The organism is Nocardia sp. NPDC057353, from assembly GCF_042667085.1.
Lineage (GTDB): Bacteria > Actinomycetota > Actinomycetes > Mycobacteriales > Mycobacteriaceae > Nocardia.
In genome coordinates, this window is the sequence record NZ_JBHVAK010000014.1 from 55673 (window position 1) to 112776 (window position 57104).

Below are 57104 nucleotides of genomic sequence, written 5' to 3' on the forward strand. Positions count from 1 at the left end.
CCCCGCTGCGCACCGAGGGCACCGCCGCGGACCTGGTCGGCGCCATCACCTGGCTGGCGGGCGATGCCGCGCGCTACGTCACCGGGCAGACCGTCGTCGTGGACGGCGGCTGGACCGCCCGCTGAACTTCCGGCACGAGCCGGTTGACACCCCGCACCCCTGATGGAAGCATAATTTTACCCATAGGAGAATCTGATTCTCATCGGCGATGAGAATCAGCTCCGACCGGAGGAAGGACACTCTCGGCGATGTCTTCGGCACTACTCATCGAGAAGGGCGACGCGGGCACGACCGCGGCGCTGACCAGCGTGGACGACAGCGCGCTGCCGGAGGGGGACGTGACGGTCGACGTCGCCTACTCCACCCTCAACTACAAGGACGCGCTCGCCATCACCGGCTCCTCGCCGGTGGTGCGCCGGTTCCCCATGGTCCCCGGCATCGACTTCGCGGGCGTGGTCGCCGAGAGCACGCACCCGGACTGGTCGGCGGGCGATGCCGTGGTCCTGAACGGCTGGGGCGTCGGCGAGACGCACTGGGGCGGGCTGGCGCAGCGGGCCAGGGTGAACGGCGACTGGCTGATCCCGCTGCCGTCCGCCTTCGACGCGCGGCAGGCGATGGCGATCGGCACCGCCGGGTACACCGCGAGCCTGTGCGTGGCGGCGCTGGCGCGCTTCGGGGTCACCCCGGCGGACGGCGAGATCCTGGTGACCGGGGCGACCGGCGGGGTCGGCAGCATCGCCATCGCGCTGCTCACCGCGGCCGGGTTCACCGTCGCGGCGGCGACCGGGAAGGCGGCCGAGGCCGGGTACCTGAAGGGGCTCGGGGCGAGCACCGTGCTCGACCGCGCGGAGTTCGGCGAGCGCGGGAAGCCGCTGCAGAAGGAGCGCTGGGCGGGGGTGGTCGAGACGGCGGGAAGCCACACGCTGGTGAACGCCGCCGCACAGACCCGCTACGGCGGCGCGGTCGCGGCCTGCGGGTTGGCACAGGGCATGGACCTGCCCGGCACGGTCGCGCCGTTCATCCTGCGCGGGGTGACGCTGCTCGGCATCGACAGCGTGCAGGCGCCGAAGGAGCGCAGGCTCGAGGCGTGGGCGCGGCTCGCCCGCGACCTGGACCCCGCCGCGCTGGACGCCATCGCCACCGAAATCCCGCTGGGCGAGGCGATCGCCGCCGCGGGCCGCTTCATCGACGGGTCCGTGCGCGGTCGCCTCGTCGTCGACGTGAACCGCTGAGGAGCAGCCGTGAGCATCGAACTCGACCTCTCCGACGTCGACCACCGGGTGGGCAAGCCCGTCGGCGGCGGGCAGCTCTGGGACCCGTGCAGCACCTCGGACATCCGCCGCTGGGTGATGGCGATGGACTACCCGAACCCACTGCACTGGGACCACGAGTTCGCCCGCGAATCCCGCTACGGCGGGCTGATCGCCCCGCAGTCCATCGCGGTGGCACTGGACTACGGCCACGGCGCGCAACCGGCCTGCGTCGGCCACATCCCCGGCTCGCACCTGATCTTCGGCGGCGAGGAGTGGTGGTTCTACGGCGCCCCGGTGCGCCCGGGCGACACCCTGTTCCAGGAGCGCCGCTTCCACGACTACAAGGTGGCCGACACCAAGTTCGCGGGCCCGACCATGTTCTCCCGCGGCGACACCACGCACCGCAACCAGCACGGCGTCCTCGTCGCCCGCGAGCGGTCGACCGCCATTCGCTACCTCGCCGAGGAGGCGACCAAGCGCGGCATGTACGAGAACCAGCTCGGCGAGGTCAAGCGCTGGACCGCCGCGGAGCTCACCGAGGTGGAGCAGCTGCGGCACGAGTGGATCCTCTCCAACCGGCTCGGCGTCTCCCCGCACTTCGACGAGGTGAAGGTCGGCGACAAGCTGCCGCGCCGGGTGATCGGCCCGCACAGCATCGCCACCTTCACCACCGAGTACCGCGCCTTCCTCTTCAATATCTGGGGCACCTTCGGCTGGGTCGCCCCGCCCGGGATCCAGGATCCGTGGATCAACCAGGACCCGGGCTGGACCGAGGGGTTCGCCTTCGACGAGGAGGGCGCCAGGATCGACCCGCGCAAGCGCGACGGCCTCTACGTCGGGCCGTCCCGCGGGCACATCGACGGCGACAAGGCGGGCGAGGTCGGCATGGCCAGGGCCTACGGCTACGGCGCCACCATGGGCGCCTGGTGCACCGACTACCTCGGCTACTGGGCGGGCAACGACGGCATGGTCCGGCACACCAAGGCGGACTTCCGGCTGCCCGCCTTCGAGGGCGACGTCACCTACTTCGACGCCGAGATCGTGGACAAGATCACCGATTCGGCGTGGGGCGTGCCGCTGGTGCAGGTGAAGCTGAAGCTCACCGACCAGAACTCCGGCACCCTGGTCAGCTGCCTCGCCGAGATCGAACTCCCGCACTGAGGGGCCGGACCATGACCACCGTCTCCCCCGCCATCGCCGCGGGACCCCCGCTCGCCGACGAACCCGGCCTCGGCCCGCTCACCCTGCCCGGCTTCCTGCGCGAGGTCACCGCTCGCTACGGGGATCGGGAGGCGCTGCGCGTCCCCGGCGGCCCGAGCTGGACGTATCGGGAACTGCACGCGCACGCCGTCGAGGTCGCGCAGGCGCTGCGCGCCGCCGGGGTCGGGAAGGACTCGCGCGTCGGCGTGCTCATGACCAACCGGCCGGAGTGGCTGGCCGCCGTCTTCGGCACCGCGCTGGCCGGTGGGGTCGCGGTGGCGCTGAGCACCTTCTCCACCCCGGCCGAGCTGGACCACCTGCTGCGCGTCTCCGGCGTCTCGGTGCTGCTCGTCGAGCGGCACGTGGCGCGCGCCGACTTCGCGGCGGTGCTCACCGACCTCGAACCGGCCGTCGCCGACACCGCCCCCGGCGAGCTGCGCTCGGCCGCGTACCCGTTCCTGCGGCACCTGGCCGTGGTCGGGGAGCCACCGGGCGGGGCCATCGAGGGGTGGGACGCCTTCCTCGCCCGCGGGGCGAGCGAGCCGGTCGAGCTGGTGCACGCGGCGGCGGATTCGGTGCAGCCCGGTGACACCGCGGTGCTCTTCTTCTCCTCGGGCACCACCAGCAAACCCAAGGGGATCCGCAGTGCGCACCGCGGGGTGGCGGTGCAGATGTGGCGCTTCGCGCGGATGTTCGGCTTCGGCCCGGAGGACGAGGTGCGCTGCTGGACCGCGAACGGCTTCTTCTGGTCCGGCAACTTCGGCCAGGCGCTCGGCGCCACGCTCGCCGCGGGCGGGACGCTGGTGCTGCAGCGGCTCTTCGACGCGGCCGATGCGGTGGCGCTGCTCGAGTCCGAGCGGGTCACCTTCCCGGTGGCGTGGCCGCACCAGTGGGCCCAGCTGGCGGCCGCGCCGAACTGGGCGGCGGCCGATCTGAGCGGGCTGACCTTCGTGGACAAGCACACCCCCGCCGCCGCGCACCCGACGGTGGCCACGGAGTGGACCGAGTGCGGACACGCCTACGGCAATACCGAGACTTTCACCATCACCACCTGCTACCCCGCCTGCACCCCGGACGAGGTGCACGCGGGCAGCAGCGGGCTTCCCCTGCCCGGGGTGACGGTCAAGATCGCCGACCCGCTCACCGGGGCGGTGCTGGCGCGCGGCGAGAGCGGGGAGATCTGCGTGAAGGGGCCGACGCTCATGCTCGGGTACCTCGGTGTCCCGCTGGACGAGACGGTGGACGCCGACGGGTACTTCCACACCGGCGACGGCGGGCACCTGGACGAGTCCGACCGGCTCTTCTGGGAGGGCAGGCTCACCGACATCATCAAGACCGGCGGGGCCAATGTCTCGCCGCTCGAGGTGGACGAGGAGCTGGCGCGGTTTCCCGGGGTGCAGGTGGGGCGCACGGTCGGGGTGCCGCACGAGACGCTCGGCGAGGTCGTGGTGGCCTGCGTGGTGCCGCGGGCCGGGGCCGAGGTGGACGGGGACGCGCTGCGCGGGTTCCTGCGCGAACGATTGGCCAGCTACAAGGTGCCGCGGCACGTGCTGCTCTTCGCGGAGGAGGAGTTCACGCTGACCGGGAGCGCGAAGATCAAGTCGTCCGAGCTGCGGGAGCTGGCCGCGCAGCGGTTGGCGGGCTGAGGTTTCCGGCGCCACAGCGGCGTGGTGCCGGAAGGGGGCGCGAGAGGTTCCGGGGGCCGACAACGGAGTCGGTCCCGGAGCCCCTCGCGCGCGGAGCGATCCGGGGGCCGCGGACGCTACCCGCGCTCGGCGGCCCCGGAGCCCGCGCGTGCCGATCGAGAATCGCGACGGCGGCGGCCGTTCTGCGCCCGGACTCCTTCGCGCGGGTGCGATTCCGAGCGTTCGGCCTGCCATACCCGCCGGTGCGCGTGTTCGGCGCCACTGTGGCGCGCCGGTTGCGGGATCACCGGTGGGTCCGTGCCTCGGCGGCGAGGGTGCAGAGGGTGGTGACGGGGTCGGGGCCGAGGGGGTAGATGCCGACGTGGTCGGCGCCCGCGGCGCGATGGGCGGCAAGGCCGGCGAGGATGTCGGCGGCGGTGCCGTGCAGGGCGAGCGCGTCGATGAGGCGGTCGCTGCCGGTGTCGGCGAGGTCGGCGTCGGTGTAGCCGAGGCGGCGCAGGTTGGCGGCGTAGTTGGTGACGGCGAGCGCGGTGCCGGGCGGGCCGGAGCGGGCCAGCGCCCGCGCCGCGACCGGGTCCGGTTCCAGCAGCGCGAAATGGCCGGGGAGCAGCAGCCGGTCGGGGCCGATGAGCTCCCTGGCCCGGCGGGTGTGCTCCGGCGTGACCAGGCACGGGACCGTGCCGCCCGCCCGCTCCCCCGCCAGCCGCAGCATGCGCGGGCCGAGCGCGGCGAGCACGATGCGCTCCCGCGGCACCCCGGCCGCGCGCAGCGCGTCCAGGTAGGCGGCGAGCGTGTCGTACGGCGAGGCGTACGCGGCGTCCACCTCCCGGTGCCCGACCCCGATCCCGAGCAGGAACCGCTCCGGGTACCGCTCGGCGATCCGGTGGTACGACGCCGCCACCGTCGCCGCGGGCGCCGACCACACGTTCACCACGCTGGTGGCGACGGTGAGCCGGGTGGTCGCCGCGAGCAGCCGCTCGGCGTAGGCCAGGTCGGCGGGCGGCGAGGCGTCCAGCCAGAGCGTGCCGATCCCGGCCTCCTCCAGCCGCGCCGCGCCCGCCGGATCCACCTCGTGCTCGCGCAGGTGCGCCCCGAGCAACCCCAATTCGATACCCATGCAACGACTTCAGCAGCCGTGCCGGGGGTGGGCCAGCCCCGGACCGCACGCGCAGCGATAAGCTCCGCTTATGGAACTGCGGGCGCTCCGGTACTTCGTGACGGTCGCCGAGGAGCTGCACTTCGGCCGGGCCGCCGAGCGGCTGCACATCGCGCAGCCCGCGGTGAGTCAGCAGGTGGCCCGGTTGGAGCGGGAACTCGGGGTGCGGCTGCTGGACCGGTCGCCGCGCCGGGTCCGGCTCACCACCGCCGGGCAGCGGGTGCTGGCGGCGGCGCGGACCGCGCTCGTCGCGGCCGACGAGGTCAGGGTGGCCGCGGGCACCCCCGCCGTCACCCTGCGGATCGGGATCGCGCCCGGGCTCGGCGCGCGGTTGGAGCGCGGCATCGACGCGCTGCGCGAGGCGGGCGAGCCGTTCGACGTGGTGCTGGTGGATCTGCCGCTCGCCGCCCGGCTGCGCGCGCTGCGCCGCGGGGAGCTGGATCTGGTGCTGGCGCGCGGGGAGGTCGCCGCGCCCGGGTTCACCGTGCTGCCCACCTGGACCGAGCCGCTGCTCGCCGTGGTCTCGCATCGGCATCCCGCGGCCGAGGCGGCCACGGTGTCGTTCGAGGATCTGGCGGGCGGGGTGCTGCGCATGCCCGCGCGGGAGCACGACCGGCAGCTGCACGACGCGGTGGCGACCGCGGTGCGCGAGTCCGGGGTGCGGCCGCGGCTCGGGCGGCCCGCCGGGGCCGCCAGGGACGCGGTCATCGAGATCGGGGCCGATCCGGAGAGCTGGACCGTGCTGCCCGCCGACCAGATCGGCGAGCTCGGCTCGGTACGGATCGCCGCGATCCCGCTCACCCCCCGCGGTCACCATCACCGGCAGCGTCGTGGTGCCCGCCGTCGGCCCCGGCCACGCGGCGCTCTGCGCGGCACCCGCCTTCGCCGATGCGCTCGGGACACCGCCGCCCATGCCGCGGTAGCGCTTTCGTCCACCGCGCCGAAGGATCGAAGCGGACTCCGGTCCTACCCCGGGCACAGTTCGGGTGCCGAATGCGGGCACGCTGCGCGGGCCCTCGCCCGTCTACTCGCGGTAGCGGGCGGCGAGGGTGCGGCGGTGGGCGGCGGGCGTGCCGAAGAGGGCGCGGTTGAGGGTGGCGCGCTTGAGGTGGGCGTGGATGCCGCTCTCCCAGGTGTAGCCGTAGCCGCCGTGCAGCTGCATGGCGGCGCCCGCCACGGAGACCGCGGCCTCGGTGGCGTAGGACTTGGCCATGCCGACGGCGGTCTCCGCATCGGGTGCGACGTTCTGCACGGCATCGACCGCCGCGGCGACCAGGTGCCCGGCGACCGTGACCCGGACCAGCATGTCGGCGCAGGCGTGCTTGACCGCCTGGAACGAGCCGACCGGGCGGCCGAACTGCTCCCGCACCCGCACGTAGGCGACGGTCGCGTCGAGCATGGCCTCGGCGATCCCGAGCGAGTCGCAGGCCGTCGCCAGCGCTGCCCGCGCGCTCAGCGCGATCGGCGTCTCGAAGCGCCACACCGCGCGCGGCTCCACCGCGTCGGCCGTGACGGTGCCGACCGTCCTCGTCGCGTCCACCAGCGGTGCCGGGGTGCGGGTGACCGATTCGGGATCGACCGCGGCGAGCACTGTTCCGCCGTCGGGGTCGACAACCGGAATCAGCAGCAGGTCCGCCGACGGGGCGTCGAGCACGAAGTGCGCGGTGCCGGTGAGCAGGCCACGCTCCCACCGGAAAGGCGCCGCAACACCGGACGACTCCACCTCGTTGTCCGACCGCGAAGCCGGCGCGGAATCCGGCCGCGCACTACCGGACTCGACCGGACCCGCCACCGGTGCGTCACCGCTCAGCACCACGACCGGCACCGTCCGCCCCGCGACAACCGCGCGCAACACCTCGTCGCGCAGCGGGTCGGCGCCGACGGCGAGCAGCGCGGGCACACTCAGCGCCAGCACCGAGGGCAGCGCGGTCCGGGCGGCGGCCCGGCCGACCTCGGTCAGCAGCACCGCCGCCTCGGCGACCCCGGCCCCGGCCCCGTCGAACTCCTCCGGCACCGCGAGCCCCGGCCACCCGGCCCTGGCGACGGTGTCCCACGGCACCGCCCCGTCCTCGGCGAGCAGTTGCCGAGCGACGGAGCGCAGTTCGTCGTGGAATTCGGCGAAGGCGTTCACGGCAGCACCGGTTCCCGCGGCAGCCCCAGCCCGCGCTCGCCGATGATGGTGCGCTGGATCTCGCTGGTCCCGCCGGGAATGGTCCACTCCCACGAGCCGACGAAATCCAGCACCCAGGCCCCCGATTCCCACCCCCCGGACAGGGGTTTGCGCAGCACCGTGTGCGCGCCGACCCCGCCGAGCTCGGCCCCGAAGTCCGTCATCCGCTGCAGCAGTTCGCTGTAGAAGAGCTTGACCACCGAGGCATCGGCGGGCCCCGCCGTCCCGGCCTCGTGCCGCTCCACCAGGTCGCGGCAGAGCGCCCGTAACCCGGTGAGCTCGATCTCCAGCGCGGCCAGCCGGTCGTCCACCACCGGATCGTCGTGCACCCGTGCCTCCGCGACCAGCAGGCGGAACCCGACGTTGGCGAGCCGTTCGGCGAGCTCGAGCATGGTCAGCCCGCGCTCGGCGCCGAGCGTCTGCTGCGCGACCTGCCAGCCCCGGTGCTCCGCGCCGATCAGGTTCGCGGCCGGGATCCGCACCTCGTCCAGGAAGATCTCGCAGAAGTGCGCGTCGCCGGTGGCCTGCCGGATGGGCCGCACCTCGATGCCGGGGCTGCGCATGTCGAGCAGGAAGTAGGAGATTCCGCGCCGCTTGGGCGCCGCCGGGTCGGTGCGGGCCAGGAGCAGGCAGCGGTCGGCGTACTGGGCGCCGCTGGCCCAGACCTTCTGGCCGGTGACGACGTAGTGGTCGCCGTCCCGGCGGGCGGTGGTGCGCAGCGCGGCCAGGTCCGAGCCCGCGCCCGGTTCGGAGAAGCCCTGGGCCCAGATCTCGCCGTTCAGGATGGCGGGCAGGTGCTCGCGCCGCTGTTCCGGCGTGCCCGCGCCGAGCAGGGTGGCGGCGGCGTGGTGCACCGAGACGAAGGCGAGGACGAGGCGCGGCGCGTCGTGCGCGGCCAACTCCTGGTAGAGCACGATCTGGTGCGCGACCGGCATGCCGCCGCCGTACTCCGCGGGCCAGTGCGGGACCGCGAACCCCGCGCGGCGCAGCCGCTGGAACCAGTCCTGCTGGAACGCGACGAACTCCGCGCCGGTGACCCCGGTCTGCGCCCGCCGCCAATCGCTCGGTATCTCGCGCGAACACCACTCCCGGACCTGCTCCCGGAACACGCCGAGATCCTCCGGCCATGCCGTCACTCTCATCACATCCGCTCCCGACCGGCACAGCGTTCCCGGAGCGCGGCACGGTCACCGCGGGCTCTCATCGCGCCCGATCCCGCAACGCCCGCAACCGATCCCGGTGCTCCGCACTCTGCATCGACACCACCTCCGCCGCGAACCCCGCCTGCATCGGCCCGCCCAACGCCTGCGACAGGTACATGTTCACCACCCGCTTGGTACCACGCAGCGCCTCCACCGGCTGCGCGGCTAGCCGGTGGGCCAGCGCGTGCGCCTCGGCGAGCAGCGCCGCGGGCGCGACCACCCGGCTCGCCAACCCCACCTGCACGGCGGTGGCGGCATCGATCCGATCCCCGGTGTACAGGAACTCCCTGGTCCGCAGGATCGGCGTGAGCAGCGGCCAGAAGGCGGCGCCGCCGTCCCCGGCGACCAGCCCGACCGCGACGTGCGGGTCGGCCAGGTAGGCCTGCTCGGACATGAGCACGATGTCGCAGAGCACCGCGATGCTCGCGCCGAGCCCCATGGCGGCGCCGTTCACCGCCGCGATCACCGGCAGCGGGAAGCGCAGCAGCTCCTCGATGATCTGCGCGCCCTCGCGGATGCTCTCGTCCCGCGCGACCGGGTCGTCCAGGAACGAGGTGATCCAGTTCAGGTCGCCGCCCGCGCTGAAGGCGCGGCCCGCGCCGGTCAGCACCACCGCCCGCGCCCCGGTGTCCGCGGCCAGGTGCCGCCAGACCTCGGCGAGCGCGCGGTGCAGGTCGGCGTTCACGGCATTGAGTTCGTCCGGGCGGTCGATGAGCACGGTGCGCACCGGGCCGTCCGCGGTGATGGTGAGGCCGGGAGGTAGCTCCATGTCACACCCCCGGCGGGTCGGAGAAGAGCCCGGCCAGCCCGGCGTTGCCGATGCGGCGGGCCAGGGCGTCCTCGGTGCCGGTGCGGCCGAGCGGGAGCCTGCGCAGCGGCAGGCTGTGCCGGGAGAGCCAGGAGAGCGCGGCCTCGTCGCAGAAGCCGAGCGCGCCGTGCACCTGGTGCGCCACCCGGAACACCGTCTCCGCCGCCTCCAGCGCGGCCAACCGCAGCGCCAGCGCGTCGGCGACCGCCTCGGGGCGGCCCGCCTGGATGCTCCAGAGCGCGTAGCGGGCCAGCATCTCAACGCCCCTTCGCTCCACCTCGGCATCGGTGAGCTGGAACTGCACCGACTGGAACTCGGCCAGCGGCCTGCCGAACTGCTCGCGGAGCAGGACGTGCGCGCGGGCCAGCTCGACCGCGCGGTCGAGCATGCCGAGCAGGGTCCAGCCGGGCAGGGTCAGGGCGAGCGCGGGGTCGCCCGCGGTGTCGACGGGCTCGACCGCGATCGGCACCACGAACGCGGTCTCCCGCGCGGTACCTGTCGCAGGCAGTGCCCGCACGAGGCCACGTTCGCCGCCCAGCCCGACCGCCGCCACCCGCAGGTCGAGCCCGGCGAGCGCGGCGGCCGATTCCGGCCCCGCCACCGCGACGAGCGCGTCCACCCCGAGATCGGCAGGCCGGGCAAGCCGCTCGGCCACCGGATACGGCACCGCCCAGTAGCCCGCGCTCCGGCACAGCGCCGCCGCGGCCTCCAGCTCGACGGGGTCGCGGTACGGCGCCAACTCCCACGCCCCGAGCCGCTCCAGCACCGGCGCGATCAGCCCGTGCCGCAGCCCCGGCTCCGCCTCCGCCCGCTGCACCAATTCGTCCCCGCCCGCAGCGCGCAGCGCCCGCAGCGCCTGCGCCCCGAACTCCCGCGCCTCGTCACACAATTCGATCTGCATCGCACCCCCGTCCGCTGAGCTCTCCGCGACCGAGCCCGCCCGCGGCCGAGCACCCCCGTCCGCCGAGCTGTCCCCGGCCGCGCCTGCCGGAGCGCCACCGTCCGCGGAGTGGCCCGCAGCCGAGCCTGCCCGAGCGCCCCGGTCCGCCGAGTGGCCCGCAGCTCGATCCGGCGGCCGCACCCCGACATCCGGGACCCCTGCGGCGCCGTCCGCCCGACCCACCCCGGCCGCCGCCGACACCGCCCCCTCGGGCGGGACGGCCGCGGCGCTCATGCCGCCTCCCCGTTCCGGCGCCCGGCGCCGAGCAGCGCCCGCGCCAGCAGGATCTGCTGCATCTCGATACTCCCCGAGGCGACGGTCGCGGCATTCGCGTACCGCCAGTGGTCGTCGACCGCCCGGCGGAACACCCGCCGCTCCCCCTCCTCGTCCGGTACGTGCGCCGCGAGCTCGGTGAGCAGCGCGGCGCTCTCCTGGTCCAGCCGGGTGACCGCGATCCGGTAGGCCGCGGTGTCGGCGGGATCGACCTTGCCGGTGCTCTGCGTGGCGAGCACCTGGTACGCCAGCAACCGCGCCCGCCTGGCCCGGACGAGCATGCGGGCCCAGCGCCCGCGCAGCCCGGCGGGCAGCGCCGCCCAGCGCGCCCCGAGCACCTCCGGCGCGGTGCGCAGCAACCGCTCGCAGCGGGCGTAGCGCGCGATCCCGACCCGTTCGAAGGCCAGCACCTCCCGCACCACCGACCAGCCGTCCCCGACCCGCCCGAGCACATCGGCCCCGGTCGCCCGCACCCCGTCGAAGAAGACCTCGTTCAGGTGGTGCGGCCCGAGCATGGAGCGGATCGGCCGCACCTGGATGCCCGGCGCCGACATGGGCAGCAGGAAAACGGTGAGCCCCTGCTGTTTCCGGTCACCGGCCCCGGTGCGCGCGAGCAGGAAGCACCACTGCGCCATGGTCGCGTAGGAGGTCCAGATCTTCTGCCCGGAGATCACCCACCCGTCCCCGTCCCGCCGCGCGGCGGTGCGCAGCGAGGCGAGGTCGGAGCCCGCGTCCGGCTCGCTGAACCCCTGGCACCAGATGACCTCGCCGCGCGCGATCGGCGGCAGGTGCGCGCGCCGCTGCTGTTCGGTGCCGTGCCGCATGATGGTCGGCCCGACCCAGTTCACGCCCATGTACTGGGCGCCGCGCGGTTCGTGCTGCGCCCACATCTCCTCGCGGACCGCGGTCTGCTCCCACACCGAGGCGCCGCGCCCGCCGAACTCCGCAGGCCAGGCCGCGCAGAGCAGCCCGCGCTCGGCCAGCACCGCGCAGAATCGCTGCGCCACCGCCAGATCCGCGGGATCGTCGGTGAAGGCGCCGAGAAAGCCCGCCGGGACCTCCGCGGCGATCAACCGCCGGAGCTCGCCGCGCAGCTCCGCGGCGGCCGAACCCATCGTGAAGTCCATGCGACGCACGGTACTTCAATCCTCATAAGGATAGCAATGTTTGTATGGTCATCCTCCGCTGACTACACTGCCGCCATGACGGTGAGAGCGACCCGCGGGCGGACCGGCGACGGGCGGCAGCGGTGACCAGCGCCCGCCGCGGCCGGGTGCCGCAGCGCCGGATCGCCGAGACCGTCGCCGCCGAGCTGCGCACCCGCATCCTGGCGGGCGACGACACCTACCGGCTCCCCACCCAGGACCAGCTGGTGCAGGACTTCGGGGTCAGCTACCCGTCGATCCGCGAGGCGCTGCGCATCCTGGAGACCGAGGGGCTGGTCACCGTGCGCCGCGGCAATGTCGGCGGCGCCGAGGTGCACCGCCCGGACGCGACCTCCGCCGCCTACCACCTCGGCCTCGCGCTGCAGGGCGCCCGCGTCACCCTCGGCGACCTGGCCGCCGGGCTGCGCATGCTGGAGCCGCAGTGCGCCGCCGAGTGCGCGGGCAGGCCGGACCGCGCCGAGACCGTCGTCCCCGCGCTCACCGAGAACGTGGAGAAGTCCGCGGAGCTGCTCGACGACGGCGTCGCCTTCACGCACACCGCCCGCGAGTTCCACGACCTGATCGTCGCGCATACCCCGAACCTCACCGTCCGCTACGTGGTGAGCACGCTGGTCACGCTGTGGTCGGCACAGGAGGAGGCCTGGGCCGAGGCGATCACCGAGCAGGGCGAGTACCCCTCCGGCGACGAGGCCGACGCGGTGGTCCGCACGCACCGCAGGATCGCCAGGGAGATCGAGGCGGGCCGCGCCGCGGAGGCCGAGCGGCTCTACCGGACCCACCTCACCGCCAGCCAGGCCGTCGTCCTGGAGCGGTTCGACGGCGGCGTGGTGAACGCCTCGTCGGCGGGCGCGCGGCTCGCCATGCAGACGGTGTCGCGCACCCGGCTGTAGCCCGCTTTCGGCGATACCCGCCCTTCCCGCGCACGGGTTGGGTAATCTCATTCTCAAATTCTTCCATATCACATTCCGGCACCATTGCGCACCCCGCGCAGGCACCGGCCGATTTCGCGCGCCCACTCCAGGAGCCTTGCCCACCTTCGGATTTCCACACTCACGGCAAGTATTGCAATCCTTGTGAGGATTGACGTAGCGTGGCCCGCGACACACTCCTCCGATTCGCACGGGAGGCTCCGCCTTGACTCGAGGGGCGCGCTACAGCACCACCACTCCGTTCACCCTCGCCGATGGCGTCAGCGTCGAGCGGCGCACGCCGCCCAGCAGGCTGTTCGGCGCCAACGGCCTCCGCACCGGCCCGGACGGCCGGATCTACATCGCCCAGGTCGCGGGCAGCCAGATCAGCGCGCTCGACGTCGGGACCGGTGAGCTGGAGACGATCAGCGCCAAGGGCGGCGACATCGTCGCCCCCGACGACATCGCCTTCGACCCGGCGGGCAACCTGATCGCCACCGAGTACATGGACGCCAGGGTCAGCGTGCGCGGCGCCGACGGCAGCAGCCGGGTGCTCCGCGACGACCTGCCCGGCGCCAACGGCATCACCGTGCACAACGGCAGGCTCTTCGTGAACGAGTGCCGGATCGGCGGGCGGCTCATGGAGCTGCCGCTGGACGGCTCCGCGCCGATCGTGCTGCAGGACAACCTGCCCATGCCGAACGCCATGGAGGTCGGCCCGGACGGGCTCCTCTACTACCCGGTCATGGGCACCAGCGACATCTGGCGCATCGACCCGGACGGCGGAACCCCGGAGCGGGTCGTCGGCGACCTGGCGGGCCCGGACTCGGTGAAGTTCGACGCCGCCGGGTTCATCGTCTCCACGCAGGCGGGCTCCGGGCAGGTGCTGCGCATCGACCCGCGCACCGGCGACCGCGAGGTGCTGGCCCAGCTCGCGCCCGGCCTGGACAACTGCACCTTCGTCGACGGCAGGCTCTTCGTCTCCAGCTTCGATGGCGCGATCACCGAGGTGCTCGGCGGCGGCGAGAGCACATCGGTGCTGCCCGGCGGGCTGCTGTGGCCGCTGGACCTCACCGTCGGCCCGGACGGCACGCTCTACGTCGCCGACGGCACCTTCCTCTACGAGCACCGCGACGGCGCGCTCCAGGTGATCGCCTCGCTGTTCAGCCTCAATACCCCCGGCTACCTGCGCGGCGTGACCGCCACCGGCGTCGGCGAGTTCGTCGGCTCGACCTCGCTCGGGCAGATCGTGACCTACAAGCACGGCCCGGAGCCGGAGACCGCGCTCGTCGCCGACGGCTTCGACCAGCTCTACGGGGTCGCGGTCGCCGCCGACGGGACCATCGTCACCGCGGACGCGGGCACCGGCAAGGTGGCCTCGATCCGCGGCGGACAGACCGAGGTGCTCGCCTCCGGGCTGCAGCGCCCGATCGGCGTCGCCTTCGGGCCGGACGGGGCGGTGCTCGTCTCCGAGTCCGGCGCCGGGCGGATCGTCACGGCGGGCCGGGGCGGGGTCGACACCGTGGTGGACGGCCTGGAGACGCCGCACGGCATCCTGGTGCGCGGCAATCAGCTGCTCATCGTGGATGTCGGGCTGAAGGCGCTGATCGCGGTCGACCTCGTCACCAAGGCCAGGCAGACGCTTGCCGCGCAGCTGCCGCTCGGCGCGCCGGAGGGCGTCGTCCCCAAGCCGCTCAAGGGCACCCCGCCGTTCTCCGGCCCGATGGGCCCGTTCGCCGGGATCGCCGCGGGCCCCGACGGCACCGTCTACGTCTCCGCCGACGCCGAGGGCAGCGTCCTCGCCGTCCGCATCGAGGGGTGATGGCGGTGCACCGGCCCGGCGCCGCGCAGCGCGACCGCGAGCGGTCCGCGACCGTGCCGCGGCGGAGCACGAGCCCGCTCGAGCGCTGCCGCGCGGAGATCCCAACCATATCGAGGAGGTACGCGGCATGAGCGACATCGATCTCGGCCTCGCCGGCCGCGTGGTGATCGTCGCAGGCGCGGGCGGCGGCGGCATCGGCACCGCCGTCACCAGACTCATCGCCAGGGCGGGCGCCACGGTGATCGCGGTGAGCCGCGGCAAGGAGAACCTGGCCACGCACGTGGAACCCCTGGCCGACGCGGGCCTCCCGGTCATCCCCTTCGCCGCCGACGCGGGCACCGATGAGGGTGTCGCGAGCATCCTGGAGCGCGCCCGCGCCGCCGACGGCGAGCTGCACGGCCTGGTCAATATCGCGGGCGGGGCGGCCCCGACCACCTGGATGCCCGCCACCAGGGTCACCAGGGAGGACTGGCGCGCGCTCTTCGCGCAGAACCTGGAGACCATGTTCTTCCTCAGCCAGGCGGTCGCCGCCGAGCTGAAGGCCGCGAACCACCCCGGCTCGATCGTCTCCCTGTCCTCGATCAGCGGCATGAACACGGCCCCGTTCCACATCGCCTACGGCACCGCCAAGGCCGCGCTGGTCGCCGCCACCCGAACCCTCGCGGTGGAGCTGGCACAGACCGGAATCCGGGTGAACGCGGTCGCCCCCGGCGTCACCGCGACCCCCGCCTCCACCGCCTACGTCGGCGACGACCCCGAGCGCGACCGCACCGCCATCGCCATGGGCCGCCGCGGCACCCCGGAGGAGCAGGCCGGGCCGATCCTGTTCCTGCTCTCCGACCTGTCGAGCTACATCACCGGCCAGACGCTGCTGGTCGACGGCGGCCTGAACCTCAAGTGGACCCACCTCGGCGCCGACCACACCTCGCTCTTCCTGGAGAACGAGGACTTCCGCGCCGCCATCACCCGCTGACCCCGATCGGGAGAAACGTCATGACCGACAACGCAACGGAACCGCTCTCGACCCCGGTGGAGATCGGCGTCGACGCCTACATCTCGCCGGAGTACGCGCGCGCCGAGGGCGAGAAGCTGTGGGCGAAGGTCTGGCAGCAGGTCGGCCGGGTGGAGGAGATCCCGCGGGTCGGCAACTACCTGACCTACGAGATCATGAACGACTCCATCCTGGTGGTGCGCACCGCGGAGCACACCTTCCGCGCCTACCACAATGTCTGCGCGCACCGCGGCCGCCGGCTCGTGGACACCCCGCCCGGTGCGCACGACGCGCGCGGCAGTGCCAAGCAGTTCGTCTGCGGCTTCCACGGCTGGCGCTACGACCTGGAGGGCCGCAACACCTTCGTGCCGGAGCGCGAGGACTGGAGCTGCGCCCTCACCGAGCGCAACGACGGGCTCAACCAGGTCAGGGTCGACACCTGGGGCGGCTGGCTCTGGATCACCATGGATCCGGAAGCCGAGCCGCTGCGCGACTACCTGAACCCCGCCGCCGCGCTGCTCGAGCACTTCGAGCTGGAGAAGATGCGGTACCGCTGGCGCCGCTGGGTCGAGTTCGACTGCAACTGGAAGGTCGCCTTCGAGGCCTTCATGGAGACCTACCACGTGCCCTACACACACCCGGAGTTCGCCAACTTCGGCAGCTTCCTGGGCTGGGCGCGGGCGCAGGGCAAGCACTCCAACATCGGCTACGACGCGCCGAAGGGCATGGAGGAGAACCAGGCCAAGCTGCGGGTCGGCGGCGGCGCCGACGCCAGGGTCTCCACCGCGACGCTGCAGAACTTCACCTGGGAGAACGCCAACACCAACACCACCCGCACCCTGGTCGACGTCGCCAACCGGCTGGTGGACGAGCTGCCCGAGGGCACCCCGAGCGACCAGGTGCTGCGCTACTGGCTGGACACCGCCCGCGCGGAGGACCAGGCGCGCGGCGTGGACTGGCCCAAGGTCGACCCCTCGGTGGTGGCACAGGCGGGCACCGCGTGGCAGATCTTCCCGAACTTCCAGATCGGGCACGCGGTGAACAACATGCTCTGCTACCGCTTCCGCCCGTACGGCACCGACCCGGACAAGTGCATCTTCGAGGCCGCGGTCTTCGAGCTCTTCCCGGAGGGGCAGGAGCCGGAGACGCAGTGGGAGTACACCCCGGTCGGCGACCCCGGCTGGCGCAGCGTGCTGCCGCAGGACTTCGACAACATGGCCGCCGTGCAGCAGGGCATGAAGTCGCGCGGCTTCTCCGGCCCCAAGCCGAACCCATACCGCGAGCGCAGCGTCGTCAACCTGCACCACAACCTCGCCAGGTACATGGGCACCGGCGAACCCACCGAGCTGAGCTGAAGGACCACCCCATGACCGACTGTGCACCCACGCAGACCCCCGAGGTCGATCTCGCCGCGCTGCGCGCGACGTACCTCGCCGAGCGGGACAAGCGGCTGCGGACCGAGGGGCAGGGCCAGTACCTCGTCACCGAGGACGGCTTCGACGAGTTCTACGCGGGCGACCCGTACACCGCGGTGGAGCCGCGCGAGCCGATCACCGGCGAGATCGGGGTCGCCATCCTCGGCGGCGGCTGGGCCGGGCTGATCGCCGCCGCCCGGCTGCAGGAGGCGGGCGTCACCGACTTCCGGATCATCGAGCTGGGCGGCGATTTCGGCGGCGCCTGGTACTGGAACCGCTACCCCGGCATCCAGTGCGACACCGACAGCTACGCCTACCTGCCGCTGCTCGAGGAGACCGGCTACATGCCGACCGAGAAGTACGCGCGCGGCGACGAGTGCTTCGAGCACGCGCAGCGGATCGGCAAGCACTACAACCTCTACGAGCGCGCGATCTTCAGCACGCTGGTCGAGTCGCTGGAATGGGACGAGCCGAGCGGCCGCTGGGCCATCGGCACCAACCGCGGCGACGCCATCCGGGCGCGCTGGGTGATCATGGCCCAGGGACCGTTCAACAAGCCGAAACTGCCCGGCATCCCCGGAATCTCGGAGTTCGAGGGGCACACCTTCCACAGCGCCCGCTGGGACTACGCCTACACCGGCGGCAGCATGAAGGGCGGGCTGGACGGGCTCGCGGGCAAGAAGGTCGCGGTGATCGGGACCGGCGCCAGCGGCATCCAGGTCATCCCGCACCTGGCGAAATCCGCCGAGCACCTGTACGTCTTCCAGCGCACCCCCTCCTACGTCTACGAGCGCGGCGACGTGCCGACCGACCCCGAGTGGGCGGCATCCCTGAAGCCGGGCTGGACCAGGGAGCGCAAGCGCAACTTCCACACCGCCGCCTTCGAGGCGTTCGCGCCCGGCCAGCCGGACCTGATCTGCGACGGCTGGACCGAGGTGAGCCGCAATGTGGAGGCGGAGATCACCGCCACCGAGGGCTGGGCCACGCTCACCCCGGAGAAGTTCATGGAGCTGCGCGAACTCGCCGACTACCGGGCCATGGAGCGGGTGCGGCGGCGGGTGGACGCCCTGGTCCACGATCCCGCGACCGCGGCGGCGCTCAAGCCGTACTACCGCTTCCTGTGCAAGCGGCCGTGCTTCAACGACGAGTACCTGCCCACCTTCAACCGGGACAACGTGACCCTGGTCGACGTCTCGAAGACCAAGGGCGTGGAGCGGATCACCGCGAAGGGCATCGTCGCCGACGGGGTCGAGCACGAGGTCGACTGCATCATCTTCGCCAGCGGCTTCGAGATCACCACCGACCTGGACCGGCGGCTCGGGATCGCGCCCTTCACCGGGCGCGACGGGCTCTCGCTCTACGAGCACTGGGGCGACGGGTACAGGACGCTGCACGGGCTCACCACCCGCGGCTTCCCGAACATCTTCTTCACCGGGTTCATCCAGGGCGGGGTCACCGCGAGCACCACCGACATGTTCGACCAGCAGGCCGGGCACATCGCCTACATCCTGGCGCACGCCGAAGGGGCCGGGGTCACCTCGATCGAGCCGACGCCGCAGGCGGTTCAGGAGTGGTGCACCACGGTTCGGGAGACCGCGGTGGACAACACCAGTTTTCAGCGTGAGTGCACGCCCGGCTACTACAACAACGAGGGCGAGCGGCAGATCCGCTCGCACCTCGGCGAGCCGTACTGGCCCGGGTTCTACGCCTTCGAGGACGTCCTGCAGGCGTGGCGGGACACCGGCGAGCTGCCCGGGTTGGAGCTCGGCAAGTGAGCGCCGTTCTCCGCCGGCCGGGACGCGGGTGCCGCGCGGCCGCTCCGAAGACGGGCGGGCCGCGATGAGCGAGCTGCGCTATGACGGGCGGGTCGCCGTGATCACCGGGGCCGGGCGCGGGCTGGGGCGCGCGTACGCCCTGCTGCTCGCCGCCCGCGGCGCGCGCGTCGTCGTGAACGACCTCGGCAGCAGCGTGCGCGGCGACGAGGTGATCGGTAGTCCGGCCGCCGACGTGGTCGCCGAGATCGCGGCGGCGGGCGGCACCGCCGCCGCCTCGACCGACTCGGTCGCCACCCCGGAGGGCGGTCGGGCGATCATCGACACCGCGCTCGACCGCTTCGGCAGGCTCGACATCCTGATCCACAATGCGGGCAATGTCCGCTACGGCTCGCTGCGCGACATGCCGTACGAGGATTTCGAGGCGGTCCTCGACGTCCACCTGCGCGGCGCGTTCCACGTGGCGCGGGCCGCGTTCCCGGTCATGGCCGACGCCGGCTACGGCCGGGTGGTGCTCACCTCGTCCATCGGCGGGGTGTACGGGAACAAGAACGTCGCGAACTACGCGGCGGCGAAGGCGGGCGTCATCGGCCTCTCCAATGTGATCGCCCTGGAGGGCGCCGAGGTGGGCGTGCGCAGCAATGTCATCGTCCCCGCCGCGGTCACCCGGCTGGCGGACGGGCTGGACACCTCCGCTTACCCGCCCATGGGCCCCGAGCTGACGGCGCCCGCCGTCGGCTGGCTCGCGCACGAATCCTGCTCGGTCTCCGGCGAGATCTACGCCGCGGTGGCCGGGCGGGTCGCCCGCGTCTACCTCGCCGAGACCGCCGGGGTGTACCAGCCCGCGTGGACGGTCGAGCAGGTCGGCGCGCGCATCGACGAGATCCGGGACACCGCGAACTCCTGGATCCTGCCCACCAGCACCGGGCACGTCGAGCATCTGACGAGAAGTTTCGCGCTGGCCACGGAGGGTGCGCAGCATGTCGGTTAAGGTCTACGAACGCATCATCCAGCTCTTCGAAGCCGAGGGCATCACCACCGTATTCGGCATCCCGGACCCGAATTTCGTGCACATGTTCCACCTCGCCGAGGAGCGCGGCTGGAACGTCATCGCGCCGCACCACGAGGAGACGGCCGGGTTCATGGCCGAGGCGGTCTCCCGGATGACCGGCACGGCGGCGGTCTGCATCGGCACGCTCGGGCCCGGCATGGCGAACATGGCGGGCGCCATCCAGTGCGCCAAGGTGGAGAACTCGCCGGTCATCTTCCTGGGCGGGCAGCGCGCCAGGATCACCGAGCAGCGGGTGCGCCGCGGCCGGATCCAGTTCGTCAAGCAGGCCGAGCTCTTCGCGCCGTCGGTGAAGTACCACGCCAGCATCGAGTACGCCGACCAGACCGACGAGATCATCCGCGAGGGGCTGCGCCGGGCGCTCACCGGCACCCCCGGCCCGGTCTACATCGAGTGGCCCAAGGGCATCATCCAGGAGGAGCTGGACGTCCCGGAGCCGCTGCCGCCGCACCGCTACCGGCTGGTCGGGCAGACCGCGGGGCAGGACCGCATCGACGAGGCGGCGGCGCTCATCCGGGCCGCGAAGCAGCCGATTCTCATCGTCGGGCACGGCGTGCACACCACCCGCGCCGGGGCGTCGGTGCGGGCGCTGGCCGAGCTCATGGCGGTGCCGGTGATCCAGACCTCCGGCGGCACCTCGTTCATCGAGGGGCTGGAGGACCGGACCTTCGCCTACGGCTTCTCGCCCTCGTCCATCGACGCGGTGGTGCAGTCCGACCTGGTGTTGGCGATCGGCACCGAGCTGGGCGAGCCGGTGCACTACGGCGTCGGCAGGCACTGGGTGGCGGGCGAGGCGAACCGGAAATGGATTCTGGTGGAGCAGAATCCGGAGGCCATCGGGGTGAACCGGCCGATCGACGTCCCGCTCGTCGGTGACCTCCGCGCCATCGTGCCGCAGCTGGTCGAGGCGCTGAAGGACACCCCGCGCACCGCGACCCCCGAGCTGGCGGGCTGGATCGAGCAGGACGCCGCGCGCCTGGCCGAGCTGGCCGAGACCGCGCCCTCCGGGCAGAGCCCGGTGCACCCCGCCCGGCTCATCGTCGAGGCCACGAAGGCGTTCCCGCCGGAGGGCATCATGGTCCGCGACGGCGGCGCCACGACCATCTTCGGCTGGACCTACTCGCAGGCCAAGCCGCACGACGTGATCTGGAACCAGAACTTCGGGCACCTCGGCACCGGGCTCCCCTACGCCATCGGCGCCTCGGTGGCCGACGGCCGCAAGCGCCCGCTCATGCTGGTGACCGGCGACTCGTCGTTCCTCTTCCACATCGGCGAGCTGGAGACCGCGGCCCGGCTGAACCTGCCGCTGGTCTGCGTTGTCGCGGTGGACTACTCCTGGGGGCTGGAGGTCGGCGTCTACAAGGGGCTGTTCGGCCAGGGCTCGCTGGAGACCGGCACGCACTGGAGCACCGAGACCCGGCTGGACAAGGTCGCGGAGGGGTTCGGCTGCTACGGCGAGTACGTGGAGCGCGAGGAGGACATCGCGCCCGCCATCAAGCGCGCCTACGCCAGCGGCCGCCCCGGCGTCATCCACGTGGTGGTCGACCCCAAGGCCAACTCCGAAGAAATGCCCAGCTACGACGAGTTCCGCACCTGGTACGCCGAGGGGATGCAGTAACCATGCGCACATTCAGCACCTTCTACATCGGCGGCAAGTGGATCGAGCCCGCCACCGCCGCGACCTTCGAGGTGATCAACCCGGCCACCGAGGAGGTGGCGGGCACGGTCGCGCTCGGCTCGGCGGCCGACGTGGACCGCGCGGTGGCCGCCGCCCGCTCCGCCTTCCCCGCCTGGTCGGCGACCCCGGTCGCCGAGCGCGCCGCCGTGCTGCGCGCCATCGGCGACGAGTACGAGAAGCGCAAGGGCGATCTCGCCGCGGCGCTCACCGAGGAGATGGGTGCGCCCGCCGCGCTGGCAGGCGGCTTCCAGGTGGATCTCGGCGCCGGGCACCTCGCCACCGCCATCGGCATCCTCGAGGAGTTCTCCTTCGAAGAGCAGCGCGGCGCCACCCTGGTGGTGAAGGAGCCGATCGGGGTCTGCGGGCTGATCACGCCGTGGAACTGGCCGCTGAACCAGATCGCGGTCAAGGTCTTCCCCGCGCTCGCGACCGGCTGCACCGTCGTGCTCAAGCCCTCCGAGCAGTCGCCGTTCTCCGGGCAGATCTTCGCCGAGATCCTGGACGCGGCCGGTGTGCCCGCCGGGGTGTTCAACCTGGTGCAGGGCGACGGGCCGAACGTCGGGGTGCCGCTCTCCGCGCACCCGGATGTGGACCTGGTGTCGTTCACCGGCTCCACCAGGGCCGGGATCGAGATCGCGCGCAACGCCGCGCCGAGCGTCAAGCGGGTCACCCAGGAGCTGGGCGGCAAGAGCCCCAATATCGTGCTGGACGACGACGACCTGCCCGCCAATGTCGGGATCGCGGTCGGCACCCTCATGAACAACTCCGGCCAGACCTGCAGCGCGCTCTCCCGCATGCTGGTGCCGCGGCACCGGGTGGACGACGCCGTCGCCGCCGCCCGGGAGGCCGCGGCCGGGCTCACCGTCGGCGACCCCGCCGGTGACGTCGCGGTCGGGCCGGTGGTCTCCGGCACCCAGTTCGAGAAGATCCAGGCGCTGATCCAGCGGGGCATCGACGAGGGCGCCACCCTGGTCGCGGGCGGCACCGGCCGCCCCGACGGCCTCGACCGCGGCTACTACGTCAAGCCGACGGTCTTCGCGCACGTCACCAATGACATGACGATCGCCCGCGAAGAGATCTTCGGCCCGGTCATCACGATCATCGCCTACGACGACCTGGACCACGCCGTCGAACTCGCCAACGACACCGAGTACGGCCTCGCCGGGAACGTCGCGGGCGCCGACCTCGAGGTCGCCCGCTCGCTCGCCCGCCGCATCCGCGCGGGCTGGGTCTCGATCAACGACGCCTTCGACTTCCACTGCCCGTTCGGCGGGTACCGCAAGAGCGGGAACGGGCGGGAGTGGGGCGAGTTCGGGTTCCACGACTACCTGGAGATCAAGGGCATCCTCGGGTACGCCCCGGAGGGGTGATCGCGGTGCCCGCTACCGTCGCCGCGGCGCGGCGATATCGAGCCAGCCGCCCATCTCACCCTGCTCGATCCGGGTGACGCTCTGGGCCAGCCGCTGATCGCGCGTCCCCGGTTCGTCGTACGGCGCCGCGCTCGTCCGGTACAGCCTGCGCTCGGCCTCCACCGCCTCCCTGGCCTGGCTGAACCGCAGGTAGTCGTCCTGCCAGTGGAAGGCCGAGCGCAGGCCGGTCACGACGACGACGAACGCGCCGAGAACCGCCGGTATCACGATGTTGTCGGAGACAATCGCCGCGGACAGCGGGATGGCCGCCGAGGCGAGCAGCTGGAGCACCTCGGTCAGCCGGTGGAAGCGCCGGGCCTTGACCGCGGCCCCGGCGTACCAGGTGTACGAGGAGTCGGCCAGGCCGAGCGCGTAGCCGGTGCCGGTGGGGTCGTCGTCCATGTCGTTTCCGTACCCTTCAGGGGCGCCAGTCGTCGATCTCGGTGCGCGCTCCGGCCTGCGCCAGGTAGTCCGCCGCGCGCTGAGCGATCTTCCTCGGGTAGGCGAGCCCGGCGGGCGGTTCGAACCCCATGCACAGCAGGAGCGCTGCGCAGCCGACCTCCTCCGGCCGGTAGGCGACGTGGACGGACAGCTCGCCGTCGCCCGTCAGATCGATGAAATCATAGGCCGCCGCGGGGTTCCCGCCGTCCAGCCGCCGCGGATCGCCGGGCGCGAGCCGTTCGATGGACCAGAGCTCACCGATGCCGGGCACGAGCGCGTACTCGAACGTCCGCTCCTTCCAGGACGGCTTCTCGCACACCGACCGCGCGATCGCCGCCGCGACGAGCGGAATCGGTACCTCCGCCGCCAGTATCGTCCCGGCCTCGCTCGCCATGTGTCTCCTCTCGACGGCCGGGCCGCGGAATCCGACGGTATTCCCGCGGCGGCCCCTCCGGTATCGGCCGACCGACCGACGGATTCGCGGATCAGTGCGCGCTGTTCCGGGCGAATAGCGCTGCCGCGGCCACATATCCGACGGCAGCGAGGCCGGCGCACCACAGCACCGCCGGGAGCACGGCACCGCCCGTCCCGGTGAGCGCGCCGCGGACGGCGGCGAGGACCGGGGTGGCCGGTTGGTGGTCGGCGAACCCCCGCAACCACGGCGGCATACTCTCGGTGCGGACGAAGGCGCTGCTCACGTAGGGCACGAACATGACGGCGTAGGTGAACCCGCCCGCCGCCTCCGGCGTCCGCGCGAGCAACCCCAGCGCGACCGCGATCCAGGTGACGGCCACGACCAGCAGCAGCACCACCACCGCGGCCGTGAGCAGACCGGAGGGCCCGGCGGTGGTGCGGAATCCGAGCGCCGCCGCGACCAGGAAGACCAGCGCGACCACGCCGAGGTTGCGCACCACCCCCTCCAGCGCGTGCCCGGCGAGCAGCGCCTGCCGGTGGATGGGCAGGGTGCGGAAGCGGTCGACGGCGGCGCTGGTCATGTCGGTGGCGACGCCGGTCGCGGTGATGGAGGCGCCGAAACCGGTGCAGAGCAGGATGACTCCGGGCAGCACGTAGTCCAGGTACGGCATGCCGACTCCGATGGCGCCGCCGAAGACGTAGACGAACAGCAGCATGAGCAGCAGCGGGAGCAGCGCCGAGACGAGCAGGGTGTCGCGGCCGCGGAGGCTCCGGCGCAGCGCACGCCGGAACATGACCGCCGAGTCGGCGCAGCCGGTCGCGAACCGGTTCACCGAGCGGCGGCCTCGACCAGGTCGGCGGTGCGGTCGGCGGCATCGGAGCGCGCCGCCAGCCGCCCGGCCAGCTCCCTGGTGCGGGCGACGGTCTCCGGCTGCAGCAGGGTGCGCACCCCCGCGGTGAGCCGGTCGGCGTCGAGCTCGGCGAAGGGCAGGTGCACCCCGACCCCGAGCCGCTCGACCTGCCCGCCCCACATGGGCTGGTCGAAGGAGACCGAGCAGACCAGCGTGGGCAGCCCGGCGCGCAGGCTCTCGAACGTGGTGCCGATCCCGCCGTGGTGCACGGCGGCCGCGCACTTCGGGAAGACGATGTCGTGCGCGAGCGGCCCGACCACCCGGACCGTCTCCCCGGATTCGGCGTCGGCGGCGGCCAGATCGCTCCACCCCGCGCTCACCAGCGCGCGCCTGCCCAGCCGCTCGCTCACCCGGGTCACCATGGCCAGCACCTGGTGGGTGTCCCGGATCGGCATGCTGCCGAAGCCGAAGTACACCGGCGGCTCGCCCGCGTCGATCCAGGCCAGCAGCTCGGTGTGGTCGTCGGCGAGCTCACCGACCGCCTCACGGGCGGCGCGCGGCAGCGCCAGGAAGCCGACCAGCGGGCGCCGGTCGCCCCAGTCCTCGGCCAGCCCCGGCACCAGCGCCGGGTCGTAGATCTGCACCTCGGGCACGCCGCGCTCGGCGCACATGGCGGCCGGGCTCTTGGTACTCCTCCGCAGCCCGAGCTCGCCGCGCAGCTGGTTGAGGTAGCGCAGGAAGACCACCCGGCGCAGGTTCTCCGCCACCGACCAGGTGGCCCGGTTCACCGCGGCTGGCGGCTGCCAGTGCGGCGGCAGCGCGCCCGGGAAGGGGTAGGCGCCGGTCTTGCGGCCGGGGAAGCCGTGCAGGGTGACCAGCGCGGCGCCGGAGGCCTCGGCGACCGAGACCGCCCTGTCCTCGGTGAGCAGCGTGGAGACGATCACCTCCGCGCCCGCGCAGACCTCGATGACCTCGCGATTCATCCGCTCCGCGTACTCCGCCATCTGCTTGCCGACCAGCTGCATGAGCCGCAGGCTGCTGCCCGCGGCGAGCGCCCGCTGCCCCTCCTCGGAGGAGTAGAGCTGCTGCACGTCCGGGCCGCACGGCTGGGCGGCGAGCCCGGTGCCCGCGGTGAAGTCCACCAGGTTCGGCGGGGCGCCGACGATCACGTCGTGGCCGCGGTCGCGCAGCGTCAGCCCGAGCGCGACGGCGGGCTGCACGTCACCTCTGGTCCCGGTCAACGGAATTGCGATCTTCAACCCAGCATCCTCACTACCGTGGCCGTATGCACATCGCGCTGTTCACCGATTTCCACCCCGGAACCGTCGGCGGCATCCAGACCTCGGTCGATGCCCAGTGCAGGGGTGCGCGGCGGCTCGGGCACCGCGTCACGGTGTTCGCCGCGCCCGGTCCGGAATCTAGCCGACCCGACCCGGACCTCGTGGCCCTTTCGCCGGTGCGCGCGCTCTCGGTCAATGGTTTCGCCGCGGTGCTGCCGAGCAGGGCGAACGCGCGGCTGATCGACGCGGTCTTCGCCGAGCGCGGGCCGGTCGACGTCGTGCACGTCCAGACCACCTACGGGGTGGCCGTCGCCGGGGTGAAAGCGGCTCGGCGGCACGGGATTCCGCTGGTGCAGACGATCCACAGCCGGGACGATGTCTTCATCCGGCACACCTCCCCGTTCCCCTACCCCACCGCGCTGGCCATGCGGGCGCTGCACAACAGCGTGCTGCCGCACCGGGGGCGGATGCCACGCGGTGCCGAACCACGGGCGGCGCGGCACGCGTGGCACACCATGGTCGCGCAGGCGCAGGCGGCGGATGCGGTGATCGTGCCGTCCGCGCACTTCGCCGCGCGGTTGCGGGCGCACGGGTTCGGCGGGACCCTGCACGTGATCTCCAACGGGGTCGACGACGACCTGGTGGACGAGATCGCCGCGATCCCGCCCGCCGCGGAACTCGAACCGGCCAGACCGCTGCGGGTGCTGTGGTGCGCCCGACTTTCCGCGGAGAAGCGCCCGCTGGCGGCGATCGAGGCCGTCTTGCAGGTACCCGAGGCCGAGCTGGACGTCTATGGCGACGGCGACCAACTGGCGGCCGCCCGCGAGCTCGCGGGCGGGAACCCGCGCATCCGCTTCCACGGCGCCCGCGCGCAGCGGGACTGCCTGCGCGCCATGCGCGAGCACGACGTCCTGCTCTTCCCCTCCCTGGACTTCGACACCCAGGGCATGGCCCTGCTGGAGGCCGCGGCGACCGGGCTGCCGGTGGTGTACTGCGACGCCGCGCTCAGCGAATCCGTCCCCCCCGGCGGCGGCATCCTGACCGACCCCGAACCCGAGGCCATCGCCGCCGCGCTCCGCGCACTCCCCGCCGAGCTGGAGAACCTCCGCGCCGCGGTCGCGGGCACGGAGTTCCCGGCCCGCCAATCGGTGCTCACCGCGGAGCTCATCCGCCGCTACACGGAGCTGATCGCCGACCCGCCGCACGCGCGGATGCCACGCACCATCGACGAGGTCCCGACGGCCCCCGGCAGGCTCCCCCTGCTCGGCCACAGCGCCGCCGCCCTCACCGACAGCCTCGGTTTCGTCCGCTCGCTCGCCGCGGTCGGCCCGGTGGTCCGGGTCTACCTCGGACCGCGCCCCGCCTACGTCCTCACCACCCCCGACCTGATCCGCCAGGTCGGCTTCGGCACCGCGGGCGACTTCCACCGCGACGACCTCCGCGCCGCCACGCACGAGGTGGTCCGCGGCGCCTCCAATGTCCTCACCGGCACCCCGCACGAGCTGCGCCGCCGCATGATCGCCCCGGCGCTGCGCCAACGCCGCCTCCAGGACTACGCGGCCGTCACCGCGGGAATCGCCGAGGAGTGGGCCGCCGCGCTGCCGACCTCGGTGAACCTCATGGAGTCGGCGCACGCCCTCGTCCTCGACACCATCTCCGCCACCCTCTTCACCGCCGACTTCGGCGCCGCCGCCAAGGCCGAGGTGCGCCGCACCATCCCGTGGCTGCTGGCCAGGGTGGTGCAGCGCGCCGCGCTGCCGGACGCCGTGAACCGGGCGAGGTTCGTCGCCGACCGGAGGTTCGCGCGCAAGGCGGCGGCGCTGCGCGGCGAGATCGCCGCGGTGGTGCGCGCCTACCGCGCCGACGGGCGGGACCACCGCGACGTGCTCTCCGCGCTCATCGGCCACGTGGACGCGGAGACCGGCGCCACGCTCGGCGACGAGGAGATCGTGGACGAACTCATCCTCATGCTGGCCGCGGGCGTCGGCTCCACCGCCTCCATCCTGGCCTGGGTCTGGTACGAGACGCTGCGCGCGCCGGAGATCGCGAAAGCCGTTCGCGCGGAGCTGGACAGGGAGGTCGGCGCGGGCCCGGTCGAGCCCGACCACCTGTACCGGCTGCCGTACCTGCGCCGGGTGATCCTGGAGACGCTGCGCTACTGGGGGCCGTGGGTGAGCACGCAGAACGCGGACGGTCCGGTCACCTTCGACGGCCTCACCCTGCCGGACGGGGCGGTCATCGTCTACAGCCCCTACCTGGTGCACCACGATCCCCGGCACTACCCCGACCCCGCCCGCTTCGACCCCGAGCGCTGGGCCCCGGAGCGGGTGGCGAGCATCGACCGCAAGGCCGTGCTGCCCTTCGGCGTCGGCGCCAGGCACTGCCCCGGCAACAATTTCGCGCTGCTCACCATCACGCTCGCCACCGCCGCGCTGTTCACGCGCTGGAACCCGCTGTTGGACAGCGGCCACCGGGTGCGGCCGTCGAGCGGCGACTTCGTGGCGGCGCCGAACCGGCTCCCGGTCACGCTCCGACCGCGGCCTGGGCGATGAGCACGGCGTAGAGCCCGAGAATGAACAGCACCGGGGGCATCAGCGGGTACTCCGCCCCGCGCAGGAACCGCAGCGCGCCCGCGGCGGGCAGGAACACCAGCGGCACCACCAGTGACCCCACCGCGAAGCGCGCGCCCCCGGACTCCCACGGCCGCACAAGCGCCAGCTCGGCACCGACCGCCAGCGCTACGAAGAGCAGCGACACCGCGGTGCTGCCGCGCGCACCGAGCACGTTCGAGTAGTAGTGCTCCCCCGGGCGCGGCTCGTGCGCGGTCTTCCTGGCGAACTCGAACTGCAGGAACGCCCCGGCGAAGATCAGCGCCGCGGGGGCGAGCGACCAGAACCCGGCATCCATGCCCTCGGTGTCGAGGACCGAGACCAGGACGTAGGCGGTGACCAGCAGCTGCACCGGGTACGTGACCACCAGGTTGACCAGGATGTCGTCCCGCACCCACGCCGAGAGCCGCTCCAACCCCCACAGCCCCAGCCCGTAGAGCAGCACCGCCGCGATGGCGAGCGCGGAGCCGACCGAGAGCACCAGGCTCCCGGCCACGGCGAGGACGGCGATCACCGCCACGCCGATCCGCAGGTCGGTGGCGGTGACCGCGCCGGTGACCAGCGGCCGGTCGGGGTTGTGCACGCGGTCGTAGCCGAGGTCCTTCTGCTCGTCGACCATGCGCAGGTAGAGCAGCACGACGGCGACGACGAGCACCCGCAGCCCGGTGGACCAGGACGGCCGCCACGCCGTGTCCGGCGCGGCGAGCAGCCCCAGCGTGGCCTCCAGCGCAAAGACCCACAGCACGCCGTAGAGCAGGTAGTGCGGCTTGTACATGACCCGGGTGAACCGGGCCAGCCGGGCGGCGGTACCGGTCACCCCGGCTCCCGGCCGTCCAGGAAGGTCAGCTCGATCTCGGCGGCGGTGGCGTCCTGGCCGATCACGCAGTGCACGGTGACCTGCCCGGCGCCGCGCGCGGCGACCTCGGCCCGGCACTCGGTGGCCAGGTCGAGTTCGACGAAGCGGTCGAAGCGGCTGGCGACGCTGAGCAACTGCGGATTGCCGGACTCGGCGCCGAGCAGGGTCAGCGCGCTCTGCCTGGCCGCCTCGAGCAGCACGCTGCCCGGCACGTGGTCGAGCTGGTGGTCGAAGAGGAAGGGGTGCGCGGGGTCGACCGCCAGCGGGCACCGGACCGCCGCGCCCGCCCGCTCGGGGGCGCCGACGATCACATTGCGCCGGTTCTCCCGCCCGACGGCGCCGGGCGGCACCGGCTCGGCCGCGACCACCGGGCCGACCGCGGGGGTGCGGCCGAGGCTCTGGCGGAAGGCGCCACGCAGCCGGGACCAGCGGTCCGGGGAGGTCCAGGAGAACGAGCCGTCCACGGTCATGAGCCTGCCCGCGGGGGCGGAGATCTCCAGGATCATGTCCAGGCCGCACACCGCGTCGCCCCGGCGGTGCACGCGCGGAACCTCCACCGCCAGCGTCAGATTCGCCGGTTCGCGGGTGCACTCCCAGGCGGCGCCGGGCACTCCGGTGCCGTTGAAGGTGCGGACCAGGAACGCCGAATCCAAGGGGGCGCCGAAGAATTCGTGGGTGAGCGCAATGGCGGCCTGGCGGGCGGTCTCCATGACGAGGAGCGGGTCGTGCAGGCGGGCGGGGGCGCCGGTGTGGTCGCCGTAGTAGGCGTGCATGCGCGGGAGTTGGGCGCCTGCCAGGTAGCCGCCGTCCCTGGCGGCCAGGGAGGTGACGAAGACCTCGGCCACGGCGGCGCGGTGCGTCAGTTCGCGGCGTACAGGCTGCTCGTGGGATACGCCGGCCACTACGGCTTCCAGGCTCATCCGAATGTCTCCGTCCAGTGGGTGGGGGTCACCGGTGGAAGGGTTTGGGGTTCGGTGCCGGTGCGCATGGGAAGTAGGTGGGAGCCGAGGACGATGGCGGACCAGGGGTCGATCGGGGTGCCCGCCGTCAGCGCTTCGGTGAGCAGGGTGGCGGGGTCGGCGTCGGTCGCTCCCGGGGCGAGGTCCGCGAGGACTCGCTGGAGGGCGGTGTCCTTGTCGAAGGAGCGTTCGGGGGTTCGGGCGTACAGTTTTTCGGCGAGCTCGCGGGGGCGCGGGGTGACCACCGCGTCGCCTGCGGCGGCTCGACTGATTTCGGCGGAGGTGAGCCGTGAATCTGTGGCCGAGATGATGTCGGCGCGGCGGTGTTCGGGGAAGTAGATGGCGAGTTCGCGGAGGACGTCGGCGGGGTCGTCGGGGGTGTGGACCAGGTTGAGCAGGTAGTTGTCGCGGCCGAGGAGGTGGCGGAGTTCGCCGGGGCGGCGTTTGCGCGGGTCGGTGGGGCCCTTGTCCCTGGCCAGGCGGATGGGGACCGGGAGGGGGTCGGCGGCCGCCGTGACGACCAGGACCATGGCGTCGGAGATCTGCACGAGCAGGTCGGCGAGGCGGCGCCGCTCCGGTGAGGCGATGTTCCAGGCGTAGTACCAGAGGGCGCGGGCCAGGTGGCGGTTCACCGGGACGATCTCGGCGGCGACCAGCCGGTAACCGTTGTCGGCCAACCAATTCAGGGTCGGGTCGACGGCGCGCGCGACGATGGCGTCCGGTTTGAGCAGGAGCAGGGAGTGGGACGTGGCGAAGGCGGCCGGGTCGAGGCCGAACCGCTGTACCTGCTCGACGGTCTCGGCGACGTAGGTGTCGCCGCGGTAGGCGGCCACCTTGGCGGGCTGCGGAGTGAGCCGGGCCAACAGCATTTCCAGATCGTCCCCGGTCATGACCGGCTCCTCGCCAGGATCTCCTCGATCGACGGCAGCGGGTCGCCGAGGTAGCCGACCTCCAGGCAGCGGTCGAGCAGCAGCCGCAGGTACTCGGTGCCGGACTCCGGCGCCGGGCACAGCAGGTCCGCGTTGCCGGTGTCGAAGCGCAGCCTGCGGACGAAGTAGCTGGTGTAGAGCACGCCGATGCGCCGGTAGTACTCGCGCTCGATCGGCGGCAGGTCGGCCTCGTCGAAGGTGGACTCCGGGACGAAGGTGGCGACCGCGAACGACGGGTACTCGGCCAGCACGTCGGAGACCTCGCGCAGGGAGAGCGTGTCCCGGCCGAGCGCGTGCAGGGTGCGGCCGCGCACACTCTCGAAATCCAGTGCGGCGGCGGCGATCACGTCGGCGACGTGGTCGACGGGGGCGAGGCTCAGGGTGGCGTCGTAGCGGCCGGGCAGCGAGCGCAGCTTGCCCTCGACCATGAGCTTGAGCACGGTGTACAGGTTCTTGTGGTCGCGGATGGCGCCGGTATCGCTCGCGCCGGTCACTATCCCGGGGCGTACCACCGCCCAGTCCAGGCCGGAGGCCCTGACCAGCTGCTCGGCCCGGTACTTGCTCGCCTCGTAGCCGTTGCCGAAGGTCTGGCCGTGCTCGAGCTCGTCCTCGCGGACGGTGCCGCCGCGCATGCCGCAGACGTAGGCGGTGCTCACGTGCACCAGCGGGACCGCCGAGCGGCGGGCCAGCGCGAGCACGTTCTCGGTGCCGCGGACGTTCAGCTCCGCGTACTGCCGCTCGGTGGCGTCGAAGGCGGTGGTGGCGGCGCAGTGCACGATCAGCGCGATCCTGCCGTCGAGACCTGCTGCCGCGCCGCCGAATTCGGGCTCGCAAATGTCGCCGGTGATGTGCTCGTCCGGTTCGAGCACGGTGCCGTCGTTGCGGACGACGGTGGCCGCGGTGTGCAGCAGCGCGACCACCGGGCGGCCCGCGGCCCGGAGCCGGGCCACCACCTCGGCGCCGACCAGCCCGCCCGCCCCGGTCACCAGCACGGCGCCGGTCATGCGGTGCGCTCCGCGAGCGAGGCGCCGACCAGCGCTTCCACCTGGCCGACGCGGAGCACGCCCGCCAGCTGCTCCGGCCGGTAGCCGGGCAGGTCGAAGGTGCGCTCCAGGACGACGGTGAGCTCCATGAGCCGCAGCGAGTCGAAGCCGAGGTCCTCGATGAGCCGGTGCTCGGCGGTGAGCTCGGCGGCCGGGCGCGGTGCCATGGCGGCGACCAGTTCGCGCACGCGCGCAGCCGCGGTGGGGTCGCTCATCCCTGCGCTCCTTCCCGCAGATGCGGTTGCTGCCCGCCCGAGGCGAGCAGGTCGCGCGCCTCGTCCAGCGGGAGGTCGGTGTTCAGGTAGCCGGCGATGCGCAGCCAGTCGTAGCCGATGGCGAGGGTGCGGCGCCACTGCTCCCTGGAGTCGAAGGAGGCCGGGAAGTCGGTGCCGCCCGCTGTCCGGCGTACCAGGGTGACGAAGTCGTCGAGGACGCCGAGCGCGGAGGTCGGATCGGGATCCGGGCCGAATCGCACGTCCTGCGCGGCCGCGAGGGCGGTGAGCAGGGCGGTGCGCTGCTGCGCGGCGGCGGGCAGGAGCCGCTCGAGCGTCGCGGCGGCGGCGACGTCGGCGGGCAGCGGGTGGATGCCGAAGGCGGAGAGCAGCACCCTGACCCCCATGGCGAGCATGCGGTGCGCCGCGATGTCGGCGACCGCCCACTGCCCGTCCTTCACCGCACCGGCCAGATCCTCCCTGGCGTTCTCCAGCACGATGTTCGACCACACCAGCCGTAGCGCGCACTCGGTGAAGCGGCGGGCGGGCAGCGGGGAGAGCGTCACCGCGGCCGCGCTCACCGCGGCGCCGCGCACGCCCAGCGCGGGCGCCGCACCGTGCGGCACCGGTGTGTACGGGCGCACCGGGTCGCACATGGCCAGCGCCGGGGTCAGCACCCCGGCACCGCGCCACTCCACCGCGACGAAGCCGAGGCGCACGAACTCCGCCAGTTCGGCGCCGATCGCACCGCCACGCTCGAGCACCGTCGGCACCGGCCGCCGGAAGACCACCGAGCGCCAGGCCCGGGCCGCGTCGTCGGCGAGCACGAAGACGTCGTCCCCGCGCAGTACGTGCACCCGGTCGCCGATCTGCCAGGTGGTGACCCCGGGGCGGCGGGCGAAGAGCAGCTCTGCGGGATCGTCCGGCACCGCACCGACCCCGAGCTCCGCCGCGAAGGCCAGGAGCTCCGGCATCTCGGACAGCGCCCGCGCCCGTGCCGCGAGCGCCCGCCCTTCGGCACCGACGCGCTCCAGCTGCTCCGGCAGCCACTTGGTCTCCAGGTACGTCTCCCCGGACCGGGCGGCCCACGCCTTCAGCGCCTGGTTCACCCCGTCCCGCGCCCACTCCAGCGCCTCGGCGTCGGCCCCGAGCACCCGCCACAGCACGGCATACCGCAGCGCCTGCCCGGCCCGCTCGCTCCACCAGCCGGTCAGCCGGGCGGCGAGCTCCGCCTTCGGCAGCACCGCGCGCAGCGCGTCGAGATCGACGTCGGAGCCGGGGCGGACGGCGGTGGCGCCGAGGAACCGCTGGCACCGGTTCAGCACATCCTCGCCGAGCGCCGCGCCGTCGGCGACGGTCGCCAGTTGCCCGTGCAGCTGGGCGACCGAGCGGGTCCTGACCTCCACCCGCCGCCCGTCCACGAAGAGCACGGTCGGCAGCGTCGGCAGCTCCTCGTCGCCCGCCGCCACCACCAGGAAATCCACGTCGGAGCCCGCATTGCCGAACCCCTCGGCCAGCGACCCCTCGAAGAGCACCGCCGCCCCCTCCGGCACCCGCACCTGCCGCAGCGCCGCCTCGAGCAGCCCGCTCACCCGCTCCGCGGGTAGCGCGGGGCGTCGCGGGTCCGGCCCCGGTTCGCCGCGCGCGGGCTCGGCACGATCGGCCTGATCCGTCCCGTGCCCGCCGGGGCCGAGCCGGTCCGGCTCGTAGACCTCGCTCCCCGGAATCCCGCCCGCCCGGAACAACTCCCCCATGTGCCTGCGCCGCGGCTTCCCGCTCGACGTGCGCTGGATGATCCCGCGCGGCCCGGTCACGATCCGCACTGTCTGCGCCGGCCCCAGCTCGCCGCGAATGATGTTGTGCGCCTTCGCCAGCCACTCCCCCGGCGACGCCTCGGCGAACAGCACGATCCCCTGGTTGCCCGCATCGGGGATCGCGACAGCCGCGAGCTTCCCCTTGGTGATCCCCGCCTCCTGCGCCACCCTGGACTCGATGTCCTCCATGAACACCGGCTTGCCCCGCACCTTCAGGCTCGACCCCATCCGCCCGAGCACGAAAACCTCACCGCGATACAGGAACCCGGCGTCCCCGGAGTACAGCACCCCGCCCTCGATCCGGGTGGACGAGGCGGGCCCCGGCGGCCCGGAGTACCCCAGCGCCACCGACCCGCCGACCACCGTCATCTCCCCCAGCGTGCCGTCCGGCAGCTCGTTGCCTTCCGAATCGACCACGCGCACGGTCGATTCCGGCGTGGAGAAGCCGAGCCCGGTGATCCACCCTGCCCCCTCGACGCTCGCTCCGTCGCGCAACTCCGCGGCCTCCAGCACCGCGATCGGCGCACCGAACCGCAGCGCGGCGGTGTCCACCCGGAGCGCGGTGATCGGCCGGTCCCGCGCCGACGAGGTCACCATGAGCGTCGACTCCGCCAGCCCGTAGGCGAGCGTGTAGGCGCGCGGGGAGAAGCCGCGCGGCCCGGTCAGCGCCGCGAAGGAGCGCAGGTCGGCGACCTCGACCGGCTCCGAGCCGACGGCGAGGGTGCGCCAGCCGGACAGGTCGAGCCCGGCGATCTCCTCGGGCCGCACCCGGTGCGCCACGTACCCCAGCGCGAACGACGGCGACGGCGAGTGCTGCGCCTTCGTCATGGCGCGCAGCCAGCGCGCCGGGTCGCGGACGAACTGGTCCGGCCGCATCAGGTACAGGTCGCCCTGGTTGGTGACGGTGGTGAGGAAGGCCCCGACCAGCCCCATGTCGTGGTAGAGCGGCAGCCAGGAGACCATGGCCTCGCCCGGCCGCCAGTCCACCAGCGCCGAGATCATGGCGACATTGGTGGCGAGGTTCGGCCAGCTCACCCTGACCCCGCGCGGCGTCCCGGTGGAGCCGGAGGTGAACTGCAGCAGCGCGCACTCGTCCGGGTCGGAGAACTCCCGCTCGACCCCGGCGGGCAGCGTCGCCGGGTCGACCACCAGCGGCTCGTCGGTGCGGCCCGCGGCCGCGTGCGCCTGCCGCGCGAGGTCGGCGAACTCGACCGAGGTCACCACCAGCGCGGGCTGCGCCTGCTCCAGGATGGCGGCGACGTGCGCGATGTACTGGCCCAGGTCGCCGAAGAGCGGCGGCGCCACCGGCGTGAAGATCCCCCCGCACGCCCAGACCGCGTAGAACGCGGCGGCGCAGGGGAACCCGGTCGGCATGATGACGCAGACCCCGGCGCCGCCGGGCAGCCCGCGCTCGCGCATGAGCGCCGCGATCGACCAGCTCAGCTCGGCGAGCTCGGCGTAGCTGCGGTACTCCCAGCCGTCGCCCTCCTCGGCGAAGTACACCCCGGCGTCGGCGGCGGGGGCGGCCAGCCAGCCCCGGATCGTCGCGACGTGCTCGTCAGGCTCCACTCTCGGCTCCTCCGTCGGCGAGCACGGTGACCGTGCCCGCTGTCCCGTCCACCCGGACCCGCATCCCGGTCCGCAGCCTGCGCGTGCTGCCCGGCACCTGCACCACCGTCGGCACCCCCAGTTCGCGCGCGACGATCGCCACGTGCGTCAGCGGGCTGCCCCGCTCGATGACCAGCGCCGACGCCGACGGCAGCGCCGCCACCCAGCCCGGGTCGGTGCGGTAGGTGACCAGGATGCCGCCCGCCACGTCGCGCGGCTCGTCCACCACCACCGCGCTGCCCTCGACCACGCCCGCCGCCGAGGGGATGCCGCCGAGCACGTCGCCCGGCGCCGCCGCGGGCACGTCGGCGACCGGCACCCAGCCCTGCGCGGCCAGCGCCGCCTGCGTGAAATCGGTTCCGCGCGTCTCGAACCGGGCCGGGGCGACCAGCCCGGCGTCGGCGGTGCGCGCGATCCGCCGCGCGGCGATCCGGGCGCGCAGCTCGGGGGCGGGCGCGCTGTCGTAGCACGCGCACAGCTCGTCGACGGTGAGCTCGAAGACGTCGGTGAAGTCGTCGAGCACGCCGCGCGCGGCGAGGTCGCGGCCCATGGCCCTGATCATCCGCTTGACCATGCCGAAGGCGCGGGTGCGGCAGAACCGCAGCCGCTCGCGGTGCGCGGCGCAGCGCGCGGTCTTGGTGCGCACCCGGTCGTAGATCCGGCGGCGAAGGCCGCGCAGGTGCGCGTCCAGGTAGGCGTCCGGGTCGACGGTGTCGGCGCCGGGGACGGCGGTGTCGTCGGCGCCGATCCGGCCGAGCGCGCTGCGCAGCATGACGAAGAGCCCCGATGGGTCCTCGCGCAGGTCCGGGACCTCCAGCTTGAGCTCGTCCAGGCTGCGGTAGCCATACCGGTCGAGGTAGGTGTCGACCTCGCGCAGGAAGCTGCGGTGGCCTGCCTCGTCCAACGCGGTGTAGGCCAGGGCGGGGTCGGTGCCGCGGACCAGCTCGGCGACGGCCGGGTCGGCGTGCGCGCGCTCGGCGAGTGCGGTCATGGCGCGGGCCGGTTCGGCCGACTCCACGTCGGCGCCGGGGCCGAGCACGGCCAGGAGCAGCGATTCCGGTGCGCGCGGCAGGAACAGCCTGGTGAGCAGGAACATGGTGCCGGTGAGGGTGAGCAGGACGGCGTCGAGCACCATCATCGGGCCCCAGCGCTCGACCAGGTCGCGGTCCACCTCGCGGTAGGCGGCGTAGGCCTCGGCGCCATCGGAGTACTCGACCGCCTCGTAGCGGTCGTAGACCCGGTAGAACTCAGCGCTGAACGCCGCCATCATGCTGTCGATATCGCGGAGCCTGCGCCGATAGGTTACAGCCGTGCGCAGCCGGGAGCGGGCCCGCAGCAGCGGGGAGCCGAAGGTGAAGGGGCGCAGGGTGCGGGCGATGTCGTCCGGCAGCGGTTCGGCGACGCCGAGCGCCGCCTCCAGCACCTTGCGGTTCAGCGGGTAGCCGGGGGCGATGCCGACCATCCGGTACCAGTGCAGCAGGTTGTAGTACACCCGGCCGTTGAACCGGCCGAGCAGGTACGGGGTCCACGAATCCAGCTGCCGCAGTTGCGCTTCGGGGACATCGAGAGACTTCGCGTAGCCGCGGTACACCCGGCCGTAGATGCCCGCCGCGACGGTGAAGGTCAGCGGCGAGGTGATGCCGTTGAAGCTCTCGATGATGTTGGAGTTGTCCCAGATCCGCAGCTCACCGGCGGGCACGTGCTCGCCCGCGCCCTGGTCGAGCGCCTGATCGCTGCCGCCCGCGATGGCGCCGAGGGTGGTGATCGGGCGGGCCTGCAGGAACCAGAGGCCGTCGGCATCGATCGCCCACTCGATGTCCTGCGGGCCGCCGAGCGCGGTCGCCAGCTCGCGGCCGCGCCCGGCCAGCTCGGCCAGCTCGGCGGCGGCCAGCACCGGGGCCGCTCGGCGCTCGGCGTCGACGTCGGTGGCGACCAGGCCGTCACCGGGGCCGGGCAGGTACTCCTGCTCCTTGGCGCCGATGGTCAGCTCGAGCACGGCGCCCGCCGGGTCGATGACGGCGGTGTCGGCGTCCACCGCGCCGGAGACCAGCCCCTCGCCGAGCCCGTACACCGCGCTCACCACCAGCCGGTCGGCATCGCCGGAGACTGGGTCGACGGTGAACAGCACCCCGCTCGCCCGCGCCGCGACGAAGCGCTGCAGCACCACCGCGAGCTCGGTGATCGGCGGCCGGTCGCGGGCGAAGGCGTACCGGACCGCCCGCTCGGCGAAGCCCGATGCCCAGCACCGCCGCACCCGCTCGGCCACCGCCTCCGCACCGGTCACGTGCAGGAAGGAATCGAACTGTCCGGCAAACGAATCCGCGCCGCCGTCCTCGCCCACCCCGGACGAGCGCACCGCCACGGTGCCACCGACCCGCGCGTAGGCGCCATCGATCGCCGCCCGCACCCCGTCCGGGAGCGCCACCGCGGTCACGGCCGCGCGCAGATCGGCGGCAGCGGTCAGTGCGGACCCGAGATCCTGCGCGTTGACGAAGGCGGTGAACCGCTCGCTCAGCCCCGCCGCGGACAGGAACTCAGCGAAGACCTCGGTCCCGAGCACCGTCCACTCCGGCACCCGCGCCCCCGCCGCCACCAGGGCGTCCAGCCCCGCCGCCTTCCCGCCGCCGCCCGCTCCGGACACCTCCACAACGCCTCCCAGCCACCCGCCCGACGTGTTCCGCTCGGTCGAGTAAACCCGACCGGCGGCCCGTTCATCGGCGAATGGACCGGAGGGTCGGCCACGACCGGGCCCGGTCGGCGCCCCCGCGAGCGCGGCGGCCGACCAAGTCTGGAATGACATTCTTCGGCTCGGGCGGCGCAGTCACGCCCGCGCGGTGCCCACCACCAGCGGCACGATGGTCGGCAGCCGGGTCGGCATCCGCAGCGCGGCGACCTCGATATCGGTGAAAGGAGCGGCGCGCAGCAGGGATTCGAAATCGCGGTTGGCGTGACACCCGTCGGCGAGGCGGCGCTGCACCGGGGTGAGCAGATCCTGGAACACCGCGCGCACCCCGCTGCCCCGCACGTGCTCGTGGAAGAGGAACTGCCCGCCGGGCCGCAGCACCCGGTGCACCTCGGCGAGCGCGCGAGCGGGGTCGCCGAGGGAGCAGAACACCAGTGACGCGGTGACGGTGTCGACGCTCGCGTCCGGGAAGTCGAGGGCGTGCGCGTCACCGTCGATGACGGTGACCGGGGCGGCCGGTCCGTCGGTGCGGGCGGCGAGCTGCGCACGCAGCACGGCATTGGGTTCGAGCAGGACCAGTTCGTCCAGTTCATCCGGGTAGTGCGGGAGGGACAACCCGCTGCCCGCGCCGATCTCCAGGACGCGGCCGCGGGCCAGGGCGAGTTGCTCGCGGCGGATCTCGGCCTGACCGGCGCGCTCGACGCGGTCCATGAAACGGGGGTACCAGCGGGCGAAACTGCGCTGGCCGAAGGTGGTCGTCATGATTGTCGAGTGTGCTCGCCGGAGCAGCTGGGCGGCATGGCCCGTTCCGGCCATTCCGGATGGCCGGGCCGGGTGATCCGCGGGGACGCCCCGGCGCACCATTCTCGAACCATGACGATTTCGACCACGACACCGCGCCTGATCCGCACTCCGGCGCGGCTGCCGCGATGACCGGGAAAGGGGACGCCGTGCTGCGCGTCGAGGACCAGCTCGTCCGCCACCTGCGGACCAGCCGCGGCGATATCGCGTACTCGGCGGTGGGTTCCGGCCCGCCGCTGCTCGTCGGCGGCTGGTGGTGCAGCCATCTGACGCTGAACTGGGAGGACCCGCTGTTCCGCGGCTACCTGTCGCGGCTCGCGGAGCGGTTCACCGTCGTCCGCTACGACCAGCCGGGGCGGGGCGCCTCCGGGGTCGGCGGCGCCCAGCTCGACCTGGAGGGCGAGATCGCGGTGACCACCGACCTGGTCGACGCGCTCGACCTGGACCGGCTCGCCGTGGTCGGCGCCTCCTCCGGCGCCGCCGTCGCCGCCGGGCTCGCCGCCCGCAGGCCGGGCCGGGTGCACCGCATGGTGCTGTACGGGGCGTTCGCCCGCGGCGCCGATATCGCGCCGGAGGGCGCCCGCCGCGCCATGGTGGACGCGATCCGCGCGCACTGGGGGCTCGGATCGCGGCTGCTCGCCGATATCTTCACACCCGGCGCGAGCAATGCCGAGCGCGAGCGTTTCGCCCAGTTCCAGCGGCTGTCCGCCACCGCCGAACAGGCGGCGCGCTCGCTCGCCGCCACCTACGACATCGACGCCACCGCCGATCTCGCGGCGCTGACGGTGCCGACCACGGTGCTGCACCGGCGCCGCGACCGTGCCGTCCCGTTCGCGCTCGGCGTCGACGTGGCGAAACGGCTCCGCCGCGCCGAGTTCGTCGAGCTGGCCGGGGAGGACCACTTCCCGTGGCGCGGCGACGCCACCGCGGTCGCCGACGCCACCCTGCGCGGCCTCGGTCACCCCGTCCGCTCTCGCCCCGCCCCGCCCGGCCCGGATGCCCTCACCGAGCGGGAACGCGAGATCCTGCGCCTGGTCGCCGCGGGCCTCACCGACGCCCAGATCGGTGAGCGGCTGGTGCTGAGCCCACACACCGTGCACCGCCACATCGCCAACGCCCGCACCAAACTCGGCGTCCGTTCCCGGGCCGCCGCCGCGGCGGTGCTGCGGAGTACCTAGACCACCGGCTCCTTGACGAGCTGGATGTAGGCGGCCCCACTGTCCAGCACGCGGGGCTGCTTCCAGACCTCGATCGGGAAGCTCACCATGACGACCGACTGCCCGAGGTGCACCAGCGCCTTGGCGTCGTCCGGCATGGAGGCGAGCGGGAAGCGGGCGTCGACGTAGACCATGATGTCCTCGAGCCGCGCCATGCCTGCGTCGTAGAGCTCCTGCATCTCGTCCATGGTGGAGGCCAGCCGCTTGGCGTAGCGCTCCTCCTCGGTCGGCAGGCACCAGTCGCTGAACCGCTCCAGGTCGGCGAATTCCTCGGGCAGCTTAGACATTGGCGCGATCCTTCCCGTTGGTGGCGGCGGCGGCCGTGCCGTTGCGCTCGGCCTTGTAGCGGTCGACGTACTGGTGGGCGGTCATGTGCAGGTGGCGGAGCAGGATCTCCTGGTCGCAGAGCGGGAAGTCGGTGACGACCCTGGTGCCGATCTGGGTCTGCGTGGCCTCCAGGGTGTTGGCGTCCTGGAAGGCGTACTCCTTGAAGGTGACGGCGGCCAGTTCCTGGGAGAGCCGCTCGCGCAGGTTCTTCGGCGGGACGAAGTACAGGTCGGCCTCGAAGATGTGCTTGTCGACGGCGGTCGGCCAGTAGTTGTAGGTGAGGTACCAGCCCGGCGCCCAGAACAGCAGGGTGAAGTTGGGGAAGAACTCGAAGGAGTCGGTGCCCCATGACTTGTGCCTGCCGGGGTTGATGGCGGGCGGCAGCTCGTCGGGCAGGATGCCCTTGATGTCCGGCCGGTCCCACGGCCCGAAGAGCCCGCTGTGCAGGATCCGCTCGATCGGCTTGACCATGTTCAGGTCCTTCGGCGGCGACATGCCGCCCCAGGACGAGACCATGGAGTGGTCGCCCTTGATGTCGTAGGCGAGCGCCTCGAAGCCGAACTTGGCCAGCTTCTCCGCCTCCTCCCGCTCCGCCTGCTTCATGTGCAGGATCGGCGCGTGGTAGAACTCGGTGAAGGCGTCGATGAAGAGCTTCCAGTTGGCGTTGATCTCCGAGCGGTAGCTGTAGTGCTCGGTCATCTCGTGGAACGGGTAGCCCTCGAGCCCCTCGCCGAACTCGCCCAGGTACTCCTTCAGCGGCACCGCGTTGTCGTCGAGGTTGACGAAGATGAACCCCTCCCAGACCTCGCAGCGCACCGGGACCAGGCCGTACTGGTTCTTGTCCAGGTCGAAGAACTCGCCCTCCTGCTGCACGAAGGTCAGGTCGCCCTTCAGGCTGTACCGCCAGGCGTGGTACTTGCAGGTGAACTGGCGGCAGGTGCCCTCGACCTCTTCGCCGGGGTAGTCGCTCCACACCAGCTTGTTGCCGCGGTGCCTGCACAGGTTGTAGAAGGCGCGCACCACATTGTCGGTGTCCTTGACGATGATCAGCGAGACACCGGGCCCGGCCGATGGCAGCTCGCGGGTGACGTAGCTGCCCTTCTTCGGCAGCAGCTCCACCCGGCCCATCTGCAGCCAGGTCTTCTTGAAGATGGCCTGCTGCTCCAGCAGCCAGTGCTCGGGGTCGATCGAGTCCTCGTAGTTGACCGGAGCGGTCCCCAGTTCGGGCCAGTTCTCGGTCCAGGTACCCGCCTCGGGCTTCGGGAAGAAAGGCATTGTCGGTCTCCTCTAGTACGGGCAGTGGCCGTCTCCGCTATGAGAATAGCATTCTCATATCCGAACAACAGACTTCCACTCCGTGCGGAAATCGTCAACATCCGATGCGGCCGCCGTGCCCCGGACATGCCGAAGGGCCGATCGGGACCCCTCCCGCTGGGGTGGGCCCGACCGGCTGTTCCGGCGCGCGGAGCTACTTCAGCCCGAGGTCGCGCGCGACGATCATCTTCATGACCTCGCTGGTCCCGGCGTAGATCCGGGCCACGCGGGCGTCGGTGTAGAGCCGGGCGATCGGGTACTCCAGCATGTAGCCGTAGCCGCCGAAGAGCTGTAGGCAGCGGTCGACGACCCTGGCCTGCGTCTCGGTGCAGAACAGCTTGACCCTGGCGGCGTCGGCGCCGGAGAGCACGCCGTCCACCAGGTCGAGCACGGCCCGGTCGACCATGGTCTGCGCCGCCTCGACCTCGGCGCTCATGGCGGCCAGCTCGAACTTGGTGTTCTGGAACGAGGCGACCGGGGTGCCGAAGGCCTTGCGCTCCTTCGTGTAGTCGACGGTGGCGGCGATGGCGGCGCGGGCCTGGGCCACCGAGCCGACGGCGACGGTGAGCCGCTCCTGCGGCAGGTTGTGGCCGAGGTAGCCGAAGGCGGCGCCCTCCTCGCCGAGCCGGTTGCGGGCCGGGACGCGGACGTCGGTGAAGGAGAGCTCCATGGTGTCCTGCACCTTGCAGCCCATCTTCTCCAGCATGCGGCCGCGCTCGAAGCCGGGCATGCCGTCCTCGACCACCAGCAGGGTGAGCCCGGCGCGGCGGTTCTCCGGGTCGGTCGAGGTGCGGGCGACCACGATGACCAGGTCGGCGAGGAGGCCGCCGGTGATGAAGGTCTTGGCGCCGTTCAGCACGTACTCGTCGCCGTCGCGGACCGCGCTGGTGCGCATCCCGGCGAGGTCGGAGCCGGTGCCGGGTTCGGTCATCGCGACAGCGGTGAGCAGGGTGCCGTTCGCCAGCCCGGGGAACCAGCGCGCCCGCTGTTCGGCGTTCGCGTACTCCAGGAAGTACGGCAGGATGACGTCCAGCTGGGTGCGGACCGTACCCAGCGTGACCTGCGCCCGGTACGCCTCCTCCTGCAGGATCACGTTGTACCGGTAGTCGCGCAGCCCGGCCCCGCCGTGCTCCTCGGGCAGCGCGATGCCGAGCATGCCGAGCTCGCCCATCTCGGCGAAGAGCTCGCGCGGCAGCTTGCCGTCCTTCTCCCAGCCGACGTAGTTCGGCACCACCTGCTTCTCCACGAAGGTGCGGACCAGCTCGCGGAAGGATTCGTGGTCGGGGGTGAAGAGGTCGCGGCGCACGGGTCAGCCCACCAGCTCGACGACGGTGGCGTTGGCGGTGCCGCCGCCCTCGCACATGGTCTGCAGGCCGTAGCGGATGCCGTTGTCGCGCATGTGGTGCAGCATGCGGGTCATGAGCACGGCGCCGGAGCCGCCGAGCGGGTGGCCGAGTGCGATGGCGCCGCCGAGCGGGTTGACCAGCGCCGGGTCGGCGCCGGTCTCGGCGATCCAGGCCAGCGGGACCGGGGCGAAGGCCTCGTTCACCTCGAAGACGCCGATCTCGCCGATGCTCAATCCCGTTTTGCGGAGCACCTTCTCGGTGGCCGGGATGGGGCCGGTGAGCATGAGCACCGGGTCCGAGCCCGCCACCGCGCCCGCGCGGTACCGGGCCAGCGGAGTGAGGCCGAGTTCGCGGGCCTTCTCCGGGGTGGTGAGCAGCAGGGCGGCGGCGCCGTCGGAGATCTGCGAGGAGTTGCCCGCGTGGATCACGCCGTCCTCGCGGAAGGCCGGTTTCAACCCGGCCAGCTTCTCGACGGTGCTGCCGCGGCGGATGCCCTCGTCGGCGTGCACGCCGTCGACCGGGACGATCTGGTCGGTGAAGGCGCCTGCGTCCTGGGCGGCGGCGGCGCGTTCGTGCGAGAGCACGGAGAACTCGTCGAGCCGGGTGCGGTCGAAGCCCCACTTCTCGGCGATCAGCTCGGCGCCGATGCCCTGGTTGAACTCGAAGTCGTTGTACCGGGCCAGGGCTCGCGGGCCATAGGGGGCGCCGCCCGCCTTGGCCGCGCCGAGCGGAACCCGGCTCATGGACTCCACGCCACCGGCGACGACCACGTCCTGCTGCCCAGAGAGCACGGCCTGCGCGGCGAAGTCCAGTGCCTGCTGGGACGAGCCGCAGGCGCGGTTCACCGTGGTGCCCGGAATGCTCTCCGGCCAGCCCGCGGCCAGCACCGAGTACCGGCCGATATTGCTGGACTGATCGCCGACCTGGGAGACGCAGCCCCAGATCACGTCGTCGACCAGGGCCGGGTCGAGCCCGGTGCGCTCGGCGAGCGCGGTGAGCACGACGGCGGAGAGGTCGGCCGGGTGCACCCCGGCCAGGCCGCCGTTGCGTTTGCCGACGGCGGTGCGGACCGCTCCGGCGATGACTACCTCTGGCATGGTTCAGCTCCCGTTCTCGGGACGGATCGGCGGGCGGTGGATGGTCCACCGGCCGGTGAATCGCGGCTCCCGGCGTTCGGCGAAGGCGGCGAAGGCCTCGGGGGCGTCCGCCGTGGCGAAATTGAGGCCCTGGGCGCGGGCCTCGGCGCTGAGGGCCTGGCGCAGGGTGGTGTCGGCGCCCTCGTGCAGGAGGGCTTTGGTCTGGGCGAGCGCCACCGGCGGGCCCGCGGCCAGTCTGGCGGCGAGATCGTCGGTGAACGGGTCGATCTCGTCGTCGGGGACGACCCAGGTGACGAGGTCGAGCGCTTTCGCCTCAGTGGCGTCGATGGTCTCGGCGAGCAGGGTCAGGCGTTTGGCCTGCTGCATGCCCGCGAGTCTGGGGAGCAGCCAGGAGCCGCCGAGGTCCATCGTCAGGCCGCGCTTGGTGAAGACCTGGGCGAAGGTCGCGGATTCGGCGGCCACCACGAGGTCGCAGCCGAGCGCCAGGTTCCAACCCGCGCCGATCGCCGGGCCGGTGACCTTGGCGACGGTCGGGAGCGGGAGTTCGTGCAGCAGCACCGCCACGTCCGTGAGGGCGCGCATGCGGTAGACGGGGTGGGCGTTGTCCGGGACGGAGATGTCGGCGCCGGAGCAGAAGGCTTTGCCCGCGCCCTGGATGACCAGGGCTCGGACCGAGCGGTCCTTCGCGACGTCGCGGAAGGCATCGGCCAGGGCTGCCCAGAGTTCGGCGTCGATGGCGTTTCTGCGGTGCGGGCGGTTCAAGGTGAGGGTGCGGACGCCGTTGTGGTCGTCGGTCAGCAGGACGGTGCTATCGCGTCCGGATGTGCGGTCAGCCGCCACGGCGGCCTGTTTGTCATTGCCCGATCCCTCGCCTTTCGGCTCGGGATCGAGCGGGGATTCCCGGCGGGTCATGGGATGGCCTCGGCGGGGGTGGCGCCGCCGATTACCGACGAGGAGCGGAGGGTGGCGATCTCCGGCGCGGCGTAGCCGAGTTCGGTGAGGACCGCGTCGGTGTGCTCCCCCAACCCCGGGACCGGGTTCATGGGCGGGTCGAAGCCGGAGAGGATGGCGGGCGGTAGCAGGGAGGGGATGGGTCCCGCGGGGGTGGTGATTTCGCGCCAGCGGTCGCGCTCGACCAGCTGTGGGTGGTTCAGGACCTCGCTGGGGCGGTTGTACTGCGAGTTGCCGATTCCGGCTGCGTCGGCGATCCGCTGGATGTCGGCGAGATCGTGCCGGGCGCACCAGTCGGCTATGGCCTCGTCCAGTTCCGCGCGGTGGCGGGTGCGGCCGGGGTTGGTGCGGAAGCGGTCGTCGGCGGCGAGGTCGGGGCGGTCCAGGATCGCGGTGGCGAGGCGCTGCCATTCGCGGTCGTTGGTGGTGCCGAGGACGACGGTGCGGCCGTCGCGGGTGGGGTACGCGCCGTACGGGGCGACCGCGGGCGAGCTCATCCCCAGCGGCAGCTGGTCGATGCCGGAGTGCCTGGCGTAGGTCAGGTGGTACCCCATCATCTCGGCCATCGTGTCGAAGAGGCTCACGGCGATACTCGCCCCGGGCCGCGGGCCCCCGCCCCGGCCGCTTCCCGCGATCCCGCGCCCGGTGTCGTCGGACCCCGCCACGCTGCCGGATGCCGCGAGCCCGCCTGCCCCGCCGCTCGGCGCCGCTCGCACCCGGTCCCGCTCGTAGAGCGCGGCGAGGATGGACAGCGCGGCATACAGACCTGTGGTGACGTCGGCCATGGGCGGCCCGGGTTTGGCGGGCGCATCGGCGGTGCCGGTCACCGCGCACACCCCGGACTCCGCCTGCACGAGCAGGTCGTACGCCCGCTTGTGCGACAGCGGCCCCCCGGCGCCGAACCCGTCGATCTCCACCGAGATCAGCTCCGGGTACTTTTCCGCCAGCTCGGCCGAGGACAGCCCGAGCCGCCCGACCGCGCCCGGCGCCAGGTTCGAGACCAGCACGTCGGCCCGGCTCAGCAGCCGGTGCAGCACGGCGACGCCCGCCTCGGACTTGAGGTCGAGGGCGACCGACTCCTTCCCCCGGTTCACCCAGACGAAGTGCGCGGCCTGGCCGAGCACGACGTCGTCGTAGTGCCGGGCGAAATCCCCGCCCGCCGGGTTCTCCACCTTGATCACCCGCGCCCCGAAGTCGGCGAGCGTGCGGGTGCACATGGGCGCCGAGACCGCCTGCTCCAGCGCGACGACGGTGACGCCCGCGAGCGGCCCCATCAGATCACCGTGCCACCGTCCACCGGCAGCACCTGCCCGGTGATGAACGACGCGGCATCCGAGGCCAGGAAGACGAAGGCGCCCGCGACCTCCTCCGGCTCGGCCCAGCGGCGCAGCAGGATCCGGTCCAGCATCTGCGGGGCGAAGCGGTCGTCGGTGCGGATGGTCTTCGTCATGGGCGTCGCCGCCAGCGGGGCCAGCGCGTTCACCAGGATCTGCTTGCGCGCGAACTCCTTCGCCAGCGACTTGGTGATGCCGATGATGGCGGCCTTCGCCGCGGAGTAGTTGACCTGCCCCAGCGTGCCGACGAGCCCGGCCGCGGAGGTCACGTTGATGACCCGGCCGGTGCCGTCGGTGGCCAGGAAGGGCAGCGCCCCCTGGGTGACGTTCACCGTGCCGAGCGCGTGGATCTCGAAGAGCTGCCGCACCGAATCGGCGGTGGTGTCCTTGAACATGGCGGGCGCGGTGACGCCCGCGTTGTTCACCACGATATTGAGCGTGCCGCCGGTCAGCGCGGCGGCGCGCTCCCCCGCCTCGCCCGCGGCGTCCCGGTCGGTGACGTTCAGGGCGAAGCCCGCCGCCGTCCCGCCGTTGCCGGTGATCTTCTCCGCGACGGCGGCGGCCGCGGCGCCGTCCAGGTCGGTCACCAGCACCGCGGCGCCCGCGGCGGCCAGCGCCTCGGCCACCGCCGAGCCGATGCCGCCCGCGGCGCCGGTCACCAGGGCCGAGCGGCCGGTGAGGTCGAACAGGTTGCGCTGCGCCATCAGTAGCTCCTCGGCAGTCCCAGGCCGTGCGTGCCCAGGTAGTTCAAGATCATTTCTTGGCTCACGGGGGCGATCCGCATGACGCGCGCCTCCCGGAAGTAGCGGGAGACGTGATACTCCTCCGAGTACCCCATGCCGCCGTGGGTCTGCAGCGCGCGGTCGGCGGCGGTGAAGCCCGCGTCCGCGCACAGGTACTTGGCCGTGTTCGCCTCGCGGCCGCAGGGTTTGCCGTTGTCGTAGCGCCAGGTGGCCTTGCGGAGCATGAGCTCGGCGGCGTCCAGGTGCGCCAGCGAGTCGGCGAGCGGGAACTGGATGCCCTGGTTCTGCCCGATCGGCCGGTCGAAGACCACCCGCTCCTTGGCGTACCTGGCGGCACGGTCCAGCGCGACCCGGCCGAGGCCGAGCGCTTCGGCGGCGATCAGCATGCGCTCCGGGTTCAGCCCGTCGAGCAGGTACTTGAAGCCCTGCCCCTCCTCGCCCACCCGGTCCGCGACCGGGACCCGCAGGTCATCGATGAAGACCTCGTTGGAGCTCACCGCGTTGCGGCCCATCTTGGCGATCGGCCGGATGTCGACGTGGTCGCGGTTCAGGTCGGTGAGGAACAGCGTCATGCCGTCGGTCTTCTTGCTCACCTCGCTGTACGGCGTGGTGCGGGTGAGCAGCAGGATCTTCTCCGACTCCAGCGCCTTGGAGATCCAGACCTTGCGGCCGTTGATCACGTAGTGGTCGCCGTCGCGCTTGGCCGAGGTGGTGATCCGCGGGGTGTCCAGCCCGGCGCCGGGTTCGGTGACGCCGAAGCAGACGTGCAGGTCGCCCGCGGCGATCCGGGGCAGCGTGCGCTGCTTCAGCTCCTCGGAGCCGTGCACCACCACCGGGTGCATGCCGAAGATCGACATGTGGATCGAGCTGGCGGCGTTCATGCCGCCGCCGGAGCGCGACACCTCCTCGGCCAGCAGCGTCGCCTCGGTGATGCCGAGGCCGTGGCCGCCGTACTCCTCCGGGATGGTGATGCCGAGCCAGCCGCCGCTCGCGACGGCTTCGTAGAACTCCGTGGGGAATTCGTGCGCCCGGTCCTTCTCCATCCAGTACTGGTCGTCGAATTTGCGGCACAGCTCGGCCACGGACGACCGGATCAGTTCCTGATCCTCGGACAGGTCGAAGTTCATGCCTTCGGACACTGTGCACCTCCAGTTCTCACGTCATGCGGTCGAACGCACGCCGGCACGGGAGGCCGATCCATCCTCCCGTACCGGCGGCTTCGACCGGCGATCGTCCATCCGGCGCGACACCCTGCTGCCTCCCCAGTCGAGGCGGGTGCGCGCGGACGAGCGCGGGTCGCCCCGGTGCCGTGGCACCCGGGGGTCAGTGCGACGCCGAGTTCACCGGCGTCGGCGCCGCATCGTCGAGGCGCGTCTCCCCCGCCACCCGCTGCCCGAGCGCGTCCAGGTCGTAGGACTGCCGAGCCAGCCAGAAGCGGAGGAAGTTGGTGATCGAATAGCGCAGGAAGAGCGCGGAGCCCACGATGGTCCCGGCCACCCCGCCGAGCGCGAGCGTGATGGCGTCGCGCTGCGCCAGCGGGTCGGTGGTGCCGTGCGAGAGGAAGTAGGAGATCACCGCGACGGCGAGGCCGAGCACCATGAGCGCGACGCCGGTGCGCAGCCACAGGCCGCTGCGGCCCGCGGCCGGGTCGGGGATCTTGAGTTCCTGCAGTTCGCGGACGAAGCGGTCGGCGCGGGTTTCGGTCATGGGGTGTGACTTCCTAGGTAGAGGGCGGCCAATTCGTTGCGGATTCCGTCGTCCGGGTGGCCCTGGCGCACCACGCGGCCGCGGACGAGCACCGCGGCGTGGTCGGCGATGTCGAGGACTGCGGCGGCGAACTGCTCGACCACCAGCACCGCGACGCCCTGCCTGGCGATCTCGGCGACCTCGTCGTAGAGCCTGCCGACCACCAGCGGCGCCAGCCCCATGGAGAGCTCGTCCAGCAACAGCACCGCCGGGTCGGTGGCCAGGCCGCGGGCCAGCGCCAGCATCTGCTGCTCGCCGCCGGACATGGTGCCCGCCAGCTGGTTCGCGCGCTCGCCGAGGATCGGGAAGCGGCTGAACGCGATCTCCTCGATCTCGGCGCGCGGGCGGCCGGTGAAGGTCATCATGAGCAGGTTGTCCCGCACGGTGAGGTTCGGGAAGACGCCGCGCCCCTCCGGGATCAGGCAGACGCCCGCCCTGGCCAGGTCGCGCGGGTCGGCACCGGTGACGTCGCGGCCGCCGAGCAGCAGCCTGCCCGCGGCGGCCGGATGCGTGCCGGAGACGACGCTGAGCGCGGTGGTCTTGCCCGCGCCGTTCGGCCCGAGCAGCGCGACCACCTGTCCGGCCCGCACCTCGAGGTCGACGCCGTGCAGCACGGTGATGGCGTCGTAGGCGGCCTTGATGCCGTCCAGCGCGAGCAGCGGGGCGGAGCCATTGCGCGGCAGCGCCTTCGCGGTGGTCATACTTCCCCCAGGTAGGCGGCGAGGACCGAGGCGTCCGAGCGGATCACCGACGGCGGACCGGAGGCGATGATCTTCCCGAGGTCGAGCACGTAGAGCTCGTCGCAGACGTTCATGACCAGCCCCATGTCGTGCTCGACCAGGAGCACCGCGGTGCCGTCGTCGGCGAGCGAGCGGAGCAGCCCGGCGAAGCGGTCGGTCTCGGTGTGGTCCTGGCCCGCGGCGGGCTCGTCCAGCAGGATGAGCTGCGGCCTGGCCGCGATGGCCCGCCCGACCTCGACCAGCCGCGCGGTGCCGGTCGGCAGCTCGTCGGCGGAGTGGTCCGCGACGTGGTGCAGCGCGAGCCGCTCGATGATCTCGGTGACGACCTGCGCCGCCTTGCGCCGGGCCGGGCCCAGCTCCGCGGCGACCAGCAGGTTGTCCCGCACGCTCAGCCTGCCGAAGAGCTCGAGCCGCTGGAACGTCCTGGCCAGCCCGTGCCTGGCGCGGCGCGCGGGGCCGAGCCGGGTGACGTCCCTGCCGCCGATAGCGACGGTGCCGGTGGTCGGGTTGCGCAGGCCGCAGATCACGTCGAACAACGTGCTCTTGCCCGCGCCGTTCGGCCCGATCAGCCCGGTGACCGCGCCGCGCTCGGCGCGCAGCCCGGCGCCGTCCAGCGCCCGGTTGCCGCCGAACACCACGGTCACGTCGTCAACTTCCAGTAGTGACGGCACGGTCGAGCACCTCCTCGTCCTCGGTCGTGAACGGCCGTTTCACGCCCCACCACTCGACCGGGACCACGCTCGGGTCCGGCGCGGGCCTGGCGCGCGAGCTGTGCCAGACCCGGGCGGCGATCAGCGCGAGCACCACGCCGCCGGTGAACTCCCAGCCGTCGATGGTCTCCAGCAGCCGCAGCCCCCACAGCCCGAGGATCACGGCGATCAGCACCGGGGCGACCAGCCGGTCGCGCAGCATCGGGAACCACTCGCGGCGCATCGGGACGATCGCGCCGTCCTTGAGCATGCCGCCGCCGAAGAGGATGCCGCCGAGCGCGGGCAGCACCTGCGCGAGGTTGAGCAGCCCCGGCCAGAGCACCGGGATGACGTTCAGCGGCCCGGCGAAGACCAGGCCGGTGAAGAGCCCGGCGCCGACCGCGCCCAGCCCGGCGATGGTGACGATCAGGAAGATCGGCAACCCGGCCACCAGGTTGAACTGCTCCGGCGCCACCGCGCTGACCTGCATGCCGTAGAGCGCGCCGCCCAGCCCGGCGATGGCCGCGGCGAGCGCGAAGACCAGCACCCGCGCCGCCAGCAGGTTGCCGCCGAGCGTGGCGTAGGCGGCCTCGCTGTCGCGCAGCGCGATCAGCCTGCGGCCGAACCTGCTGCGCCGCAGCAGCGCGACGCCGAAGCCGACGACCGCGAGGCAGACCGCGGCGAACACCGTGATCCCGCCGGTGGTCTCGATCTTCAGCCCGAACAGGTCGGGGCCGACGATGGAGACCGAGCCCTGGTCGAAGAGCGAGATCCGCACCCCGAGCAGTTCGAACGAGGGCAGCGTGAAGATCCAGCGGTCCAGGATCACCGCGAAGGCGGCGGTCGCCAGCGCCATGTAGACGCCGGAGAGCCGCAGCGCCGGGATCGCGATCACCGCCCCGACCACCCCGGCGATGCCCATGGCGGCGAGCAGCGCCCACCACTGGCCGTCCGGCCCGAGGTGCCCGTAGGCCACCGCGCCGATCCCGGCCAGGCTGAGTTGGCAGAGCGAGATCTGCCCGGCGAAGCCGAGCAGCGGCACGTAGGAGAGCGCGATCATGCCCCAGGCGAACATGGCGCCGTAGGTGATCATGTCCGGCTCGCTGAGCATGCTCGCGAGCATGAGCCCGAGCACCACGACCGCCGCGGCGAAGGCCGCCGAGCCGCCCAGGCTGGGCAGCGGCACCGCGCCGAGCTTGCGGTCCCGCCCGCGCAGCCTGCCGTGCGGGAACACCAGCAGCGCCAGGAAGAGCAGCAGCGCGGGCGCCGCCAGCCGGAGCCCGGGCAGGTACTCGTTCTGCGGCAGGTACCCGGTCAGGTAGCTCTCCAGCAGCCCGACCACGACCGCGCCGAAGAAGACCATCGGCAGGTTGCGCAGCCTGCCGAAGATGGCGGCGGTGTAGGCGGAGACGATGAGCAGCGAGAGCTGCGCGGCGTCCAGCGTGACCGTCGGCGCGATCAGGATGCCGCCGATGGCGGCCAGCTCGATGCCGAGGATCCAGGCGATCCGGTTGGCCTTGCGCGGGTCGGCGCCGGTCAGCCCGACCAGCGCGCGGTCATCGACGGTGGCCCGCATCTCGGCGCCGGTCCGGCTGCGGTACAGCAGGATCCGCAGCCCGATCGCCACGGCCACCGCCACCAGCATGGTGAGCGCCTGGTGCCAGGTGAGCGTCACCACCCCGAGGTCGATCGAGGGCTTGTCCGCGAAGAACCGCGGCAGCGAGCGGGACTCGTTCGGGTTCCAGACCCAGCGGGCCAGCACGATGAGCCCGCTCAGCAGCGCGATCGTCATCACCAGTTTCTCGGCGTCGCCGAGCCCCTGGGTCGGCGCGAGCGCCTTGCCGAAGAGCAACCCGAACCCGGGGGCGAAGACCAGCAGCACGGCGGCGAGGGCCAGCGGCACCGGCCAGCCCCAGCCCACCGAGAGCTGCCAGTACACGAACGCCGAGACCATGCCCGCCGCGCCGTGCGCGAAGTTGAACACGCCGGTCGTGGTGTAGGTGAGCACCAGTCCGCTGCCGATCACGGCATAGATCGCCGCGGTGCTGAGACCGACGATCCCGAACGCGAGGAACTGCTCCATCAGGGCATCACTTCAGATCGGCGAGGCTCTTGCCGACGTCGGCGAGGGTCGTCGGCTTGCCGAAGTCGGCGGTGTACCGGTACGGCGTGAAGCCGCAGTTGAAGACGCCATCGGTGTTCGGGCCGAAGTCCGCGGCCTGCCACCCCTCCGGGGTCGCCCGCTGCACGTTGAAGCAGCGCGGCTGCTCGGCGAACGGCTTGGAGAGGTCGACGGGGGCCTGCAGCCCGCCGCCGGTCCACTCCGTCTCCTTCGCCGCGGTGTTGTAGACGCAGGCGCGGGTCAGGTCGTCGCCGCAGGCGGTGGCGGACTTGGCGAAGAGCAGCCAGGCGCCGAAGGCCTTGAGCCCCTGGAAGGTGATGTCACTGTCCGGCGAGTACTCCGCGTACAAATCCTTCAGCTGCTGCACCGCGGGCAGCTTGTCGGCGGCCGAGAGCGGCGCGGTGTCGGTCAGGTCCGCCAGGTTGTTCTGGTAGCCGAGCGAGGTCTTGGCGGCGTCCAGGAAGATCTCGTTGTACGAGTTGGAGTTCGCGTCGATCCAGTCCAGCTTGTAGTTCATGCTGGTCAGGACCTCTTCCAGCTTGGCGAGGTAGCGGAACTCGCCAAAGAAGATGAGCCCCTTCACGTTCGCGGCCTTGATCGCCTGCGCGTAGGGGGTCCAGTCCGGGACGCCGGAGATCGGGTACAGGTCGCTGTAGGTGATGGTCGCGCCCGCGGCCTTCAGCGACTCGGTGAGCTTCTCGCCCATCACCTTGGTGATCGGGTTGTCGCCGTTGATCATGCCGATCGCGCCCTTGGAGTCCGGGTAGGCGGTGTTGATCAGCCAGTCCTGGAAGCCGGTGTAGGGGTTCACGTTCTCCGACATGGTGGACCCGGCGTTCAGCTGCAGGTCCGAGCCGGTGTTCGCGGTCTGGGTGACCTGCGCCGGGAACTCCGGCAGCAGGCAGTTCAGCCGGTCCTTGACGCCCAGCCCGTCCAGCGCGGCGCTCCCGCCGACCAGGAAGAAGTCCTCGCGACAGGCCTCCAGCATGCGCTGGCGCACCTCCATGAGCTTGGCGTCGCGCAGGTTGGTGCTGATCTTGCGGCCGTTGATGCCGCCCGCGGCGTTGCACCAGGAGGTGAAGACCTTGGCGGCGTCGACGAAGTCGGGATTCTTGGTGAAGCCGATATCGGAGAAGACGCCGATCTCGATCTCGGTGTCGGTGACGCCCTGGGCCGACGAGGCCCCTGGATCGCCCGGCTTGCAGACATCGGTCAGGGTGCCGAAGTCACCGGAGGCCGCCGGGGCGTTGCCGCCGCCGGTCGAGGTCTCCTCGCGGGAGCCGCCTTCGCGACCGCACCCCGCTATCAGGAGCGCGATCGCCATCAGGGCGACGACTGTTCGCTGCGGTTTCACCGTGGTCCTCCTCTGCCGCTGCACTGCAACGGAAACTATCTTCTCAGATTTGGATAATCAATATCTGGTTTCGGGAGAGTGCCACTATGCATCATGCACGCGCCCCGACCGGGCGACCGCGGGCCCGACCCGGCGTTGACAGGGCCCGGCCTGCATGGAAATCTACTAGTTGATATTTGAGAACGTAATTCTCCTAGCTGGGAAGGAAGGTGCCGCCGATGACAGCGCTGACGCTGAAGGCGGCCGGGCTGCTCGACGTCGATTCCGGCGAGATCGTCCGGCCCGGCATCCTGCACATCGAGGGTGACCGCATCGTCGGCGTCGGGGGGCCGGTGACCGGCGAGGTCGTCGACCTCGGCGACCTGGTGCTGCTGCCCGGCCTGCTGGACATGGAGGTCAACCTGCTGATGGGAGGGCGCGGCGAGACCGGGCTCTCCTCCAGCGTGAAGGACGACCCGGCGCTGCGGGTGCTGCGCGCGGTCGGCAACGCCAGGCGCACGCTGCGCGCGGGGTTCACCACGGTGCGCAACCTCGGGCTCTTCGTCAAGACCGGCGGCTACCTGCTCGACGTCGCGCTCGGCAAGGCCATCGACCAGGGCTGGATCGAGGGGCCGCGGATCGTGCCCGCCGGGCACGCCATCACCCCCACCGGCGGGCACCTGGACCCGACCATGTTCGCCGCCTTCGCCCCCGACGTGCTCAAGCTGACCGTCGAGGAGGGGCTCGCCAACGGCGTGGACGAGGTGCGCAAGGCGGTGCGCTACCAGATCAAGCACGGCGCGCAGCTGATCAAGATCTGCGTCTCCGGCGGGGTCATGTCGCTCACCGGGGCGCCGGGGGCGCAGCACTACTCGGACGAGGAGCTGCGCGCCATCGTGGACGAGGCGCACCGGCGCGGACTCAAGGTCGCCGCGCACACGCACGGCGCGGAGGCGGTCAAGCACGCCGTCGCGGCCGGTATCGACTGCATCGAGCACGGCTTCCTCATCGATGACGAGGCCATCGACCTCATGGTCGAGCACGGCACCTGGCTGGTGCCGACCACCCGGCTCGCCGATGCCATGGACATGTCGCACGCCGAGCCGGAGCTGCTGGCCAAGGCCGCGCTCATGTTCCCCAAGGCCCGCACCTCGGTGCTGGCCGCGTACAAGGCCGGGGTGAAGATCGCCGTCGGCACCGACGCACCCGCGATCCCGCACGGCCGCAATGCCGACGAGCTGGTGGCGCTGGTGGAGCGCGGGCTGCCCGCGGTGGACGTGCTGCGCGCGGCCACGATCCGGGGCGCCGAGCTGATCGGCGTCGAGGACCGCGGGCGGCTCGCCGAGGGGTTGCTGGCCGACGTGATCGGTGTCCCCGGTGACCCGATCGAGGACATCACGCACACCAGGGACGTGCGTTTCGTGATGAAGGGCGGAAAGATCCATGTCCAGAAGTGACGACCTGCTGGAGATCCAGCAGACGCTGGCCCGCTACGCGGTGACCATCACCAAGGGCGACATCGAGGGGCTGCTCGCGGTGTTCACGCCGGACGGCAGCTACAGCGCCTTCGGCGACACCTACACCCTCGACCTCTTCCCCGACCTGGTCGCGGCGGCGCCCAAGGGGCTCTTCCTGACCGGGCTGCCGGTGCTGGAGATCGACGGCGACACCGCGGAAGGCACCCAGCCGCTCTGCTTCATCGACCAGAGCACGCACGACATGCGCATCGGGTACTACACCGACGCGCTGGTGCGCACCGCGGACGGGTGGCGGATCAAGACGCGGCGGATGACCTTCATCCGACGCAGCGGGGATCACGATTCCGGGATCCCGCACGCCTTCGAGCGCTCCAAGGGATGAGCGCTGACGCGAGGTCGGCCGCGGGTTCGGCGGCGGACGGCGATACGGCGGGAGCGGACTTCGCGGGCGACCGGGGTGTCGCGGAGTTCCGCTCGGCGCTGCGCGCCTGGCTGGCGCAGCACGACCTCTCCCCCGATGCGGACCACTCCCTCGACGGCCAGGTGGCGCAGCTGCTGCGGGTGCGGAGCGCGCTCTTCGACGCGGGCTGGATCCGCTACGGCTGGCCGGCCGAGGTGGGCGGGCTGGGCGGCCCCGCCGCGCTGCGCGCCGTGCTCGGCGAGGAGATCGCCACCCGCGACCTGGCCGAGCCCGGCATCTGGTCCATGATCGAGGTGCTGGCGCCGACCATGATCTCCTACGCCCGCCCCGAGCTGGCCGCGGAGATGGTGCCGCTGCTGCTCTCCGGCCGGGAGCAGTGGTGCCAGGGCTTCTCCGAGCCCGGCTCCGGCAGCGACCTCGCCTCGCTCAGCACGAAAGCCGTTCCCGACGGGGAGAACTGGGTCGTCTCCGGGCAGAAGGTCTGGACCAGCCTGGCGCAGTACGCCGCCCGCTGCGTCCTGCTCACCCGCACCGGGCCCGGCCACGACGGGATCACCGCCTTCTTCGTGGATATGGACTCCCCCGGCATCACCGTCCGCCCACTGCGCACCATGCACGGCGTCGACGAGTTCGCCGAGGTCTTCTTCGACGACGTGGTCGTTCCCGGCGCGCGCATGCTCGGCGCCCCCGGTGACGGCTGGCGGGTCGCCATGGACCTGCTCCCGCACGAGCGCTCCACCTGCTTCTGGCACCGCATCGCGTACCTCTGCACCCGCCTCGACCAGGTGCTCGAGCAGACCACGCAACCCGACGACGCCGCGCTCGGCGCCGCCTACCTCGCCCTGCACACCGTGCGCAGCCGCTCGCT

48 protein-coding genes and 1 pseudogene (2 of these 49 running past the window's edge) are annotated in these 57104 nt (G+C 72.5%); 18 read left to right on the forward strand and 31 right to left on the reverse strand.

Going from position 1 to position 57104, the window contains the following annotated elements:
• The 4 genes from ACFUUZ_RS09900 to ACFUUZ_RS09915 all read left to right on the forward strand — a co-directional run.
• Positions 1-125: the final stretch of an SDR family NAD(P)-dependent oxidoreductase gene (locus ACFUUZ_RS09900; protein WP_378694435.1), read on the forward strand. 592 nt of this gene lie to the left of the window's left edge; only the last 125 of its 717 coding nucleotides appear in the window; the start codon falls outside the window, past its left edge; it ends in the stop codon at positions 123-125.
• 123 nt (positions 126-248) lie between these two features.
• A complete protein-coding gene (locus ACFUUZ_RS09905) occupies positions 249-1232 on the forward strand; it encodes an MDR family oxidoreductase (protein WP_378694437.1) in 984 nt (327 codons plus the stop codon).
• 9 nt (positions 1233-1241) lie between these two features.
• A complete protein-coding gene (locus ACFUUZ_RS09910; protein ID WP_378694439.1) occupies positions 1242-2414 on the forward strand; it encodes a MaoC family dehydratase N-terminal domain-containing protein in 1173 nt (390 codons plus the stop codon).
• Positions 2415-2425: 11 nt separating this feature from the next.
• Positions 2426-4099 (forward strand): AMP-binding protein, encoded by a 1674-nt coding sequence (locus tag ACFUUZ_RS09915; protein WP_378694441.1) that lies wholly within the window; start codon positions 2426-2428, stop codon positions 4097-4099.
• Between the two features lie 283 nt (positions 4100-4382).
• Here the strand turns inward: ACFUUZ_RS09915 and ACFUUZ_RS09920 are convergent, their stop codons facing one another.
• Positions 4383-5216, reverse strand: coding sequence for a TIGR03620 family F420-dependent LLM class oxidoreductase (locus tag ACFUUZ_RS09920; protein ID WP_378694444.1), 834 nt, complete (start codon positions 5214-5216; stop codon positions 4383-4385).
• 70 nt (positions 5217-5286) lie between these two features.
• Here ACFUUZ_RS09920 and ACFUUZ_RS09925 point away from each other — a divergent pair.
• Positions 5287-6048: pseudogene (locus ACFUUZ_RS09925) on the forward strand (LysR family transcriptional regulator); the annotation flags it as partial.
• Positions 6049-6279: 231 nt separating this feature from the next.
• Here the strand turns inward: ACFUUZ_RS09925 and ACFUUZ_RS09930 are convergent.
• From ACFUUZ_RS09930 to ACFUUZ_RS09950, 5 genes are all read right to left on the reverse strand, one after another.
• Positions 6280-7386: an acyl-CoA dehydrogenase family protein gene (locus tag ACFUUZ_RS09930; protein WP_378694446.1), complete on the reverse strand. Its 1107-nt coding sequence runs from the start codon at positions 7384-7386 to the stop codon at positions 6280-6282.
• Complete coding sequence (locus tag ACFUUZ_RS09935; protein WP_378694448.1) at positions 7383-8567, reverse strand: acyl-CoA dehydrogenase family protein; 1185 nt, start codon at positions 8565-8567, stop codon at positions 7383-7385. Before ACFUUZ_RS09935 ends, ACFUUZ_RS09930 begins: the two co-directional genes overlap by 4 nt.
• Before the next feature lie 58 nt (positions 8568-8625).
• Positions 8626-9396 (reverse strand): enoyl-CoA hydratase/isomerase family protein, encoded by a 771-nt coding sequence (locus ACFUUZ_RS09940; protein WP_378694450.1) that lies wholly within the window; start codon positions 9394-9396, stop codon positions 8626-8628.
• A gap of 1 nt (position 9397) precedes the next feature.
• Positions 9398-10336, reverse strand: a complete 939-nt coding sequence (locus tag ACFUUZ_RS09945) for an acyl-CoA dehydrogenase family protein (RefSeq protein ID WP_378694452.1) — start codon at positions 10334-10336, stop codon at positions 9398-9400.
• Positions 10337-10605: 269 nt separating this feature from the next.
• Positions 10606-11775: an acyl-CoA dehydrogenase family protein gene (locus ACFUUZ_RS09950; protein ID WP_378694454.1), complete on the reverse strand. Its 1170-nt coding sequence runs from the start codon at positions 11773-11775 to the stop codon at positions 10606-10608.
• A gap of 122 nt (positions 11776-11897) precedes the next feature.
• Between ACFUUZ_RS09950 and ACFUUZ_RS09955 the strand changes: the two genes are divergently transcribed.
• From ACFUUZ_RS09955 to ACFUUZ_RS09990, 8 genes are all read left to right on the forward strand, one after another.
• Entirely contained in the window at positions 11898-12704 is an 807-nt protein-coding gene (locus ACFUUZ_RS09955; RefSeq protein WP_378694456.1) for a FadR/GntR family transcriptional regulator, read from the forward strand.
• A gap of 244 nt (positions 12705-12948) precedes the next feature.
• The gene (locus ACFUUZ_RS09960) at positions 12949-14544 is read left to right on the forward strand and encodes an SMP-30/gluconolactonase/LRE family protein (RefSeq protein WP_378694458.1); all 1596 of its coding nucleotides are present in this window, start codon (positions 12949-12951) and stop codon (positions 14542-14544) included.
• A 127-nt stretch (positions 14545-14671) separates the two neighbouring features.
• Positions 14672-15517: an SDR family NAD(P)-dependent oxidoreductase gene (locus ACFUUZ_RS09965; protein WP_378694460.1), complete on the forward strand. Its 846-nt coding sequence runs from the start codon at positions 14672-14674 to the stop codon at positions 15515-15517.
• A 20-nt stretch (positions 15518-15537) separates the two neighbouring features.
• On the forward strand, positions 15538-16890 hold the full coding sequence (locus ACFUUZ_RS09970) for an SRPBCC family protein (RefSeq protein WP_378694462.1): 1353 nt from the start codon (positions 15538-15540) through the stop codon (positions 16888-16890).
• Between the two features lie 11 nt (positions 16891-16901).
• Positions 16902-18725 (forward strand): flavin-containing monooxygenase, encoded by a 1824-nt coding sequence (locus ACFUUZ_RS09975; RefSeq protein ID WP_378694463.1) that lies wholly within the window; start codon positions 16902-16904, stop codon positions 18723-18725.
• A gap of 64 nt (positions 18726-18789) precedes the next feature.
• Positions 18790-19713 carry an SDR family NAD(P)-dependent oxidoreductase gene (locus tag ACFUUZ_RS09980; protein ID WP_378694465.1) on the forward strand — a complete coding sequence of 308 codons (924 nt, stop codon included), beginning with the start codon at positions 18790-18792 and terminating at the stop codon, positions 19711-19713.
• Positions 19703-21409, forward strand: coding sequence for a thiamine pyrophosphate-binding protein (locus ACFUUZ_RS09985; protein WP_378694467.1), 1707 nt, complete (start codon positions 19703-19705; stop codon positions 21407-21409). The genes ACFUUZ_RS09980 and ACFUUZ_RS09985 overlap by 11 nt, the downstream gene beginning before the upstream one ends.
• 2 nt (positions 21410-21411) lie before the next feature.
• Positions 21412-22839 (forward strand): aldehyde dehydrogenase family protein, encoded by a 1428-nt coding sequence (locus ACFUUZ_RS09990; RefSeq protein WP_378694469.1) that lies wholly within the window; start codon positions 21412-21414, stop codon positions 22837-22839.
• A gap of 12 nt (positions 22840-22851) precedes the next feature.
• Here ACFUUZ_RS09990 and ACFUUZ_RS09995 read toward each other — a convergent pair whose 3' ends face one another.
• From ACFUUZ_RS09995 to ACFUUZ_RS10010, 4 genes are all read right to left on the reverse strand, one after another.
• The gene (locus ACFUUZ_RS09995; RefSeq protein WP_378694471.1) at positions 22852-23280 is read right to left on the reverse strand and encodes a DUF4231 domain-containing protein; all 429 of its coding nucleotides are present in this window, start codon (positions 23278-23280) and stop codon (positions 22852-22854) included.
• Positions 23281-23296: 16 nt separating this feature from the next.
• A complete protein-coding gene (locus ACFUUZ_RS10000; protein WP_378694473.1) occupies positions 23297-23713 on the reverse strand; it encodes a hypothetical protein in 417 nt (138 codons plus the stop codon).
• A 91-nt stretch (positions 23714-23804) separates the two neighbouring features.
• Positions 23805-24566, reverse strand: a complete 762-nt coding sequence (locus tag ACFUUZ_RS10005) for an ABC transporter permease (RefSeq protein ID WP_378694475.1) — start codon at positions 24564-24566, stop codon at positions 23805-23807.
• Entirely contained in the window at positions 24563-25843 is a 1281-nt protein-coding gene (locus tag ACFUUZ_RS10010) for a glycosyltransferase (RefSeq protein ID WP_378694477.1), read from the reverse strand. The genes ACFUUZ_RS10005 and ACFUUZ_RS10010 overlap by 4 nt, the downstream gene beginning before the upstream one ends.
• Before the next feature lie 26 nt (positions 25844-25869).
• Here ACFUUZ_RS10010 and ACFUUZ_RS10015 point away from each other — a divergent pair, with 26 nt between their 5' ends.
• Entirely contained in the window at positions 25870-28416 is a 2547-nt protein-coding gene (locus ACFUUZ_RS10015; RefSeq protein ID WP_378694479.1) for a cytochrome P450, read from the forward strand.
• On the opposite strand, the gene ACFUUZ_RS10020 is transcribed toward ACFUUZ_RS10015, so the two are convergent.
• The 8 genes from ACFUUZ_RS10020 to ACFUUZ_RS10055 form a co-directional block, all read right to left on the reverse strand.
• On the reverse strand, positions 28388-29290 hold the full coding sequence (locus ACFUUZ_RS10020) for a hypothetical protein (protein WP_378694481.1): 903 nt from the start codon (positions 29288-29290) through the stop codon (positions 28388-28390). The two genes, ACFUUZ_RS10015 and ACFUUZ_RS10020, sit on opposite strands and share 29 nt — an antisense overlap.
• A complete protein-coding gene (locus ACFUUZ_RS10025; protein ID WP_378694483.1) occupies positions 29287-30249 on the reverse strand; it encodes a ScbA/BarX family gamma-butyrolactone biosynthesis protein in 963 nt (320 codons plus the stop codon). Before ACFUUZ_RS10025 ends, ACFUUZ_RS10020 begins: the two co-directional genes overlap by 4 nt.
• A complete protein-coding gene (locus ACFUUZ_RS10030) occupies positions 30246-31178 on the reverse strand; it encodes a nucleoside-diphosphate kinase (protein WP_378694485.1) in 933 nt (310 codons plus the stop codon). The genes ACFUUZ_RS10025 and ACFUUZ_RS10030 overlap by 4 nt, the downstream gene beginning before the upstream one ends.
• Positions 31175-32221: an SDR family oxidoreductase gene (locus ACFUUZ_RS10035; RefSeq protein ID WP_378694487.1), complete on the reverse strand. Its 1047-nt coding sequence runs from the start codon at positions 32219-32221 to the stop codon at positions 31175-31177. The genes ACFUUZ_RS10030 and ACFUUZ_RS10035 overlap by 4 nt, the downstream gene beginning before the upstream one ends.
• Positions 32218-32475 (reverse strand): acyl carrier protein, encoded by a 258-nt coding sequence (locus ACFUUZ_RS10040; protein ID WP_378694489.1) that lies wholly within the window; start codon positions 32473-32475, stop codon positions 32218-32220. The genes ACFUUZ_RS10035 and ACFUUZ_RS10040 overlap by 4 nt, the downstream gene beginning before the upstream one ends.
• Complete coding sequence (locus tag ACFUUZ_RS10045; protein WP_378694491.1) at positions 32472-35855, reverse strand: AMP-binding protein; 3384 nt, start codon at positions 35853-35855, stop codon at positions 32472-32474. Before ACFUUZ_RS10045 ends, ACFUUZ_RS10040 begins: the two co-directional genes overlap by 4 nt.
• Positions 35845-38541 (reverse strand): phosphoenolpyruvate synthase, encoded by a 2697-nt coding sequence (locus tag ACFUUZ_RS10050; RefSeq protein WP_378694493.1) that lies wholly within the window; start codon positions 38539-38541, stop codon positions 35845-35847. The genes ACFUUZ_RS10045 and ACFUUZ_RS10050 overlap by 11 nt, the downstream gene beginning before the upstream one ends.
• A 174-nt stretch (positions 38542-38715) precedes the next feature.
• Positions 38716-39339: a class I SAM-dependent methyltransferase gene (locus tag ACFUUZ_RS10055; protein WP_378694495.1), complete on the reverse strand. Its 624-nt coding sequence runs from the start codon at positions 39337-39339 to the stop codon at positions 38716-38718.
• 167 nt (positions 39340-39506) lie between these two features.
• Between ACFUUZ_RS10055 and ACFUUZ_RS10060 the strand changes: the two genes are divergently transcribed.
• Complete coding sequence (locus ACFUUZ_RS10060) at positions 39507-40556, forward strand: alpha/beta fold hydrolase (protein WP_378694497.1); 1050 nt, start codon at positions 39507-39509, stop codon at positions 40554-40556.
• Here the strand turns inward: ACFUUZ_RS10060 and ACFUUZ_RS10065 are convergent.
• The 13 genes from ACFUUZ_RS10065 to ACFUUZ_RS10125 all read right to left on the reverse strand — a co-directional run bounded on the left by ACFUUZ_RS10065 (position 40553) and on the right by ACFUUZ_RS10125 (position 54358).
• Entirely contained in the window at positions 40553-40882 is a 330-nt protein-coding gene (locus ACFUUZ_RS10065; RefSeq protein WP_233017267.1) for a hypothetical protein, read from the reverse strand. The genes ACFUUZ_RS10060 and ACFUUZ_RS10065 overlap by 4 nt on opposite strands.
• The gene (locus ACFUUZ_RS10070) at positions 40875-42197 is read right to left on the reverse strand and encodes an SRPBCC family protein (protein WP_378694499.1); all 1323 of its coding nucleotides are present in this window, start codon (positions 42195-42197) and stop codon (positions 40875-40877) included. The genes ACFUUZ_RS10065 and ACFUUZ_RS10070 overlap by 8 nt, the downstream gene beginning before the upstream one ends.
• Positions 42198-42390: 193 nt before the next feature.
• Complete coding sequence (locus tag ACFUUZ_RS10075; protein WP_378694501.1) at positions 42391-43542, reverse strand: acyl-CoA dehydrogenase family protein; 1152 nt, start codon at positions 43540-43542, stop codon at positions 42391-42393.
• A gap of 3 nt (positions 43543-43545) precedes the next feature.
• Positions 43546-44679 carry a thiolase family protein gene (locus tag ACFUUZ_RS10080; protein ID WP_378694502.1) on the reverse strand — a complete coding sequence of 378 codons (1134 nt, stop codon included), beginning with the start codon at positions 44677-44679 and terminating at the stop codon, positions 43546-43548.
• A 3-nt stretch (positions 44680-44682) separates the two neighbouring features.
• On the reverse strand, positions 44683-45519 hold the full coding sequence (locus ACFUUZ_RS10085) for an enoyl-CoA hydratase/isomerase family protein (protein WP_378694503.1): 837 nt from the start codon (positions 45517-45519) through the stop codon (positions 44683-44685).
• Positions 45520-45587: 68 nt separating this feature from the next.
• On the reverse strand, positions 45588-46904 hold the full coding sequence (locus tag ACFUUZ_RS10090) for a CaiB/BaiF CoA transferase family protein (RefSeq protein WP_378694504.1): 1317 nt from the start codon (positions 46902-46904) through the stop codon (positions 45588-45590).
• The gene (locus tag ACFUUZ_RS10095; RefSeq protein ID WP_378694506.1) at positions 46904-47668 is read right to left on the reverse strand and encodes an SDR family NAD(P)-dependent oxidoreductase; all 765 of its coding nucleotides are present in this window, start codon (positions 47666-47668) and stop codon (positions 46904-46906) included. Before ACFUUZ_RS10095 ends, ACFUUZ_RS10090 begins: the two co-directional genes overlap by 1 nt.
• Positions 47668-48834 (reverse strand): acyl-CoA dehydrogenase family protein, encoded by a 1167-nt coding sequence (locus ACFUUZ_RS10100; RefSeq protein ID WP_378694526.1) that lies wholly within the window; start codon positions 48832-48834, stop codon positions 47668-47670. Before ACFUUZ_RS10100 ends, ACFUUZ_RS10095 begins: the two co-directional genes overlap by 1 nt.
• Before the next feature lie 196 nt (positions 48835-49030).
• On the reverse strand, positions 49031-49414 hold the full coding sequence (locus tag ACFUUZ_RS10105) for a hypothetical protein (protein WP_378694508.1): 384 nt from the start codon (positions 49412-49414) through the stop codon (positions 49031-49033).
• Positions 49411-50154, reverse strand: coding sequence for an ABC transporter ATP-binding protein (locus tag ACFUUZ_RS10110; protein WP_378694510.1), 744 nt, complete (start codon positions 50152-50154; stop codon positions 49411-49413). The genes ACFUUZ_RS10105 and ACFUUZ_RS10110 overlap by 4 nt, the downstream gene beginning before the upstream one ends.
• Positions 50151-50864: an ABC transporter ATP-binding protein gene (locus ACFUUZ_RS10115; RefSeq protein WP_378694512.1), complete on the reverse strand. Its 714-nt coding sequence runs from the start codon at positions 50862-50864 to the stop codon at positions 50151-50153. Before ACFUUZ_RS10115 ends, ACFUUZ_RS10110 begins: the two co-directional genes overlap by 4 nt.
• Complete coding sequence (locus ACFUUZ_RS10120) at positions 50842-52965, reverse strand: ABC transporter permease (protein ID WP_378694514.1); 2124 nt, start codon at positions 52963-52965, stop codon at positions 50842-50844. Before ACFUUZ_RS10120 ends, ACFUUZ_RS10115 begins: the two co-directional genes overlap by 23 nt.
• A 7-nt stretch (positions 52966-52972) precedes the next feature.
• The gene (locus tag ACFUUZ_RS10125; protein ID WP_378694516.1) at positions 52973-54358 is read right to left on the reverse strand and encodes an ABC transporter substrate-binding protein; all 1386 of its coding nucleotides are present in this window, start codon (positions 54356-54358) and stop codon (positions 52973-52975) included.
• Positions 54359-54576: 218 nt separating this feature from the next.
• Between ACFUUZ_RS10125 and ACFUUZ_RS10130 the strand changes: the two genes are divergently transcribed.
• The 3 genes in view from ACFUUZ_RS10130 to ACFUUZ_RS10140 are tightly spaced (each overlapping or abutting the next) and all read left to right on the forward strand, a layout consistent with a single transcriptional unit that may run on beyond the window.
• Positions 54577-55794 (forward strand): amidohydrolase family protein, encoded by a 1218-nt coding sequence (locus ACFUUZ_RS10130; protein WP_378694518.1) that lies wholly within the window; start codon positions 54577-54579, stop codon positions 55792-55794.
• On the forward strand, positions 55781-56197 hold the full coding sequence (locus tag ACFUUZ_RS10135) for a nuclear transport factor 2 family protein (protein WP_378694521.1): 417 nt from the start codon (positions 55781-55783) through the stop codon (positions 56195-56197). The genes ACFUUZ_RS10130 and ACFUUZ_RS10135 overlap by 14 nt, the downstream gene beginning before the upstream one ends.
• On the forward strand, positions 56194-57104 hold the 5' portion of the coding sequence (locus ACFUUZ_RS10140; RefSeq protein ID WP_378694523.1) for an acyl-CoA dehydrogenase family protein. 253 nt of this gene lie beyond the right edge of the window; only the first 911 of its 1164 coding nucleotides appear in the window; its start codon is at positions 56194-56196; its stop codon lies off the right edge, out of view. The genes ACFUUZ_RS10135 and ACFUUZ_RS10140 overlap by 4 nt, the downstream gene beginning before the upstream one ends.

Coding starts and splice junctions, on each gene's coding strand:
- ACFUUZ_RS10055 (WP_378694495.1), bottom strand. CDS start 39,339: ATGACGACCACCTTCGGCCAGCGCAGTTTCGCCCGCTGGTACCCCCGT.
- ACFUUZ_RS09940 (WP_378694450.1), bottom strand. CDS start 9,396: ATGGAGCTACCTCCCGGCCTCACCATCACCGCGGACGGCCCGGTGCGC.
- ACFUUZ_RS10135 (WP_378694521.1), top strand. CDS start 55,781: ATGTCCAGAAGTGACGACCTGCTGGAGATCCAGCAGACGCTGGCCCGC.
- ACFUUZ_RS10070 (WP_378694499.1), bottom strand. CDS start 42,197: ATGCCTTTCTTCCCGAAGCCCGAGGCGGGTACCTGGACCGAGAACTGG.
- ACFUUZ_RS10040 (WP_378694489.1), bottom strand. CDS start 32,475: ATGAGCGACCCCACCGCGGCTGCGCGCGTGCGCGAACTGGTCGCCGCC.
- ACFUUZ_RS09935 (WP_378694448.1), bottom strand. CDS start 8,567: ATGAGAGTGACGGCATGGCCGGAGGATCTCGGCGTGTTCCGGGAGCAG.
- ACFUUZ_RS10015 (WP_378694479.1), top strand. CDS start 25,870: ATGCACATCGCGCTGTTCACCGATTTCCACCCCGGAACCGTCGGCGGC.
- ACFUUZ_RS10060 (WP_378694497.1), top strand. CDS start 39,507: ATGACCGGGAAAGGGGACGCCGTGCTGCGCGTCGAGGACCAGCTCGTC.
- ACFUUZ_RS09990 (WP_378694469.1), top strand. CDS start 21,412: ATGCGCACATTCAGCACCTTCTACATCGGCGGCAAGTGGATCGAGCCC.
- ACFUUZ_RS09945 (WP_378694452.1), bottom strand. CDS start 10,336: ATGCAGATCGAATTGTGTGACGAGGCGCGGGAGTTCGGGGCGCAGGCG.
- ACFUUZ_RS10100 (WP_378694526.1), bottom strand. CDS start 48,834: ATGAACTTCGACCTGTCCGAGGATCAGGAACTGATCCGGTCGTCCGTG.
- ACFUUZ_RS10080 (WP_378694502.1), bottom strand. CDS start 44,679: ATGCCAGAGGTAGTCATCGCCGGAGCGGTCCGCACCGCCGTCGGCAAA.
- ACFUUZ_RS09915 (WP_378694441.1), top strand. CDS start 2,426: ATGACCACCGTCTCCCCCGCCATCGCCGCGGGACCCCCGCTCGCCGAC.
- ACFUUZ_RS10130 (WP_378694518.1), top strand. CDS start 54,577: ATGACAGCGCTGACGCTGAAGGCGGCCGGGCTGCTCGACGTCGATTCC.
- ACFUUZ_RS10110 (WP_378694510.1), bottom strand. CDS start 50,154: ATGACCACCGCGAAGGCGCTGCCGCGCAATGGCTCCGCCCCGCTGCTC.
- ACFUUZ_RS09965 (WP_378694460.1), top strand. CDS start 14,672: ATGAGCGACATCGATCTCGGCCTCGCCGGCCGCGTGGTGATCGTCGCA.
- ACFUUZ_RS09985 (WP_378694467.1), top strand. CDS start 19,703: ATGTCGGTTAAGGTCTACGAACGCATCATCCAGCTCTTCGAAGCCGAG.
- ACFUUZ_RS10090 (WP_378694504.1), bottom strand. CDS start 46,904: ATGGGGCCGCTCGCGGGCGTCACCGTCGTCGCGCTGGAGCAGGCGGTC.
- ACFUUZ_RS09920 (WP_378694444.1), bottom strand. CDS start 5,216: ATGGGTATCGAATTGGGGTTGCTCGGGGCGCACCTGCGCGAGCACGAG.
- ACFUUZ_RS10120 (WP_378694514.1), bottom strand. CDS start 52,965: ATGGAGCAGTTCCTCGCGTTCGGGATCGTCGGTCTCAGCACCGCGGCG.
- ACFUUZ_RS09905 (WP_378694437.1), top strand. CDS start 249: ATGTCTTCGGCACTACTCATCGAGAAGGGCGACGCGGGCACGACCGCG.
- ACFUUZ_RS09995 (WP_378694471.1), bottom strand. CDS start 23,280: ATGGACGACGACCCCACCGGCACCGGCTACGCGCTCGGCCTGGCCGAC.
- ACFUUZ_RS09950 (WP_378694454.1), bottom strand. CDS start 11,775: ATGGACTTCACGATGGGTTCGGCCGCCGCGGAGCTGCGCGGCGAGCTC.
- ACFUUZ_RS10095 (WP_378694506.1), bottom strand. CDS start 47,668: ATGGCGCAGCGCAACCTGTTCGACCTCACCGGCCGCTCGGCCCTGGTG.
- ACFUUZ_RS10030 (WP_378694485.1), bottom strand. CDS start 31,178: ATGACCGGGGACGATCTGGAAATGCTGTTGGCCCGGCTCACTCCGCAG.
- ACFUUZ_RS10065 (WP_233017267.1), bottom strand. CDS start 40,882: ATGTCTAAGCTGCCCGAGGAATTCGCCGACCTGGAGCGGTTCAGCGAC.
- ACFUUZ_RS09970 (WP_378694462.1), top strand. CDS start 15,538: ATGACCGACAACGCAACGGAACCGCTCTCGACCCCGGTGGAGATCGGC.
- ACFUUZ_RS09980 (WP_378694465.1), top strand. CDS start 18,790: ATGAGCGAGCTGCGCTATGACGGGCGGGTCGCCGTGATCACCGGGGCC.
- ACFUUZ_RS10000 (WP_378694473.1), bottom strand. CDS start 23,713: ATGGCGAGCGAGGCCGGGACGATACTGGCGGCGGAGGTACCGATTCCG.
- ACFUUZ_RS10025 (WP_378694483.1), bottom strand. CDS start 30,249: ATGAGCCTGGAAGCCGTAGTGGCCGGCGTATCCCACGAGCAGCCTGTA.
- ACFUUZ_RS10035 (WP_378694487.1), bottom strand. CDS start 32,221: ATGACCGGCGCCGTGCTGGTGACCGGGGCGGGCGGGCTGGTCGGCGCC.
- ACFUUZ_RS09975 (WP_378694463.1), top strand. CDS start 16,902: ATGACCGACTGTGCACCCACGCAGACCCCCGAGGTCGATCTCGCCGCG.
- ACFUUZ_RS10105 (WP_378694508.1), bottom strand. CDS start 49,414: ATGACCGAAACCCGCGCCGACCGCTTCGTCCGCGAACTGCAGGAACTC.